This is a genomic window from Candidatus Kuenenia sp., assembly GCF_039794105.1.
GTDB lineage: Bacteria > Planctomycetota > Brocadiia > Brocadiales > Brocadiaceae > Kuenenia.
The window spans coordinates 1-54,546 of sequence record NZ_JBDIWA010000020.1 but is presented as its reverse complement, the minus strand read 5'-3'; the positions used below and the strand labels follow the sequence as shown (position 1 = coordinate 54,546).

At 41.5% G+C, this 54,546-nt stretch carries 52 protein-coding genes, 1 tRNA gene and 1 pseudogene; 42 read left to right on the top strand and 12 right to left on the bottom strand.

From position 1 onward, the window contains the following. Nucleotides 1-335: 335 nt before the first annotated feature. From ABJL82_RS10760 to purN, 3 genes are all read right to left on the bottom strand, one after another. Complete coding sequence (locus tag ABJL82_RS10760) at nucleotides 336-854, bottom strand: phosphate-starvation-inducible PsiE family protein (RefSeq protein ID WP_347274694.1); 519 nt, start codon at nucleotides 852-854, stop codon at nucleotides 336-338. Nucleotides 855-1,448: 594 nt separating this feature from the next. Continuing rightward, nucleotides 1,449-2,318 carry a carboxypeptidase regulatory-like domain-containing protein gene (locus tag ABJL82_RS10755; RefSeq protein WP_347274693.1) on the bottom strand — a complete coding sequence of 290 codons (870 nt, stop codon included), beginning with the start codon at nucleotides 2,316-2,318 and terminating at the stop codon, nucleotides 1,449-1,451. A 15-nt stretch (nucleotides 2,319-2,333) separates the two neighbouring features. Beyond that, entirely contained in the window at nucleotides 2,334-2,963 is a 630-nt protein-coding gene (gene purN / locus ABJL82_RS10750; protein ID WP_347274692.1) for a phosphoribosylglycinamide formyltransferase, read from the bottom strand. A gap of 123 nt (nucleotides 2,964-3,086) precedes the next feature. Between purN and hemL the strand changes: the two genes are divergently transcribed. The 19 genes from hemL to ABJL82_RS10655 all read left to right on the top strand — a co-directional run bounded on the left by hemL (nucleotide 3,087) and on the right by ABJL82_RS10655 (nucleotide 19,407). After that, nucleotides 3,087-4,370, top strand: a complete 1,284-nt coding sequence (gene hemL / locus ABJL82_RS10745) for a glutamate-1-semialdehyde 2,1-aminomutase (protein ID WP_347274697.1) — start codon at nucleotides 3,087-3,089, stop codon at nucleotides 4,368-4,370. Nucleotides 4,371-4,427: 57 nt separating this feature from the next. After that, nucleotides 4,428-5,048 (top strand): hypothetical protein, encoded by a 621-nt coding sequence (locus ABJL82_RS10740; protein ID WP_347274691.1) that lies wholly within the window; start codon nucleotides 4,428-4,430, stop codon nucleotides 5,046-5,048. Between the two features lie 8 nt (nucleotides 5,049-5,056). Further along, the gene (locus tag ABJL82_RS10735; protein WP_347274690.1) at nucleotides 5,057-5,299 is read left to right on the top strand and encodes an AtpZ/AtpI family protein; all 243 of its coding nucleotides are present in this window, start codon (nucleotides 5,057-5,059) and stop codon (nucleotides 5,297-5,299) included. Further along, a complete protein-coding gene (locus ABJL82_RS10730) occupies nucleotides 5,274-5,735 on the top strand; it encodes an ATP synthase subunit I (RefSeq protein ID WP_347274689.1) in 462 nt (153 codons plus the stop codon). Before ABJL82_RS10735 ends, ABJL82_RS10730 begins: the two co-directional genes overlap by 26 nt. A gap of 32 nt (nucleotides 5,736-5,767) precedes the next feature. After that, nucleotides 5,768-6,541: a F0F1 ATP synthase subunit A gene (gene atpB / locus ABJL82_RS10725; protein WP_347274688.1), complete on the top strand. Its 774-nt coding sequence runs from the start codon at nucleotides 5,768-5,770 to the stop codon at nucleotides 6,539-6,541. A gap of 107 nt (nucleotides 6,542-6,648) precedes the next feature. Beyond that, a complete protein-coding gene (gene atpE, locus ABJL82_RS10720; protein WP_347274687.1) occupies nucleotides 6,649-6,975 on the top strand; it encodes an ATP synthase F0 subunit C in 327 nt (108 codons plus the stop codon). Between the two features lie 173 nt (nucleotides 6,976-7,148). Further along, nucleotides 7,149-7,421, top strand: coding sequence for an ATP synthase F0 subunit C (gene atpE, locus ABJL82_RS10715; protein ID WP_099323586.1), 273 nt, complete (start codon nucleotides 7,149-7,151; stop codon nucleotides 7,419-7,421). Nucleotides 7,422-7,445: 24 nt separating this feature from the next. Further along, nucleotides 7,446-7,955 carry a F0F1 ATP synthase subunit B gene (gene atpF / locus ABJL82_RS10710; RefSeq protein ID WP_347274686.1) on the top strand — a complete coding sequence of 170 codons (510 nt, stop codon included), beginning with the start codon at nucleotides 7,446-7,448 and terminating at the stop codon, nucleotides 7,953-7,955. Further along, complete coding sequence (gene atpH, locus ABJL82_RS10705) at nucleotides 7,945-8,493, top strand: ATP synthase F1 subunit delta (RefSeq protein ID WP_347274685.1); 549 nt, start codon at nucleotides 7,945-7,947, stop codon at nucleotides 8,491-8,493. Before atpF ends, atpH begins: the two co-directional genes overlap by 11 nt. 122 nt (nucleotides 8,494-8,615) lie before the next feature. Continuing rightward, nucleotides 8,616-10,130, top strand: coding sequence for a F0F1 ATP synthase subunit alpha (gene atpA, locus ABJL82_RS10700; protein WP_347274684.1), 1,515 nt, complete (start codon nucleotides 8,616-8,618; stop codon nucleotides 10,128-10,130). Nucleotides 10,131-10,133: 3 nt separating this feature from the next. Next, nucleotides 10,134-11,006 carry an ATP synthase F1 subunit gamma gene (atpG, locus tag ABJL82_RS10695; RefSeq protein ID WP_347274683.1) on the top strand — a complete coding sequence of 291 codons (873 nt, stop codon included), beginning with the start codon at nucleotides 10,134-10,136 and terminating at the stop codon, nucleotides 11,004-11,006. Between the two features lie 147 nt (nucleotides 11,007-11,153). Next, the gene (atpD, locus tag ABJL82_RS10690) at nucleotides 11,154-12,560 is read left to right on the top strand and encodes a F0F1 ATP synthase subunit beta (protein WP_347274696.1); all 1,407 of its coding nucleotides are present in this window, start codon (nucleotides 11,154-11,156) and stop codon (nucleotides 12,558-12,560) included. A 2-nt stretch (nucleotides 12,561-12,562) separates the two neighbouring features. Then, nucleotides 12,563-12,967 carry an ATP synthase F1 subunit epsilon gene (atpC, locus tag ABJL82_RS10685; protein WP_347274682.1) on the top strand — a complete coding sequence of 135 codons (405 nt, stop codon included), beginning with the start codon at nucleotides 12,563-12,565 and terminating at the stop codon, nucleotides 12,965-12,967. A gap of 59 nt (nucleotides 12,968-13,026) precedes the next feature. After that, on the top strand, nucleotides 13,027-14,049 hold the full coding sequence (rfbB, locus tag ABJL82_RS10680; protein WP_347274681.1) for a dTDP-glucose 4,6-dehydratase: 1,023 nt from the start codon (nucleotides 13,027-13,029) through the stop codon (nucleotides 14,047-14,049). A gap of 23 nt (nucleotides 14,050-14,072) precedes the next feature. Next, nucleotides 14,073-14,525, top strand: coding sequence for a hypothetical protein (locus ABJL82_RS10675; protein WP_347274680.1), 453 nt, complete (start codon nucleotides 14,073-14,075; stop codon nucleotides 14,523-14,525). Nucleotides 14,526-14,736: 211 nt separating this feature from the next. Further along, nucleotides 14,737-16,104: a CRTAC1 family protein gene (locus tag ABJL82_RS10670; protein WP_347274679.1), complete on the top strand. Its 1,368-nt coding sequence runs from the start codon at nucleotides 14,737-14,739 to the stop codon at nucleotides 16,102-16,104. Between the two features lie 3 nt (nucleotides 16,105-16,107). Then, a complete protein-coding gene (locus ABJL82_RS10665; protein WP_347274678.1) occupies nucleotides 16,108-16,956 on the top strand; it encodes a choice-of-anchor V domain-containing protein in 849 nt (282 codons plus the stop codon). Nucleotides 16,957-16,974: 18 nt separating this feature from the next. Beyond that, the gene (locus ABJL82_RS10660) at nucleotides 16,975-18,525 is read left to right on the top strand and encodes a CRTAC1 family protein (RefSeq protein ID WP_347274677.1); all 1,551 of its coding nucleotides are present in this window, start codon (nucleotides 16,975-16,977) and stop codon (nucleotides 18,523-18,525) included. A gap of 3 nt (nucleotides 18,526-18,528) precedes the next feature. Then, nucleotides 18,529-19,407, top strand: coding sequence for a Reeler domain-containing protein (locus ABJL82_RS10655; protein ID WP_347274676.1), 879 nt, complete (start codon nucleotides 18,529-18,531; stop codon nucleotides 19,405-19,407). 5 nt (nucleotides 19,408-19,412) lie between these two features. Here ABJL82_RS10655 and tsaB read toward each other — a convergent pair whose 3' ends face one another. Continuing rightward, nucleotides 19,413-20,189, bottom strand: coding sequence for a tRNA (adenosine(37)-N6)-threonylcarbamoyltransferase complex dimerization subunit type 1 TsaB (tsaB, locus tag ABJL82_RS10650; protein WP_347274675.1), 777 nt, complete (start codon nucleotides 20,187-20,189; stop codon nucleotides 19,413-19,415). 370 nt (nucleotides 20,190-20,559) lie between these two features. On the opposite strand from tsaB, the gene ABJL82_RS10645 reads away from it, so the two are divergent. Further along, nucleotides 20,560-20,636: transfer RNA gene (locus ABJL82_RS10645), tRNA-Val, on the top strand. 245 nt (nucleotides 20,637-20,881) lie between these two features. Here the strand turns inward: ABJL82_RS10645 and ABJL82_RS10640 are convergent. The 4 genes from ABJL82_RS10640 to ABJL82_RS10625 all read right to left on the bottom strand — a co-directional run bounded on the left by ABJL82_RS10640 (nucleotide 20,882) and on the right by ABJL82_RS10625 (nucleotide 23,352). After that, nucleotides 20,882-21,559, bottom strand: a complete 678-nt coding sequence (locus ABJL82_RS10640; RefSeq protein WP_347274674.1) for a flavodoxin family protein — start codon at nucleotides 21,557-21,559, stop codon at nucleotides 20,882-20,884. Nucleotides 21,560-21,628: 69 nt separating this feature from the next. Next, complete coding sequence (locus ABJL82_RS10635; RefSeq protein WP_347274673.1) at nucleotides 21,629-22,108, bottom strand: TlpA disulfide reductase family protein; 480 nt, start codon at nucleotides 22,106-22,108, stop codon at nucleotides 21,629-21,631. 39 nt (nucleotides 22,109-22,147) lie between these two features. After that, complete coding sequence (gene rpiB, locus ABJL82_RS10630; RefSeq protein WP_347274672.1) at nucleotides 22,148-22,600, bottom strand: ribose 5-phosphate isomerase B; 453 nt, start codon at nucleotides 22,598-22,600, stop codon at nucleotides 22,148-22,150. Nucleotides 22,601-22,785: 185 nt separating this feature from the next. Beyond that, nucleotides 22,786-23,352, bottom strand: a complete 567-nt coding sequence (locus ABJL82_RS10625) for a YqgE/AlgH family protein (protein WP_347274671.1) — start codon at nucleotides 23,350-23,352, stop codon at nucleotides 22,786-22,788. 449 nt (nucleotides 23,353-23,801) lie between these two features. On the opposite strand from ABJL82_RS10625, the gene hemW reads away from it, so the two are divergent. The 5 genes from hemW (at nucleotide 23,802) to ABJL82_RS10600 (ending at nucleotide 29,034) form a co-directional block, all read left to right on the top strand. Continuing rightward, complete coding sequence (gene hemW, locus ABJL82_RS10620; protein WP_347274670.1) at nucleotides 23,802-25,004, top strand: radical SAM family heme chaperone HemW; 1,203 nt, start codon at nucleotides 23,802-23,804, stop codon at nucleotides 25,002-25,004. 25 nt (nucleotides 25,005-25,029) lie between these two features. Beyond that, nucleotides 25,030-25,587, top strand: coding sequence for an elongation factor P (efp, locus tag ABJL82_RS10615; protein WP_347274669.1), 558 nt, complete (start codon nucleotides 25,030-25,032; stop codon nucleotides 25,585-25,587). 327 nt (nucleotides 25,588-25,914) lie between these two features. Beyond that, nucleotides 25,915-26,898, top strand: coding sequence for a polyprenyl synthetase family protein (locus ABJL82_RS10610; protein WP_347274668.1), 984 nt, complete (start codon nucleotides 25,915-25,917; stop codon nucleotides 26,896-26,898). Between the two features lie 56 nt (nucleotides 26,899-26,954). Then, nucleotides 26,955-28,064 (top strand): glycoside hydrolase family 99-like domain-containing protein, encoded by a 1,110-nt coding sequence (locus ABJL82_RS10605; protein ID WP_347274667.1) that lies wholly within the window; start codon nucleotides 26,955-26,957, stop codon nucleotides 28,062-28,064. Beyond that, on the top strand, nucleotides 28,054-29,034 hold the full coding sequence (locus tag ABJL82_RS10600; protein WP_347274666.1) for a radical SAM/SPASM domain-containing protein: 981 nt from the start codon (nucleotides 28,054-28,056) through the stop codon (nucleotides 29,032-29,034). The genes ABJL82_RS10605 and ABJL82_RS10600 overlap by 11 nt, the downstream gene beginning before the upstream one ends. Before the next feature lie 46 nt (nucleotides 29,035-29,080). On the opposite strand, the gene ABJL82_RS10595 is transcribed toward ABJL82_RS10600, so the two are convergent. Beyond that, nucleotides 29,081-29,623 carry an O-acetyl-ADP-ribose deacetylase gene (locus ABJL82_RS10595; RefSeq protein ID WP_347274665.1) on the bottom strand — a complete coding sequence of 181 codons (543 nt, stop codon included), beginning with the start codon at nucleotides 29,621-29,623 and terminating at the stop codon, nucleotides 29,081-29,083. 144 nt (nucleotides 29,624-29,767) lie between these two features. On the opposite strand from ABJL82_RS10595, the gene ABJL82_RS10590 reads away from it, so the two are divergent. The 16 genes and pseudogenes from ABJL82_RS10590 (at nucleotide 29,768) to ABJL82_RS10515 (ending at nucleotide 47,602) form a co-directional block, all read left to right on the top strand. Further along, the gene (locus ABJL82_RS10590; protein ID WP_347274664.1) at nucleotides 29,768-30,406 is read left to right on the top strand and encodes a nitroreductase family protein; all 639 of its coding nucleotides are present in this window, start codon (nucleotides 29,768-29,770) and stop codon (nucleotides 30,404-30,406) included. Nucleotides 30,407-30,579: 173 nt separating this feature from the next. After that, a complete protein-coding gene (locus ABJL82_RS10585; protein WP_347274663.1) occupies nucleotides 30,580-32,001 on the top strand; it encodes a DUF4139 domain-containing protein in 1,422 nt (473 codons plus the stop codon). Between the two features lie 1,120 nt (nucleotides 32,002-33,121). Next, complete coding sequence (wrbA, locus tag ABJL82_RS10580; RefSeq protein WP_347274662.1) at nucleotides 33,122-33,724, top strand: NAD(P)H:quinone oxidoreductase; 603 nt, start codon at nucleotides 33,122-33,124, stop codon at nucleotides 33,722-33,724. A 518-nt stretch (nucleotides 33,725-34,242) separates the two neighbouring features. Next, complete coding sequence (aqpZ, locus tag ABJL82_RS10575; protein ID WP_347274661.1) at nucleotides 34,243-34,947, top strand: aquaporin Z; 705 nt, start codon at nucleotides 34,243-34,245, stop codon at nucleotides 34,945-34,947. A 125-nt stretch (nucleotides 34,948-35,072) separates the two neighbouring features. Further along, nucleotides 35,073-35,876 carry a DUF481 domain-containing protein gene (locus tag ABJL82_RS10570; RefSeq protein ID WP_347274660.1) on the top strand — a complete coding sequence of 268 codons (804 nt, stop codon included), beginning with the start codon at nucleotides 35,073-35,075 and terminating at the stop codon, nucleotides 35,874-35,876. A 1,493-nt stretch (nucleotides 35,877-37,369) separates the two neighbouring features. Further along, nucleotides 37,370-37,801, top strand: a complete 432-nt coding sequence (locus ABJL82_RS10565; RefSeq protein WP_347274659.1) for a hypothetical protein — start codon at nucleotides 37,370-37,372, stop codon at nucleotides 37,799-37,801. A 345-nt stretch (nucleotides 37,802-38,146) separates the two neighbouring features. After that, nucleotides 38,147-38,812, top strand: a complete 666-nt coding sequence (locus ABJL82_RS10560; protein WP_347274658.1) for a DUF4157 domain-containing protein — start codon at nucleotides 38,147-38,149, stop codon at nucleotides 38,810-38,812. A 52-nt stretch (nucleotides 38,813-38,864) separates the two neighbouring features. Further along, a complete protein-coding gene (locus ABJL82_RS10555; RefSeq protein ID WP_347274657.1) occupies nucleotides 38,865-39,224 on the top strand; it encodes a hypothetical protein in 360 nt (119 codons plus the stop codon). Between the two features lie 214 nt (nucleotides 39,225-39,438). Then, complete coding sequence (locus ABJL82_RS10550; protein WP_347274656.1) at nucleotides 39,439-39,621, top strand: hypothetical protein; 183 nt, start codon at nucleotides 39,439-39,441, stop codon at nucleotides 39,619-39,621. A 138-nt stretch (nucleotides 39,622-39,759) separates the two neighbouring features. After that, nucleotides 39,760-40,449, top strand: coding sequence for a hypothetical protein (locus ABJL82_RS10545; RefSeq protein WP_347274655.1), 690 nt, complete (start codon nucleotides 39,760-39,762; stop codon nucleotides 40,447-40,449). A gap of 276 nt (nucleotides 40,450-40,725) precedes the next feature. Continuing rightward, the gene (locus ABJL82_RS10540) at nucleotides 40,726-40,863 is read left to right on the top strand and encodes a hypothetical protein (protein ID WP_347274654.1); all 138 of its coding nucleotides are present in this window, start codon (nucleotides 40,726-40,728) and stop codon (nucleotides 40,861-40,863) included. Between the two features lie 914 nt (nucleotides 40,864-41,777). Next, a complete protein-coding gene (locus ABJL82_RS10535; protein ID WP_347274653.1) occupies nucleotides 41,778-43,115 on the top strand; it encodes a hypothetical protein in 1,338 nt (445 codons plus the stop codon). Between the two features lie 373 nt (nucleotides 43,116-43,488). Then, on the top strand, nucleotides 43,489-43,794 hold the full coding sequence (locus ABJL82_RS10530) for a metalloregulator ArsR/SmtB family transcription factor (RefSeq protein ID WP_347274652.1): 306 nt from the start codon (nucleotides 43,489-43,491) through the stop codon (nucleotides 43,792-43,794). A gap of 88 nt (nucleotides 43,795-43,882) precedes the next feature. After that, a pseudogene (locus ABJL82_RS10525) lies at nucleotides 43,883-44,350 on the top strand (SLATT domain-containing protein); the annotation flags it as partial. A 6-nt stretch (nucleotides 44,351-44,356) separates the two neighbouring features. Beyond that, nucleotides 44,357-45,463, top strand: coding sequence for an ACR3 family arsenite efflux transporter (arsB, locus tag ABJL82_RS10520; protein WP_347274695.1), 1,107 nt, complete (start codon nucleotides 44,357-44,359; stop codon nucleotides 45,461-45,463). 471 nt (nucleotides 45,464-45,934) lie between these two features. Further along, complete coding sequence (locus ABJL82_RS10515) at nucleotides 45,935-47,602, top strand: FAD-dependent oxidoreductase (RefSeq protein WP_347274651.1); 1,668 nt, start codon at nucleotides 45,935-45,937, stop codon at nucleotides 47,600-47,602. Between the two features lie 36 nt (nucleotides 47,603-47,638). Here the strand turns inward: ABJL82_RS10515 and ABJL82_RS10510 are convergent, their stop codons facing one another. After that, entirely contained in the window at nucleotides 47,639-50,494 is a 2,856-nt protein-coding gene (locus ABJL82_RS10510) for a hypothetical protein (protein ID WP_347274650.1), read from the bottom strand. A gap of 841 nt (nucleotides 50,495-51,335) precedes the next feature. Here ABJL82_RS10510 and ABJL82_RS10505 point away from each other — a divergent pair. Next, entirely contained in the window at nucleotides 51,336-51,830 is a 495-nt protein-coding gene (locus ABJL82_RS10505; RefSeq protein WP_347274649.1) for a GGDEF domain-containing protein, read from the top strand. 27 nt (nucleotides 51,831-51,857) lie between these two features. On the opposite strand, the gene ABJL82_RS10500 is transcribed toward ABJL82_RS10505, so the two are convergent. Next, nucleotides 51,858-52,985, bottom strand: coding sequence for a glycosyltransferase family 9 protein (locus ABJL82_RS10500; RefSeq protein ID WP_347274648.1), 1,128 nt, complete (start codon nucleotides 52,983-52,985; stop codon nucleotides 51,858-51,860). Between the two features lie 213 nt (nucleotides 52,986-53,198). Beyond that, nucleotides 53,199-54,047: a pantoate--beta-alanine ligase gene (gene panC, locus ABJL82_RS10495; protein ID WP_347274647.1), complete on the bottom strand. Its 849-nt coding sequence runs from the start codon at nucleotides 54,045-54,047 to the stop codon at nucleotides 53,199-53,201. Between the last annotated feature and the right edge of the window lie 499 nt (nucleotides 54,048-54,546).

The following is a 54,546-nucleotide window of genomic DNA, read 5'->3' as shown; positions in this document are numbered from 1 at the left end:
CTATCACTGAACAGACCTCACGCCTCTCTTTGCAAAGACTTCCTATGGACTGCGGTGACCGCATCTGCAACCCTATATGTCGCTAACCATACAAGTAAATTCTAAATTATTTTCGCTGAATAGATACAGAATGAAGAGGGGAAAAAATACATGTATTTGGCAGCAAATCATGCTTTTCAAGTCAAATTTACGTTATAGTAAAAATTTTAGGTGGAATCATCGTTAAAAGGCGACAAGGACATAATCCTGAAAATTAAGTATGGTGTACCCGGAATCCCAAAGCGTGGCGCCTCCGTTGACGGTTAGTCGCAGTGGTTGTTAGGCCTCAATCCCCGTCAAGCATTTGCATTCGTCGATGTGTTCTCGGGATGTCGTGGCATCTGCGTTCTAAGGTGTCGATCTTCACGCTCATGCAACAACCAATGGACAATCCCTATCGCCAGCGCTAAGGCGGCCAAGCCAAACATGCTTCCGGCAGTTGTTTCCTTAAGATCAAGGATAATGAATTTACGAGCAACAGCAAGCAGGGCGATGAGCAAGACGACCTTCGTTTGAATGATACTCTGTTGACGGGTGACCACGTATTGAAGGGTATGGTTAAACTCCAGCGCAATCAATACTGTCATGATTTCGCCAAAGACATTTTGAAACACTTTATGGTCGAGCGGGTCCAGGGCGCCAAGCACGAGGTTACTGATAATTCCGACAAATAAACGAATGGTGGCCACAATGATAATGAGCGTAATCAGCAGCGTAAGTAAAAGGGCAACAACACTTTCGAAGCGTTGATAGAAGGTCATGATGCCCCACTGCTTTATAAGTCTCTTCCAATTTATGAGGGTCTTCCACTCCATCTGTTTTCTCTCTCCCAGGCCCTTTGTAGGGCTTGCCGAACGATTATGCTAAGCTGCGGCGTAAAACGCCGTTAGCTTCAGCGATTGGTTAGGCTTTTAACTATTTTTATCCTTGATTATTTCTTGTTGCCGGTATATTTTCTTGTCAATATTATATTTATATTCATGCGCAATTTCATCTTTCTACTTCCTGCTCTCTTCCGCTATTTCATTCTACATTTGAATCATCTCCAATTGGTTCTTGAGGAGTACATATTTCAGGATAGTTGTATCTATTAGCTATAATTATTTAAGCTGGCATAGCCAGAATCAAACAAGCAATAAATGAAAAATACGAAATTCGAAGTACGAAACAAATTCGAATAACAAAGCATAAAATTCAAAACAGATCTAAAACATACAACAATTATGAAGCACGAAATGCGAGATAGGGAAAAAGGCATTTGTTTAGAATTTCAAATCATTTCGCACCCAAAGAGATTTGGCTTATTTTTAACCAGAAGTGTGAACCAGTATCGTCAGGTAGCACGGAATAAGTGAGCATAAGCTATCACATTAAAAACTAAATTCAACATGAAACAACCTTAAGAAAGGCTATTTTTTCTCCATTATGATTTCAATTTCTTTCTCTTCTGTTTCGCCAAGTTCTACCGCTGTCTTTGATTTTTTATAGCCGCTTTTCCTTGCGATAATTTTGTAGGAACCGCCTTTTAAATTGGTAAATTCAAAGTAACCGTTTTCGTCAGATTTTGTTTTCTTTTTTGTTTTGCTTCCCTTCTTCAGCCTTAATTTTACATTTTCCAGTAATGTTCCTTCCGTGTCAATTATAGTGCCGGAGATGCTGCTGTTTTTCGTAGAGGGATACAAGTAGGTAATGCCGTCCATGTCGTCCTGGTGCAGCGTCCTTTGGCTGATATCGCCGGAGAAACTGTAGCCATACATCGTCTTTTCCGAATCGCTGTTGCTATAAAGATCTGCCAAACTGAGGGAATGGCCGAGTTCATGCGTGCCTACATTCTGCACGTCAAATTTGTCTGACGAGCCGTTTGTGCTCCATGTATTTTTGGTGTTAAAACGTATATCGCTGTCAAACATTTCTCCGGTCGTATAAAACCAGAAAGAGTTTTGCCCCAATACCCCTTCTTCCTTAATAGTTCCAAAATCAATAATATTAATGCCGTCCGCTTTGCCGTGGTTGTTTTTCGAGGTTGTGCCACCGTCAACGAAGGTAAAGGTAGAGGTGTCAACGTCTGTCCAGGTCTGCATTGCCGACAATATAGCATCAAGGCTACCAGAAGGGCCGTCAGTGGTGTTGATAAGATACGTTACCGTATCCTTTTTCCATTTTATTTCTTTTCCTTTATTTGTGGCACTGACTTCAAAACCATATATTTTTGAACCGCAGAGATTTAATGCTATGATTACAATAAAGGGAATAATATAGTTCCATCTTGTTTTTGTCATAATTATCCGACTCCTTTACTCTTTTTTTAGTATAATTATCCTTCTGCCCTCTCTCTTTAATCTGCCTTCAGCGAACAGGCGGATTGCTTCAGGGTATGCGGTACATTCTTCCTTAAAAACCCGTTCAGCAAGTGTATCCGGCGTGTCGTCGACAAATACGGGCGTAGTCCTCTGGATGATAATGGGGCCGTTATCATACACATTATCCGCAAAATGTACGGTACACCCGGATACTTTTGCACCGTACCTGATAACCGCCTCATGTACTTTATGACCGTAATATCCATGTCCGCAGAAAGCCGGAATGAGGCCGGGGTGGACGTTCATTACCCTGCCGGAATATGTATCCGGAATTTTATATAAATGCATAAAGCCCGCAAGGGTGATTAGCTCGACAGGGTATTCCTTCAGTTTTTTGGTAATTGCTTCGCTAAACGAGTCGACGTCTTTGTATGAAGAACGGGAAACTACTGCAGTAGGTATACCATTTATCTTTGCCCGTTCCAGCCCTTTTGCATCAGGGTTGCTGCTGATGACTATTTGAATCTTAGCAGGCAACGAGCCAGACTTTATGCAGTCGATAAAATTTTGCAATGTTTTACCGTTGCCGGAAATTAAAACAGCGATACTTATGATTTTTCTCATGGGTTATACGCAATAATAGTTGACAAAAAAAACATGTTTTGCTATGATTCCCGCTTTCCAGGATTTCAGCTTTAGAGATAAGAATTTATACTATATACAAAGATTAGGTTATATATGTCAAAGATAATTACTGAGAAATCAAAAAAGGCATTTCTGGATGCGCAGAGTGTCATTCCGGGCGGAGTAAACAGCCCGGTGAGGGCTTTTGGCGGAGTGGGCGGCACGCCTATCTTTATAAAGTCCGGTTCTGGGTGTTGCCTTACCGATATAGACGGCAATAGGTATGTGGATTATGTTGGTTCCTGGGGACCTCTGATTCTGGGTCATGCTGACCCGAGAATTGTAAAAAGGGTAAACGAGGCGGTTGCGAATGGCACCAGCTATGGTGCTCCAACGGAACTTGAAATCCAACTGGCAAAACTTGTGAAGGAAGCGATGCCATCTATCGAAAAGATCAGGATGGTGAATTCCGGCACAGAAGCAACTATGAGTGCAATCCGTCTTGCCAGGGGACATACAAAACGCGATGCGGTTATTAAGTTTGAGGGTTGCTACCATGGGCATGTAGATAGTTTGCTGGTACAGGCCGGTTCCGGCGCCACGACTTTAGGCATGCCAAACAGTCCCGGGATTCCCGGTGATTTTGTAAAACATACCATTTCCCTTCCCTACAATAACATTGATGCGGTAAATGAGGTTTGTTCCAGGAGAGGTAATGAAATTGCATGTATTATTGTGGAGGCAGTCGCCGGAAACATGGGAGTCGTTCCGCCGGCGAAAAACTATCTGGAAGGATTACGGGAAATAACGAAAAAACATGGTATCGTACTCATCTTTGATGAGGTAATGACCGGTTTCAGAGTTGCGCATGGCGGCGTGCAGGCGCTTTACAACATTACGCCTGATCTGACTACACTGGGGAAGATTATAGGGGGAGGGCTTCCTGTTGGAGCATACGGCGGCAAAAAAGAAATTATGGATGGCATATCTCCTGTCGGCCCCGTGTATCAGGCTGGTACCTTATCAGGTAACCCCGTAGCAATGACTGCGGGGATTGCTACTTTGGAAATATTAAAAGACAATGCTGTTTATAAAGGTTTGGAAGAAAGGTCAAAACAATTAGCGGCTGGTATGGCGAAGGTATGCAATGATGCTAATATTCCTGCATATCACACCAGGGTGGGGTCTATGTTGTGCACCTTTTTTACAAGCAAACCGGTGGTTGATTATGCTACTGCAAAACTTTGCGATACTGGCAGATACGCAAAGTTTTTTCACGGCATGCTTGAGCGTGGATTTTACTTTGCCCCTTCGCAGTTTGAGGCGGCTTTTGTTTCGACCGTGCATGGCGAGAAAGAGATAAATGACACCATTGCCGCCTTTAGCGAAGTGGCGAAAACGCTATAAAAATCCTTATGTGCGGTTATATCCGAAAATCAAAGAATTGGGAAAAAAGGCTTTGACATGACAAACGTAAATGACGATGCGAAAGGGATATTGGAACGGATAAGTTCTATGTGTTCAAATGCCGAGTCTGTTCTAAATTTGTGCATGCTGGGATTCCTGAAAAATAAAGTGGAATTGCTTGACGATGCACAGAGAATCAGCAGATTGGTGCATGACGAAGAAAATGAGACGGTAAGCATGTTAAGCGGTGTTAATAAAAATGACGAATCTGAGAAAAACCGGTTTAAAACTCTGGCTGTTGTAGTGGGACAAATAGAGATGGCCACGGATGTAATGGATAACATGGTACGTCACATTAGGGTCAAAATAAATGAGAAATTACTCTTTGGCGATAAGGCTGCAAATGAAGTGACACAATTATTTAAAGAGACATTGGATGTGTTAAAAACTGCTAAGGACGCTATTTTGACAAAAAATGAGTTGTTGAGAAAACATGTATGCGATAAATATGATAGCATAAGCAGGCTTGTCTGCGATTATTCAGAAGAACACGAAGAACGATTAATTATGGGGATATGTCAGCCGAAAAGCGCCTCTTTGTATTTAAATATCGTCGATTCACAATCTAAAGTGGCAATGCACATCAAGCAGGCCATAGAAAGATATTTTTCCCAATAGGAGATGTCTTGTTTTTTATTAAGAAAGACCCTGAGACATACAGAATTATAGGTCTGGTGGGGAGTTTCGGATTTACAACTGCAGGCGCTTTGGCCGGGGGATATTTTTTGGGTACTTATGTTGACAAAAGATATGGCACGTCTCCGTGGTTTCTGATGATTTTTCTGTTTTGGGGTGTTATTGGCAGTTTTATTAATTTTTTTCAAATAATAAAAAAATTATCTGATGAAGACAAGAACAAGCCAGCATAAAGGAGAAACTGACGATCTTTCTTTGGATGAAGGATTTCCGGAGAGGGTCTTCCAAATGTCATTTTATTTATCGCTGATTATAATAGCGGGTTCGTTGTCTTATATGTCAGCAAAATTGACGCTAAGTGTTGCAATAGGGTGTTTCATTAGTTTGTTGTTGTTTAAAATATCGTGGTGGGGAATACGTTTTGGTGTTGAGAAAAAAAGGGCGCAAATAAAGGGGTTTATCCTCAAGGTGAGTATTGCGAAGTATTTCATAGCGGGGGGGATGCTCTTTTCTGCATGCGTCTTTTTAGAAGTCAATATAATTGCTCTGTTTATAGGACTAAGCATGGTAATGGCCGTAATAATATTGAAAATATTGGGCAGCTTGTTCGTAAGGCAACTGAACAATAGGGTAAAATTCCCTTACGAAAAGGTGAATGGTCAGGTTTAAAATAGAATTAATATCGAAAGGAGCAAGGGAGAGTGTCTGCTGAAGGTCACGGCGGCGATGGTGGTACTTCCACCGAATTGCCATCATTTTTAGATTTTATTCCATCGGACGCCCACAGTCAGTTTTTAGGTTTGACAAAACATGAGTGGGTACCGATTGTGATGTCTGCGTTGATAATCATTTTTCTGGGACTATTTTCCCTTCTGGCAACCAGGAAATTGCGGATGGTGCCTGGGAGGCTTCAGGCACTGTTGGAACTTATAGTTGAAGGGCTGGAAAATTTCACAAAATCACAGATGGGGCGGGTGGCAAAGCGTTTTGTCCCTTTTATCGGTACGTTATTTATTTATATTTTTTGCATGAACATGTTGGGGCAGATACCCCTGTTCCATTCACCTACGAGTAATTTAAACACAACAATTGCGCTGGCGCTGATTGTTTTCTTTGTAACACAGTATCAAGGTATAAAGAACAATGGTATTTTTGGTTACCTTAAACATATGGTGGGAAAACCTGTATGGCTTGCCCCACTTACCTTTCCTTTGCATGTAATGCAGGAAGTGCTTTCCCGTCCGCTGTCGTTATCCATGCGACTCTTTGGAAACATCATGGGAGAGGATACGGTAATTGCAATATTTATCGGTTTTTCTCCCTTTCTGCTTGGTTTTATACCGTTACCGATACACCTGCCAATGCTATTTCTTGCTTTACTGGGAAGCACAATCCAGGCAATGATTTTTGCGCTTCTGGCGAGTTTTTATATTGCAGGGGCTATTGGCATCCATGATGAAGAAGAACATCATTAAGTTAGTTTGCAACTGAGCCTAGTGTGCTGTTTTCATTTTTCATCTATCCGATAAGTGTTTGGTGCTATTTTTAAATGGCTCAAATTTTTTATGAAAGGAGTAGAGAAATGGATTATTTTGCAGCATTAGCGATTGGAATTCCTGTAGTTGCAATTGCAGCGGTTGGTTGTGCTCTTGGCCAGGCAAAAGTTGTGAGCAGCGCCGTTGAAAGTATGGCGCGGCAGCCTGCGGTTGCGGCGAAGGTGCAGTTGGCGATGATAATCGGAATTGCCTTTATTGAGTCTCTTGCGATTTATTCTCTAATGATGTCGTTTATGCTGTTTGGAAAACTGCCGAAATCTGAGGCGGTTCTGGAAATATTCAGGAAGAATACTTCTAACGAAGAATTACTTTCGTCTGCTGCTGATATAGTTCTTCAGTTGAGCGCGAAATAACGGGTATTTTCTGCTTCTTATCACGCTCTGCGTAGAGTGTTTTGTTACATAAGATGAAAAGTAATGTGCGGGAAAAAAATGAGAAGAAAGTTGTGCCGCAATCAGAAAAAGATTGCGATTAAGGTTGGTGGTATCTGTATTTTAAATTATTTTTTTTAGAAGGAGGAGTGTAGGTGGTATATTTTGCATTATTAGCTATTGCAGTGTCATTATTGGCTATCGCTGCCTTTGGGTGCGGTATTGGACAGGGAATTGCAGTTTATGGCGCCGCAAATGGTATGGCCAGACAGCCTGACATGGCGGGGAAGATACAGTTAGTTATGTTTGTTGGTCTTGCGTTTATTGAATCTCTGACGATTTATTCATTGATGGTGTCTTTTATCCTTCTTGGAAAATTGCCAAAGACGGAAGCTGTTTTAGAGGTAATTCAACACGCTATCAAGTAAGAATTGGTGTAGGAGGAGATTTTATTGGATATTTTAAATACCCTTGGAATAAATTTTAAGTCTGTTATAGTCCAGGGCATTGGATTTATAATACTGCTTTTTGTTCTCAAAAAGTTTCTTTTTGGCAAAATATCGGCTCTCATAAAGGAGAGAAGTGATGGAATAAAAAGTACTTACGCAAAGATAGAAGTGGACAAATCCGCCGCCGAGAAGATGAAAATCGACTATCAGGTAAAACTTGCTGAGGTCGAAACTGCTGCGGCAATTAAGATTCAGGAAGCGATCAATGAAGGCGGAAAACTTGGTGAAGGGATTGTAAAGCGTGCGCAGGATGAGGCGGAACTGATACGTTTGAAAGCACAGGAAGGCATTGAACAGGAAAGGAAAAAGGCCATTACCGAGATCAGGGACCAGGTGGTTGCCCTTTCTATGCTGGCCTCTTCACGTATAATTCAACAGTCCATCAATCAGCAGACTGCGGAAACATTGGTTGATGATGTGATTAAAGATATGGGGGGGCTGAGTGTTAGATAAGAGCGTTGCGGTTACCTTTGTGAATGCACTTCTTGAAGCGGCTGCTGATAAAGATTTACTCGGACAGGTGGAAAAGGATCTCGATCTGCTTTCTGATACAATGGCAAGGCAAGAAGGCTTTAAGAAGATGCTCCTGCATCCTTCTATAACACGTAAGGAAAAGAAAGATACTATCAAAACGGTGTTTGGCGAACACGTTTCCGGATTGATGATTAACTTTTTGTATTTATTGGTGGATAGCAGGAGAGAGGCGCTTTTAGACGTAATACCTGATGTGTACAGAAAGGTAGTTGATAAGAAAAAAGGAGTGATCAGGGCAAAAATACAGGCTGCAATACCTATAGTTGGCGAGAGACTTGAAAATCTCAGGGCAGGCATTAAAAAACTCACCGGGAAGATTGTGGAGGTAGAAGTTGTTGAAAATCCGCAAATACTGGGAGGACTTATAGTTGAGATTGAAAATAAAATGATTGACGGCAGTGTTCTCAGCCGGTTGAGAAATTTAAGGTCGAAACTTATGGAAATAAGGACAAATTAATCATAGCCGTCTGCTTGTTTCTTAAAGTTGGAAAGTCACTATGGATATTATATTCTTGGCCAGGTTTGTTTCGTGTCAGGTGTAAACTTGCCACATGATTTTAATGGTTTATACAGGAGTAGGTGTATATGGCGTTAGGGGATATTGCTTCAATCATAAAAAGAGAAATTGAAAGCTACGAAGAAAAGTTAAAGTTGGAAAATGTTGGTCACGTTATGCAGGTCGGTGACGGCGTTGCCCGTATTTACGGTCTTGATGAATGCATGTCAAACGAATTATTGGAGTTTCCGGATAATGTATATGGCATTGCCATGAATCTGGAAGAGGATAATGTGGGCGCAATTTTGCTTGGTTCCGAGGATAAAATAAAGGAAGGCGATATTGTAAAAACTACGGGGAAAATCGTTCAGGTGCCGGTGGGCAAGGCGATGTTGGGGCGTGTAGTAAATGCGCTGGGCCTTCCGATTGATGGAAAGGGCCCTATCGCTACCGACGAATTCAGGCCCATTGAGGGAAGTTCTCCGAACGTAGTGGAAAGACAGCCTGTAAAAGAACCTTTACAGACAGGTATTAAGGCGATTGATGCAATGATTCCCATAGGAAGAGGACAGCGAGAGTTGATTATCGGTGACCGGCAGACAGGGAAAACGGCGATTTTAGTAGATACCATAATCAACCAGAGAACATCAGGGGTGTATTGTATCTATGTGGCAATCGGGCAAAAGATGTCGACGGTTGCGAGTGTAGTGAAGACATTGGAAGAAAATAATGTGATGGACAATAGCATTGTTGTCGTTGCATCCGCCGGAGATCCCGCTCCATTGCAATATATAGCGCCCTATGCAGGTTGCGCTATGGGAGAATATTTCAGGGATAATGGCATGCATGCGGTTGTTATGTATGATGATTTATACAAGCATGCGATTGCATACCGTCAGATTTCACTTCTTTTAAGACGTCCGCCCGGCAGGGAAGCATTTCCAGGGGATATTTTTAATTTGCATTCCCGTTTGCTGGAAAGAGCTGCGAAATTGAACGATGAGCTTGGCGCGGGTTCTCTTACAGCCTTGCCTGTTGTGGAAACACAAGGCGGTGATTATTCTGCTTATATTCCGACAAATGTTATTTCCATTACTGACGGGCAGATCTATCTTGAAAGCGATTTGTTTAATGCCGGCGTAAGGCCAGCGATTTCTGTAGGGTTGTCCGTTTCCAGGGTGGGAGGAAACGCACAGATACCGGCAATGAAAAAGGTTGCAGGCATGTTGCGGCTTACGTTGGCGCAATACAGGGAAATGGCTTCGTTTGCGCAGTTTGGTTCGGAATTGGATAAATTTACCCAGGCCCAGATCGCAAAAGGTGAACGACTGGTAGAAATCCTGAAACAGCCTCAGTATGAACCCGCTTTGGTTGAAGATCAGGTTATGGCTATTTTTGCCGGAATAAATGGTTTTTTGGATGATATTCCGGTGGAAAAAATAAAAAAATTCGAGAAAGAATTTCTTGTTTTCATGAAGCAAAAACACGCCTCGATAAGTTTGGAAATTAACGAGAAGAAAAAAATCGACCAGGAATTATCGTCTAAGCTGGAAAACGCTATCAGGGAATTTAAGCAAATTTTTGACAAGAAGGGTTAGCGGATGCAGAGTACGCGCGAAATTAAAGAGAGAATCAGAGGTATTTCAAGCATAAAGCAGATTACACGGGCTATGGAAATGGTAGCCGCGAGCCGTTTGAAAAAAGTGGAAAGCAGGGTGCATGCATCGAGAACTTTTGCAGAAAAACTTCATCAAATGGTAAGTGATTTAATTTCTTCTTTGCCGCAGGAAAGCGCTTACCGCTGGTTTGCTAAAAAAGAAAGCGAGAATTCTCCGGTAAAAATTGTGTTGATCACTGCGGATAAGGGATTATGCGGCGCATATAATAATAACATTATTCAAAAAACAGTGAGATTTATTAAGGAAAGCAATCGGCAAGTAAAATTAATCCTTATAGGGAAAAAGGCGAATCTGTATTTTTCGAAAAGAAGAGACGTCTATTCTATCGAAGAGTCTATTCCTGAAAGTGTGGAAAAGCTAGGCTTAGATTGGGTTAAATCCTTTGCTGCAAAATTAATCCGGGACTATAATAATCAGGAGTATGGAGAGTTGCATGTGTTTTTTACCAAATTTCACACAGTAATGCAGTCGTTTCCTGCAAGCATCCGCTTGTTTCCTATTGAAAAGGAAGGATTTGGCGGGGAAGGAAGAGAAAAAAGGGAGTACATTGTAGAGCCTTCCGTTGAAGATATTCTCAATAATATATTCCCTAAATATATCGAGACGCAGATATACCAATGCATTTTAGAATCGCTGACATCTGAATTTGCCGCCAGGAGAGTTGCAATGATTGCCGCTACTGAAAATGCAGGGGATATGATAGATAACTTGACGAGCATCTATAATAAAGCAAGGCAGGAGGCAATTACCAAAGAATTGCTCGAGATAGTTTCAGGTGCTGAAGCCTTGGCATGATAAATGGTCATCAGGCAGGATATCATGTTTATTTAAGCGGCTTTCAGGTATTTGCTGGTAATTATTGAATAGAAAGACATACTTTTACCGAACTATCTGTTTTCTACAGAGGAAATAATGGAAGGAGTGGATATATAAGTGGTAAATATAACTGAACGTAATGTTGGACAAATTGTACAAGTAATTGGACCTGTAGTTGATGTGAGATTCCCGCCGGGAAAATTGCCGCCAATCAAAAGTGCGGTTAGTATTAATGATGTGAAGAAAAAGATTTCTGTTGTTGCGGAAATTGCCCAGCATCTTGGAAACGATACGGCAAGATGTATTGCAATGTCTTCCACCGACGGACTTGTAAGAAGCATGGAAGTGTTAGATGACGGCGGTCCCATATCGGTTCCTGTTGGAAAAGAGGTGCTTGGAAGGATTTTTAATCTGTTAGGTAAGCCTATTGACACCAAGGAAGATTTTAAGGCGAAAAAGTACCTGCCCATTCATCGTGCGCCGCCTTCATTTGAGGAGAGAGAGACGACTACCACCGTTTTGGAAACAGGCTTAAAAGTTATTGATCTTCTTGCCCCATTTGCCCGTGGTGGGAAAATCGGGCTGTTTGGCGGCGCCGGGGTTGGAAAAACGGTACTGATTATGGAGCTTATCAGAAGTATAGCTACGGAGCATGGTGGTTATTCCGCTTTTGCGGGTGTTGGTGAAAGGACGCGTGAAGGGAATGATTTGTGGCTTGAAATGAAAGAGTCGGGGGTTATCGATAAGACCGTTCTTGTTTTTGGTCAGATGAATGAACCGCCCGGGGCAAGATTAAGAGTCGCATTGACCGGCCTGACCATGGCGGAATATTTCAGGGATGTTGAGGGGCAGGATGTCCTTTTGTTTATTGATAATATATTCAGATTCGTTCAGGCGGGTTCTGAGGTATCTGCCCTTTTAGGCCGTATGCCATCTGCGGTAGGTTACCAGCCTACACTCGCTACTGAAATGGGCGACTTGCAGGAAAGGATTACTACTACGAAAAAAGGTTCCATCACTTCATTGCAGGCGGTGTATGTTCCTGCGGACGATTTTACCGACCCCGCTCCCGTAACAACTTTTCCTCATCTGGATGCAACTATTGCTTTATCAAGACAAATTGCTGAATTGGGTATTTATCCCGCTGTTGATCCGCTGCGATCTACTTCGAGGATTTTGGACCCGAGAATATTGGGACAGGAGCATTATGAGGTCGCAAGGGAGGTGCAAAGGATATTGCAGCGCTTTAAGGAATTACAGGATTTTATTGCGATTCTTGGTATGGAAGAACTTTCGGAGGCAGACAAAGTATTGGTTGCCAGGGCAAGGAGATTGCAAAGGTTTTTATCTCAGCCTTTTTTTGTTGCAGAACAGTTTACCGGCACGAAGGGCAAGTATGTGCCATTAAAGGAAACCATACGCGGTTTTAAAGAGGTAGTGGAAGGTAAACATGACAACTTGCCGGAACAAGCCTTCTATATGGTAGGGGGTATTGAGGAAGTGGTTGAAAAAGCAAAGCAAATGGGTGGTTAAGCATGACAAAAACGTTTGATTTAGAGATTATAACTCCGATGAAAACAGTGTTTAAAGGTTTGGTCAGGAGTATAACCGCTATGGGAACACAAGGTTCTTTCGGAATATTGGTTGACCATGCACCGTTTATTACTGAATTACAGACGAGTATCTTGACGATAAAGGACGAAAAAGACTCTACGGTAAGCTTTGCGATTGATGGGGGTTTTCTTGAAATGATTGCGAATAAAGCAATTGTACTGGCTGATTCGTGTGTTACAAAAGAAGAAATAGACATTGTGAAAGTTCGGGAAGAGAAAAGATCTGCGGAGGAGGCATTGAGCAAAGAAGAAGCCCGTGGACAAAAAGAACACGTTATGGCAACGCTGAAACGTGCGGAAACATGGTTGAGTCTTGCGAATAAATAAGAGCACGGTAAAAGTTCCCCAGTGTGGTTTAGACCGGGGCTGATTTTCTGGAGCAAATTATGGCAATACTGATAACGGGGGGCGCAGGATTTATCGGGAGTCACTTTGTCCGCCGTATGATTAAGCATAACCATGTAGTAGTGCTTGATAAATTGACTTACGCGGGCAATCTGGAAAATCTAAGAGGTATTCGGGAAGACAGGGAACTTTCCGGTTATTTCAAATTCTATAAGGGCGATATTTGTAATCAGGAATTAGTTGACCATATAATGTCCACCGAAAAGATTGATGTAATTGTCAATTTCGCAGCGGAAACACATGTTGACCGTAGCATACTCAGCGCTGGTACGTTTATAGATACTGATATAAAAGGGGTATTCGTACTGCTGGAAGCATCACGCAGATATACCATTAAGAAGTTCATTCAAATATCAACGGATGAAGTGTATGGCACCGCCTTCCATGATGCTTTTAAAGAAACCGATTCGTTAAACCCAAGCAATCCATATGCAGCCAGCAAGGCGGGGGGGGATCGCCTTGCATTTGCTTACTGGAATACCTACAAACTGCCAATTATCATAACCAGGGCGTCCAATAATTACGGACCTTATCAACATCCGGAAAAGTTTATTCCGCTTTTTATTACCAATGCAATTGAAGGGTTAAAACTTCCGTTGTATGGCGATGGAAGGCAGGAAAGGGACTGGATTCATGTGGAAGACCATTGCGCCGCGATCGATTTTATCATTGAAAATGGGAAAGATGGTGAAGTCTATAATATTGGCGGTGGAAATGAAAAACAAAATATTGATACGGCGCTATTCATATTAAACGTACTTGCTAAAGATAAAGGTATGATAGAAAACGTAAAAGACAGGGAGGGACATGACCGGCGTTATGCGCTGGATTGTACGAAACTGAAGTCTTTGGGATGGAAGCCGCAGATAGATTTTGAGGAAGGTCTGCGAGACACAATAAAATGGTATGAAGAAAATGAGCAATGGTGGAAGCAAATAAAGAATGATGAATTTATGAAATACTATGAAACACAATATAGCCACAGATTTGCAGGGAAAAATTAACATAAAAACTTCAGGATGATTTAATGGAACAAATAAAAAATAATACGATGGTTGGGTTTCTGGAAAATATACGGGGGAAAAAAGGGGAGTTCTTTTCAACAATACAGGATTTTGACGGAACAGGGAATAATTGCTTTAAAAAATGCGTATTGGTCTATATGTCCTTAAAGGTGTTTCTTGTCCTTTTGGCAACATGTTCGATAATGGTATTGTTTTTGATGCCGGCATTTCAGCATTTTGTTGAAGAGACTTCCAGTCTGAAGGTTTTGTTTTTCACTTCTCCGGTAATTCTCGTTATTCTTTTTAAATTATATTTCATAGGCATGGTCTTATTAACATATGACAGGTCGAAACGTATCATTCGGTTGGCAATAAACAATATGGTGCGGGAAATGACAAATATTGCTTTAAAATTACGGACTACAGCGCCTTTGGGCTTGAGGCATGCGTATGGTAAATTTGCAAAATATAGATAGCGGACGAAATAAATGAAAAGATTTTGCCCATGATAAATTTAATAAAACTAAAAAAAATAAACGATAAAAAAAGGAAACTTCTTGAAAAAGGTTTCCTTTTTTTATCGTTTTTTTTCTTGTCTTTATATGCGGGAAAGAAGTCCTTTCTCAGACAGTAACAACGTTTACTGATGTTACGGATATAGCCCTGGTTAATAATTCTGGAAGAGGAATGGGAGCGGCATGGGGTGATTATAATAATGACGGACTTGTTGATCTTTACGTATCAAATTACAAGGATAAAAACATTTTATATAAAAATAACGGAAATGATACGTTTGCCGATGTTACGGATTCTGCAAATGTTGGCAATACAGGCGCGAGTACCGGTATTGCGTGGGGGGATTACAATAACGACGGCCTCCTGGATTTGTTTCTGGTGAACGGATTAGGGCCTGGATATGGTGATAGAAAAGTATTGTATAAAAATAATGGCGACGGTACTTTCGAGGATATCGCCGAAAAGGCGGAAATAGAAAATCTGGCGTTTGGTATGTGTGTTTCACTGGCTGATTATGACAATGACGGCTTATTGGACGTTTATTTTACCAATAACGCCCACGTCATGATATGCAGCGGCCAATCGAACAAATTATATAGAAATAATGGAGATGACACCTTCAGTGACGTTGCCGAAGAAGCAGGGGTAGGGGATTTTGGGAACGGTATGGGCGTCGCCTGGTGTGATTATGATAATGATGGCGATCAGGATTTGTATATGCTGAATTTTGTGAATTCAAATATCGATCCTCCGGAGAATAACCTCAGCGTTTTGTACAATAACAACGGAGACGGAACGTTCACGTTATCCGTAAATGCGGTAAACAGCATCGGGGGGCATGGAGTCGCGTGGGGAGATTATAACAATGACGGCAACATGGACGTTTATATCGCAAATGTTAAGGATATCCTTCCGAGCGGAAAAAATGTATTGTATAAGAACAATGGAGATGGCACTTTTACTGATGTTACCGATTCTGCCGGAGTCGGAGATGAAAATGACAGTACTGAGGTTACCTGGATAGACTATGATAATGACGGTGATTTGGACCTGCATGTGGTAAACGGGGGGATTGCAGCCACCTCTGAAAGCAGGTTATATCAAAATAATGGAGATAGCACGTTTACGGATGTAGCGCAGGTTGCGGGTATTCAATACAGAGGATTTGGCGAGGGCGCTTCATGGGGTGATTATGACAATGACGGCGATATGGATGTTTACCTTGTGAATTATAATGAACCAAACATTCTATACCGTAACAACGGGAATACGAATCACTGGATCGAAATACAAACAAAAGGAACTGTTAGTAATGCTTCAGGAATCGGAACAAGAGTAAAAGTGGTTTCCGGCGAATTGAATCAAATTCGTGAAGTAAGCGGCGGCGACGGGTTTTGTTCACAGGATAGTTTATTGGTTCACTTCGGGTTGGGAATCAATGCGACGATAGATACTTTGGAAGTTCGTTGGCCGTCAGGAAAGGTACAAATATTTGAAAATATTGAGGTGGACCAAATAATTACAATAACAGAGGAATAAAAAATGGTTAAAAAATATGTTCTCTTTTTTATTCTGTTCATAATAGGCAGCAATGTTGCCTTTGGTTTTTCAGGAGGACCTCCGGCGGAGAGGACGGGAAATCCAGGAGAAACCTGCGGCGGTACAACCTGTGCTTCAAACTGCCATACGTCTTACTCTGAAAATGAAGGCTCTGCGAGTTTTCAGGTTAACCTTTCCGCATCTCATTACACCCCCGGCGATGCCTTAGATATTACCATTTCATTCGCCAACTCTTCCGCGGCAATATATGGATTTGAGGTTACCGCTGTTGATGCTGACGGCAATATTGCCGGTACTTTTACTCCGAAAGACAACACAACACAAACAGAGGCATATAGTGGCCTTTATGCCGCTCACACAAAGACGGGTACCGCAAAGGACCAGTGGACGGTGCAATGGAATGCCCCTTCCTGGCAAGTAACTGAACCTATCACGTTTTATGCCGCCGGTAATGAGGCGAACGGTGATTCTTCTAGTTTTAACGACTATATTTACACTGCAAATGCTTCTGTTACCGCATCGTCAACGCCTTCTTCCTGTGAAGCAGAATCTATTTCTGCTTCATCGACTGACATTGAATTGCAAACTGGTGAAACCCGGGAAATAACTGTAGCGGTAAAGGGGAATAATAACTGTGATGTTGAAGGTGTAACTGTGAAGTCAAAAATCAATAAGGGTAAAAGGAGTATCAAAATATCGCCTGAAAAGGAAGAAACAGACGATGATGGTAATGCCATATTTACTATAACAGCAAAGAAGAAAGGAAATGCGAAGGTAACATTTAAGGCAGAAAAATTGAAAACAAAGATAAAAATAAAAGTTGTTGAATAATTGTTGAGAGTTTGCATTATGAATAAATTGATTAATAAATTAAAGAGGTCAGCCCGGAGAAGTACTCCCTTCGTGTTTTTTATCTTATTTATGGTTCCTTCCTCTGTTTTTTCACAGGTTACGTTTACTGACGTAGCACAAACGGCGAATGTTAACAATAGTTCCCCGGGAATGGGCGCAGCATGGGCTGATTATAATAATGACGGATATCTGGATTTGTACGTATCGAATTACGGCGGCGCAAATATGCTCTATAAAAATAACGGAAACGGTGTTTTTTCCGATGTTTCAGCGGATGCGGGCGTTGATGATTTTGGAAACGGGGCTGGCATTGCATGGGGTGATTGCGATAATGACGGATATCCTGATCTTTATTTGGTGAATGATGTTGGGGCAGGGTACGGGGCAGAAAACCTTTTGTATAAGAACAATGGGGATGGTACGTTTACCGATATTGCCGGAACTGCCGGTGTGACGAGTGTGGGTTATGGTTTATGCGTGTCATGGGCTGATTATGATGGAGACGGATTGTTGGATTTTTATCTGACTAATAATGTGCATACCATTTTTTGTTACGGACAATCTAATAAGTTGTTCAGAAACAAGGGCAGCAATTTATTTGAAGACGTTACTGAATCTGCCGGTGTTGGTGAAATGGGGAATAGTATGGGGGTTTCATGGTGCGATTATGATAACGACGGAGACCATGACCTTATTGTGATAAATTTCGCAAGTCCGTACCTGGATTCGCCGGAAGATAATCCCAGCGTTTTATACAGGAATAATGGTGACGGTACATTTACGGATATTTCTTCCATTGTCGGTATTAATCATCTTGACGGCGGCCATTCCGGAATATGGGGCGATTATGATAATGATGGCGATATGGACTTATTTATTACAAACAATAGCACTACGATATCACAGTCCCCTCCGGTATCCACCAGCGGGAAAAACGTTTTATACCGTAACAATAATGACGGCACGTTTACAGAGGTGACAGATGCTGCCGGATTAGGCGGGGTTGCAACAAGCATTGAAGCGACGTGGGTGGATTACGATAACGACGGATATCTTGATTTGCACGTGGTAAATGGAGGAATACAACGGGATGAGGCAAGCAATCTTTACCGAAATAATGGAGAAGGAACATTTGCCGATGTTGCAGAAACGGCGGGTGTTCTTAATACTGGCAACGGTGAGGGCGCTGCATGGGGTGATTATGATAATGACGGATTTATGGATCTTTATGTTGTTAACTACAAAGAAACAAACCGGCTGTATCATAATAATGGCAACGATAATCATTGGATTATTATTAAGACTATTGGCACAACAAATAATAGGGCGGGGATTGGTGCAAGGATTGAAATTACAACCGATTCCGGTTCGCAAATAAGGGAAGTAGACGGCGGATCAGGTTTTTGTTCGCAGGATAGTCTGTGGGTTCATTTTGGACTTGGCGGTGATGATAGCATCACTACACTAAAAATTACCTGGCCGAATGGAAAGATCGGGACATTTACCGGTATTGAATCCAACCAAACCCTTGAAATAACGGAAGAGTAACTATTGAAACAAATCATCCTGTATGCAATATTCGTGATATTCTTTACGTGGAATCCTGCGTTTGGTTTTTTGAGTGGCCCTATTGCCGGCCGTACCGGCGCTCCCGATGATATATGTGGAACTAAAAGTTGCAATGACCCACCCGTTTGCCATGGCAGTTATAATATCAATTCCGGACCGGCTTCCTTTTTTATCACAGCGCCGTCCAGTTACGTATTGGGTGAGACGATAGACGTTACTGTGTCCTTTTCAAATACCGGTTCCGGTTTGCATGGATTTCAGCTAACTGCGTTAGACGCCTCCAATAAAAGAGTCGGAATTTTTCAGAGTAAAGACAATACTGTTCAGACAGAAGCCTACCTGAACGAGTACGCCGCACACACCACCGTTGGCACTGCAAGAACTTCATGGACTGTGCAGTGGACCGCACCATTGGCAAATGTTACATATCCCGTTATCTTTTATGCAGCAGGAAATCAGGCAGATGGGGAAGGTACACCTGAAGATGATTATATTTATAATACAGCAGCAGTAATAATACAACCCACTTCAACGCCAACTCCTGCTGTAACAGACGGCGAGTGCGATGCGGAAACCATTCAACTTTCTCAGAACTTATTAGAACTTCAAAAAGGAGAAAGTCGTGAAATAGTTATCACCGTGAAAGAAGAAAATGATTGTGTCGCTGGAGGTGTCTCTATTAAGGCAACCATAAAGAAGGGAAAAAAACGCATATCACTTTTCCCGGAAAGCGGAACAACGGATGAAATTGGACAAATCGCTTTCACCATCACTGCAAAGAAGAAAACAGGAAAGGCAACGGTTGTATTTAATGCTGATGGGATTAAATCGAAATTAAAGGTAACGATTACTTCTAAGTAAGCGCATCATATCTGATGGCTTTTCTTTTCAACTACTTCCTGCCTCTGTAAATAAAGAGGCAAGAGTTTTTCAAGTGTACATTGATATCCTGACATATACAATTTTTCTCCCAGCAACGCAACGTGTTCCGGTTTTGGTATAGCATAGTCTTCTGCTTCAATGATAATATCTTCCTGAGAAAAAATCTCCTTGTAGGGCAGAATGCCGTCTCCGAAAATAGTTACCGGCCTTGGGAGAAGTGCCAACAACTTCTCCGGCTCAATTACCAGAAATTCCGTGAGCCTTTTTTTCCGGTTCCCTTCAAATTGGTAAATACATGCGTAAACATGATTGCGCCTGGCGTCAATTATTGGGCATAGGGATAACGTACTGCCTGAACTGTAATTTTCCGTTATGATATCGAATATTGGCACGTCAACGACCGGCCTGTTCAGCGCGTATCCAAGAGTTTTTGCGCAGGCAACGCCAATCCTTAACCCCGTGTAGGAACCAGGCCCCACATTTACTGCGATAACTTCAATATCGTTAATCTGCCAGTGTACTTCCTCTAAGGTATTTTTTATGGCAGGGACTAGCTCCCTTTCATGCTGCACGATACCGCTGAATGTTTTTGTGCTAATACAGTTTTGATTATCACAAAGGGCAATACCGCCTATATTTCCTGAAGTTTCAATGCCGAGTACTTTCATAACAATAATTAATTTAAGATTTAACTTTGGTATTTTAGTTATCTGCCAGGTCTGTGTATACCACTGCCGGTAAGCAGCGTAACCAAATGGCATGATTTGAACGATTTAAATTATAACAAGGATGCAGAGATTATGAAAAATGAAAATATTCGTAACACCATAGATGTAACACTTTAGTTTTTTGAAAAATTCCAATAATCGCAGTGTAGGGGCGAAGCATTTGCCGTAAATTGTCATAAATACGTTCAAACCCAAACGGGGCAAATGCTTCGCTCCTACTCTATCCATTTCACCTGCCGCGTAAAGTAGCAAGGCCGCCTTCGAGGCCTCTGCGGCAAACTATTACAATTGCATAAAATACTTATTACCTTGACAATAAACACTAATTTTACTACCATTATTCCTAATCAGTCATACCTAATCACATCAATTACCGTTGTAGTATTTTCCACATAAATAATATGGGCGTTTAGCTCAGTTGGCTAGAGCGCTTGCCCGACACGCAAGAGGTCGCTGGTTCGAGTCCAGCAACGCCCACCATCTTAAATAACAAATGAAATAGGGATTTGAGAAGTACGAAGTACGAGTTGAGATTTAAATCGTACTTCATATTTAATGCCCCCATGCATTTCTCATTAACCTTGCAATAAATGTTACCGAAATCCTGTTTGAGAACATCATTTTTGCAAGGAAACAGAGTTTCTCAGCCATTACGCTCCCAGGCAAGAGTTTGGGAGCAAGTAGTTGAAAGATACCTTTCAAAAAGCTATATTTATATGAAATATTTATGAAACCTGCCCTAGCCTTTTTCTCAAGACATTTCCGAGTTCTTTTGCCTGAACAATTATCTCCGGTTGTTTTTCCAAACATGGGATAATATCCTCCGATATTTTAACATCATCGCCAAAAAACATTTTTGCGCCGCTTACCCGGCATATTTCCCCATAGCCGCATGTAAAACAAGGAACAGCCCCTTGGGCATTTACAACGCCAACAATATCAATCCCATTATATGCGAAGAACCCTTTTACATCGTCTCCTGCAATTTCATACATCCTGTTTTCTTTCCCGGGCATTTGCCATTCACCTCCGCCTCCAACAGAGGCGATAGCGCCTAACTTACCGGAAAGACACATACCGCCATTTCCTGTTGCATCGTGTCTGAAACAATACCAGCGTTCAAGAAATGAATGAGTGAGCGCATTAAGCCTTCCAAAATAATTCGGTGCGCCAACAACGATTGCATCAGCCATCATTACCTTATTCATTATTGGCAAATAGTCATCCTGCACTTTGCATAGGTTATCGTTAATACACCCCAGACAACAAATACAGCCGTTAATCGTTTTTCCGGCAAGCGAGATAAATTCGGTTTCCAAACCCGTTGCGTCCAATATCGTTTTGACCAGTTTATCTGTGGTACGGTCTCTTCGCGGGCTGCCGCTTATGCCTAATACTTTCAATGGTTTTCACTCCTATTAAATTTTTGCGCTGGCAAAGGCAATCCAATTTATAATCTCTGCAGACCAGATTTATTCCAATATTTCATTGATCTCTTTTCCAAAATCCTGTTCTGATACATAGCCGATGTGTTTGTTAACTTCTTTTCCGTTCGTATCGTATACAATTGTTGTAGGAAATCCCAGTAAACTAAATCCTGAAGTAAGATCCTCCCCCGCAAGATAATTTGTATATGTTACGTTCCATTTTCTTAAAAATGGCGGTACTGTTTGATCACCGTTTTCATCGAAAGCAATCCCAATAATTTCTATCTTGCTAGTGTATTTTTTTTGCAAGCTGTTAAATCCGGGCAATTCTTTTCTGCAGTATGGACACCATGTTGCCCACATATTTACGATAACTACCTTCCCTTTATTGTCAGAAATAATCTTTTCCAAATCTTCAAAATTAATGCGGCTAATTTCATTGGCATAGGTTGTTTCACAGCATAAAAACAACATCATTATAAATAATACATTGCGGCATACACGTTTAAATACGTTGTTATTCACCGTCCCCCCTTTCATAGAAGCATAAATAAATTGATTTAATTAGTCTTTGTAACGTTTTTCAATAGATTGAATTTTCCCTACTCTTCTCCTGTGACGTTCTTCTCCGTTAAATGTGGCGCCTAAGAATGACTGGACTAGTTCAATGGCTAGTCTTAATCCTACTACACATGCGCCAAGTACAATTATGTTCATATCATCATGTTCCACGCCCTGGTGAGCAGAATAGGTATCGTGGCAAAGCCCGGCGCGAATACCAGGAATTTTGTTTGCCGCAACAGAAGCTCCTACACCACTACAGCAAATCAAAATACCCCTATCGGCGCTCCCCTCTATTAATTTTCTGCCAACCGCTTCAGCATAATCAGGATAATCTACCGGTTCTGTACTGTATGTGCCTACGTCAATTAACCGGTACTCCGGTTTATCAAAATGTGCTATAAAAGATTTCTTTAACCATAAACCGGCATGGTCGGATCCAATGGCAATTTTCATTTTATAATAGTCAAACAAATGAGGTTTTCGAAAAAGAGACGCATGCAATGCATCTCTACAAAAATAAGGTAACAATTCAGCGGAATCTATTAAACTACCGAAGCACAACTCGTTCCCAAACTGTAGTTTGGTAATATAATGGTACTGGAAACTACATTCGCGGGAAATTTCAATATTAATGTTTTTTAGTTCAGTATTGGTTCCGCATTATCATAAGGAAATTCAGGGTCAATGCTGCTGATTGAACGCAAAATGTTCCACCATATGTTATCCGGGTTAGGATAGAATACCATGTTTTCAGTTGCGGTACCCACCGTCCAGCACTTCATCTCAATTTCAGATTCAAGCTGTCCGCCCGACCAGCAGGCGCAACCAAGATAAAGACGAAAAATATTATCCGATACATTTTTACGAGACATAAACTCATTGAAACATCCTTGATTTGTACCTAAATAAACCCCTTCACATATTTTCACACAATTATGTGCTTCATTTTTAAAGTTACCGTGAAGATAGAACATATTATTTGTATCGACAGGGCCTCCAAAAAATATTTCTTTATCCTTTGCCTGGCTATTAACGGATGAAACAAATATTTCCTGTCCTTTTTTCCCTAATGTTTTGTTTAATATTAAACCCAATGCCCCTCTTTTGCTATGTTCGCATATTAGCACTACTGTCTGCATAAAATTCGGATCGGTGCCCTGCGGATTAGCAATAAGTATTGATCCCTTGCCGACGTCTATTTCCATTATCCATAACTCCTATTCATTCTTATAAATCAATATCTGAATTTCTGCAATCTTGTATTACCTGGCAACCTGAAAACTACTGACAGCGCAAAAATGGAATAAAACTGACACATAGACTACTCATTTTATGGGATGTTTTCGTGAAATACAAAGTATTTATCTCCATTTCAACTATTGACCTTTTTTCAAAAAACTAAAGTGTTACAAAAAAGCTAATACCACCTGATTGAATCCTTCCGGATTTTCTCTCGTCAATCTGAAAAATTGCACAAATATAACTAAATTCTGCAGTAGGATACAGATTTACTATTTACTTAGAAAAGGGAACCACAGATTACACAGATTACACGGATTAAAAAATTCGTAGTGATACGGGGCGCCGTGTCTATACATTGTGTTGCGTGCGGAGAGAAAGAAATTCCCTTGAATGCATTGTAAATAAAGGTAAAATGAAGATTAAAAAATATTTTATTGAAGAAAAACACACGAATTCCCTTAATCAACCATTCCTAATGCACAGAATAAGAAAGCCGTTATTGCCCCTTTACCTTCACATCCCCTTTTGTTCTAAAAAGTGTGATTATTGCGATTTTAACTCTATTGTATCAGAAGCAGATATAATCGACCGTTATATAAATGCCCTTGAAAAGGAGTTAAATGCCTTTGCGGAGAGATATGCCTGCGATACCGTGTACGTTGGCGGAGGAACGCCCACAATATTAAATGAAAACCAGATAAAGACCCTACTTCATGGCATCGGGAGATGTCCTAAAAATGCCGATGCACCGGAATATACGGTGGAGGCAAATCCTGGCACTCTGACGAGAGGCAAAGTAAGGTTGTTGAAGGAATATGGCGTCAATCGCATAAGCGTGGGGGTGCAATCATTTCAGGATAGGTATTTAAACTTTCTTGGCAGAATACACACAAGTGAAGTTGCAGTTCAAAGCATAAAGTTGCTTATCTCCGATGGGTTTAAAAATATCAATATTGACTTAATCTTTGGATATCCGGGGCAGACATTGGATGAATGGATAAAGGATTTACGAATGGCAGTGGAATTGCAACCGGAGCATATATCAACGTATGCCCTTACCTATGAGGGAGAGACCCCGTTAACAAAAAAGGCAGGAAATGGAACTATTAGTAAATTAGATGAAGAGATTGAATTAAAAATGTATAAAACGGCTATACGTTTTTTGCAGGAAAATAACTATTGTCATTATGAAATATCAAATTTTGCCAGGCCTGGTTACGAATGTGTCCACAACATAAATTACTGGAATAATAAGAGGTATATAGGCATTGGCGCCGGCGCGTGTTCCTTTATTGATGGTGAAAGAACTATGAACGAAAGGAATGTGCTTCAATACATAAAGGCAATAGAGGACAACACAGAGGTAAAGGTGTTTCGTGAATCTTTGCCGCAGCGCAAATATGCATCTGAAACTATTGTGATGGCCTTGCGTATGCTTCGTGGTATTTCCGGAATTGAATTTTATGACCGTTTTGGTTACAAAATCGAGGATCAATTTGGAACACAGATAAAAGATTTGCAATGCCTTGGATTGGTGAATTACGATGATAAAAGGTTGAAACTGACGGAAAAAGGCTTATTTGTGGCTGACAGTGTTATGTCGGAATTTTTATAATGGTTGTTTTTTAGGAGTAACGAAATTGATTAGTGCTACTGAAATGAAGAAGGGCGGAGTGATAAAACTCGATAATGATCTGTATGTGGTGGTAGAATCTCAGCACGTAACCCCGGGCAATTGGCGTGGTATGGTACAGGCCAAATTGAGGAATTTAAAACAGGGAAATATTGTTCAGAAGCGCTTCCGGTCAACTGATAAAGTTGAAGATATCTTCCTCGAATACCGCACTATGGAGTATTTGTATAAGGAAGGCGATAGCTACTGCTTTATGGATACGGAAAATTATGAACAAATAATGTTGCAGAAAGAAGCGGTGGAAGATGCTATTCCTTACATGAAATTGAATACCCAGGCAAGAATAGCTTTTTATGAAAATAAGGCGCTGTCGGTAGAGCTTCCTACTTCCGTTGTTTTGGAAATAGTTGAGACGGATCCCGGAATGAAAGGGGATACCGTGGTGAATGTTTATAAACCGGCTACCCTGGAAACAGGACTCATCATAAAAGTGCCGCTCTTTATAAATACCGGCGAAAAGGTAAAAGTAGATACAAGGACCGGTGAATTCCTGGGCAGGGAATAGTCACCGTCATTATTTAAATGTTTAGTACCTTATCAGTAATTTATTTGCATTTTTTGGGCAAGATATTTTTGGTGAAATCCGAAACAAATTCTAATGACAAAATGATTTGAAATTCTAAAGAAGTGCTTCTTTGTATCTCGCATTTCAGGCTTCATATTGTTGTATGTTTTGGATTTGTTTTGAATTTTATGCTTTGTTATTCGAATTTGTTTCGTATTTCGTACTTCGATTTTCGTATTTTTTATTTCTTGATTGTTTGGTTCTGGCTACGGCAGCTAAGGTAGTCCGATTTAAATATACGGAGTTCTGAAAGAGAATGAGGAGAAAATGGGCATAGAAGATTCTATAAGGACGTATGGTGCAAAGATTGATGATATGCTCAGGGAACTGATTCCTGTAAACGAAAAAAACTATCTCAACGAGCCGATATGGTATCACATGAACACAAAAGGCAAACGGGTACGCCCGGCAATATGCCTTATCACGTGTGAAGCATTGGGCGGCAATCCTGAGAATGCGTTAAGCTTTGCCCTTGCGATAGAAGTGTTGCATAACATGTTTCTTATGCATGATGATATTGAGGATGGCGATACCGTAAGGCGGGACCAACCTACCGTATGGGTAAAATATGGAACGGCAAATGCAATAAACGCCGGCGATTATCTTCTTGCGTGCGCCTATAAAAGCACGCTTGCAAGTCCCGTTGCTCCGGAAAAACGCTTAAAATTATTAGAGGCATTGACGCTTACCTATGGGAAAACGGTGGAAGGCCAGGCCCTTGATATTAACGCACGCGCCGCGGAAAGTTTTACTGTGGATGCATATATGAAAATGGTAGAACTTAAGACCGGTTATTATCTTGCCTGCGGAATGGTGGGCGGCGCTATTGTTGCCGGGGCCTCAAATGAAGTGGTCGAAAAGATATGGATGCTTGGCAAAAACATGGGACCTGCATTCCAGATACGGGACGATCTTATTGACCTGACGCATGGAAAGGGACGTGGGGGGGTTATCGGTTCCGATATAAAAGAGGGAAAAGCCAGTTTCCTCTATTCATATGTTTTGGAAATTGCTTCCGGGGAACAAAAGAAAAAACTGCGCGAAATCATGTTAAAACCACGGGAAGAAACAACTGCCGATGATATAGAAAGGGTGCTTGAAGTATATAGAAGATATGATGCGATGAAATATGCCCAGGATTATGCGGAAAATCTGGTGCAACAAGCATACAAAACAATTAATGAGATACCCGTTGACGATAAAACAATATTCAAAGAAATAGCATCTTTTATGGCGCAGCGCATGTCGTAATATTTACCGGGGAAAAGAGTTTTCCGCGAAGAATGGTAAAGAGGGGCGGCAGTAATTTGAGTAATTTAATCAACCGGCTTGCTATTGGCGCCTATGTGTATCCCGGCTGGCATGCGTGCCCTGAACGTGACCGTAATTTCCCTCCTGGCTGGTGCGAGTGGAATCTTGTACTGAACGCGCCTCCCCGTTTTGCAGAACACAATCAACCCCGTATCCCGTTGTATGGGCCATACGACGATTCACTCCCTTCCTCCTCACAAAAACAGGTCTGTCTCGCCCGTGAATACGGGATCGATTTTTTTATTCACGGATTTTTCTGGTCAAGAGGAAAACGGGTATTGGGCGCGGCGCTTGATAACGGTTTTCTCGGCAAAGGCGGGGGCGGCGATTTCCCGTTCTCTCTTATGTGGGCGAATCGAATGCCACGTGGTGTTTTGCCTGTCAGGCATGATCATGGACCAGAAATAGACCCAGGCAGATTGGTATATACCGACCCCGATGATTTTATGGAATTGATTCAATATCTTGAAGAAAGATATTTTTCAAGGACGAACTATTTTCTCATTGATAACATGCCGTTGTTTTCCATTTTCGACAGCGCCTTTTTTTTACGGCAACTGGGAGTTGACCTTGCCTGCAAAGCGATAAAACGTGCGAAAGAGTATCTTGTGAGAAAAGGGTACAGGGGACTACACATCATGGCAATCAATCCGCCGGCGACAATGAGCATGGAATTTAAAAAAGCAGGCTTTGACAGTTTAAGCCATTACGTGTGGCTGCCTGAGTGGAAAGGAGGATATCTGCAGGATTATGGCGAACTGGCCGGTATCCGAAGCGGTGAATGGAACTATTTTGCCGAAAGATCAAACCTTGCCTATTATCCTTCCGTGTCTCCCGGCTGGGATGCTTCGCCCCGCGGAGAATTACACGGAAATCAGAAACCCTTCCGTTATCCATGGTGGCCAATTGTGGTGAATGAACATCCGGGACTATTTTCAGGATTTCTCAGGAAAGCAATATATTATACAATGAAAAACAACACTACGCCGCTTTGTTTTATAGCGTCATGGAATGAGTGGAGTGAAGGGCATTATCTGGAACCTGACGCCCGTTTTGGCACGGCATGGCTTGAAGCGGTGAGAAAGGAGAAACACAATGCCATCTGAATGGGCATTCGTGTCTGTTGACATGGAAATTGCAAATATCTGTGGCGCTGAATGCCTTCTCTGTCCGCGCGACTCAATAACACGGCGAACAGGCATGATGACTGAGGAAACATTTAAAGCGATAAGTGAAAAACTCATCAGGGAAGGAAGCCTCATAACGTTTTCCGGTATGGGAGACCCATTATCGCATCCGATGGTATTTGAATGGATACGGGAACTACGCGCTGGTGGGGCTGATGTTGGCATTGTTGTTAATCCGGCATCGTTAGGGGACAATATTTCTCCTGCGCTTGTTCAGGCAAGGCCAAATGTCATCACACTCTCTTTTCCCAGCTTGAGAAAAGATGTTTTTGAAATATTGTGCCCGGGAACGCCTTATGATCAGGCGATAGAGCGGGCTATGGAGTTGATAAATCTATCTGCGGGAAATGTCGGTCTCCGAATCACGGGGATACTTACAGAAATGAATCAGGATGAGCATGAAGCGTATGAGCGCTTCTGGAGGGACATGGGTATTCCTTCATCCATGGTTGCCTGCCATGGTCGCGGCGGCAATGTAAGGGCGCCAGGCGTATATGAACGGCGCGACTATGGAACTAAAACGGAGAATTGCGGGCTTTTCAGGTATCATACGTTTATTACGTGGGAAGGAAATGTACTTGCATGCTGCCATGATCTTTCCGGCGCCGCTTTGCTGGGGAATCTCGTTGACAGCGAAATTTGCGAAATCGCTGCCCGCAAAAGAAAAATGTTGAACGATGGAATATCCTTTACTGTGTGTATGCAGTGCGATGAACCATTAAGAAATTTAAATCCGCCTATTGAGGATATGCCTCCACAAAATAGAAAAGAGCGAAGGACGTTTTTCCGGAAAATGAAATTAAAAAACAGGCAACAATTTCAAAACTCCTACGCTGGCATAGCCAGAACCAAAAAAGCACGAAATACGAAAATCGTCCTAAGCTTATAACAGACCAATTTTACTATTAAATATTTTGCCAACAAATGCAAAGAAATTACTGATCTGAGATACATTCGTTCATTGCTTTTTCATATGCTTTGTATGCATCATTGTTAAAAAGCACAAATCGCACCAGGCGAATGCCTGTGTGATTTTTTAAATACCCGATTACCGTTTTTAATGCGATTTTCGAGGCTTTATCAATGGGATATCCGTATGCGCCGGTACTTATTGAAGGGAATGAAACGCTTTTGACGGCATGATCAGAGGCGGCTTTCAGACTATTTCGATATGCGTTTTCAAGCAACACCTGTTCATTTTTCTCCCCTCCCCGGTAAACGGGGCCGACTGTATGAATAACATATCGCGCTTTTAAATTTCCACCGGCAGTCACCCTTGCCTCTCCGGTTGGACACCCCCCGATTTTTTTGCATTCTTCCAGTATTTTGGGGCCGCCCACCCTATGTATTGCGCCATCGACCCCGCCACCGCCTAAAAGCGTAGTATTTGCCGCATTTACAATTGCATCAGTATCCTGCAGTGTAATATCGCCTATGGTAAGTTCAAGAGTAGAATCATTAATAATAATTTTTGACATAATATGACGCCTTAAAAAAAGTACAAAAAAATAAAATCACCACGGAGTATGCAGTTGACAGAGATACTGATAACGCCGTATATTGTGGAAATTATTGCACAATGTACACTATTTTGAAAGAAATAACAAATCGGGGATTTTAGCATGGATGTAAGAGAAGCTATTCAAAAACGCCGCAGTATAAGAAAGTTCAAACCGGATCCGGTCCCGGATGAATTGATACTACAACTATTGGAAAGCGCCAGGCTTGCGCCTTCCGGTTCAAATACGCAACCGTGGAGGTTTATCATTGTTAGAGATAGTGAGACAATTAAAAAATTGCAGACTGCTGCATACAACCAGCGTCATGTTGGCCAGGCGCCGGTTATTATAGCGTGCTGCGCTGATAGAAAGGCTTTTGGAGAATTTCCCATCAGGATAGATGAACTGATTGAAGCAGGCGCTTTACCTGCAAAATCGCGGGAAGTATTTGTCCCGTCGTTAAAAAAAGGGGGGTTGGATCCAGATATAAAGTGGCACCTCTTAATAGCCGCAACGGGAAATACCGATATCGCAATTGAGCACATGGTTTTGCAGGCGGTTGAGCTGGGGTTGGGTACCTGCTGGGTGAGATGGTTTGAAGATAACAAGGTGAAAGAGATTTTAGAAATACCACAAACCATTGAAATTATTGCATTACTTCCCATCGGTTATCCTGATGAGGCCCCCCCTCAACGGCCAAGATTCAGTCTGGATAAAATTGCTTATTATGAAAAGTATGGCTTGGGAAAAGGGCGCCAGTAAATAACCTCGACAACGACATATGAACAACTCACGACTAAAATGAAGTGGAAGTATCCCTGTAGTAACGAAAGAGAGAGCAAAAAACTAAAGTGTTACGATTTTCCAAAAAACCAGATTATTACACTATTGTTTATCATTATCCCCTTTATCCTTTTTTTAGCAGGTGATTTTGTATGAAGATCAATATGATTATTTTGTCTTTTATAACAATGTTTATTACACAAACAGCATCATCCGCAGGCAATCAGACGATAAACAGCGTTCTCAATGATCAGGTTTCGGTAGAGGTTGTCGTCTATAATAACAACATGGGTTTCATAAGAGACACGAGAAATATCTCCCTTCCTGTGGGTGAAGGGGAGTTATATGTGAGTGATATTGCGTCACAGATTATTCCTCAAACAGTCTCGGTTGCTTCTTTGACTGAACCTGACAAATTTTCTTTACTGGAACAATCGTTTGAATATGATCTTATAAATACAAATAAACTGCTTGATAAATATGTGGGGAAAACAATTAAACTTCAGATATGGAATAAATACCATGACAGAAAGGATACAATCGCTGCCACGCTGCTGAATAATACCGATGGCCAGATTTTCGAAATAGACAATGAACTATACTTAGAGCATCCGGGGATAAAAATCCTGCCGGAGTTGCCGGACAAACTGTTTACTGTACCTACACTCACGTGGCTTTATAAAAACACATCGGAAAAACCTCACACACTGGAGATTTCTTATCTGACGAATAATATGAATTGGCATGCGGATTACCTTATGACCATCAACGAAGAGGAGACTGCCGCGCAATTATCCGGATGGGCAACAATAGACAATCAGAGCGGTGTACTGTATAAGAATGCCGGGTTTTCACTGGTGGCGGGAGATGTTCGTCGTTTACCGGAGGTTCAAAGAAAACGCACCTTTGCGATGGCAGAGATGCAGATGGCGGTATCCCCGCAATTCGAAGAAAAGGGGTTTTTCGAATATCACACCTATAGCTTACAACGAAATACCACCATAGGGAATAATCAAACAAAGCAAATTCGTTTATTTGATGCATCGAATGTAACGATTCGGAAGGAATTCCTTGTGCACGGAAACATGTATTCATATACAAAACCTTTCACGGATGAAAAACAAAAACAAGACGTAAATGTCTTTTTAAACTTTAAAAATGCGAAGGAAAGCAATCTCGGTATGCCGATTCCCGGTGGCGTCATTAGATTCTTTAAACAAGACAAAGACGGCGCCATTCAGTTTATCGGCGAGGACCAAATAAATCATACACCGGTACATGAAGAAATAAAGGCAAACATTGGGAAAGCATTTGACGTAACCGTTGAACGAATACAAACAGATTATAAACAGATCACTACAAAAATCCACGAAACAGAGTGGGAAATTTTGATAAGAAATCATAAAGAAGAAGATATAGTAGTTGGTATTATTGAGACGTTGCCAGGAAACTGGAGTGTTATAAGCAATAGTCATCCGTATAAGAAAACAGACGCATTTACCATACGCTTTGATATTGAAGCGCCCAAAGGCAAAGAAGTGAAAGTTTCATACCGCATAAAGGTGGGATTGTAATGTAACGTGAAAAGGATTACGGTTGCAGCAATTTTAAAATAGCTACAAAAAAATAGCCTGATATGCAGTACTTATCCATCGCATATCAGGCTATTGAACTAACTTCAAACACTTCGCAGCATCCCCCCTTTCTTTTCACAGAAGGTTTCGGAGATATTTATACTACTAACAGTAACATCTCAAAGACTACGACGCACTTTATTGTACTTGTTAATTTTCGCTGCACGGGTCTTCTTTTGATGTTACTGGGCATTTCAAAGATCATTTAAATGGAACAGGGAGCGGTCGTTTAAAAACTTATAACAAACAGCTTTTAAATCACACCTTTTCAGGCACATGTTTTACTTCCCGACTATGCCTTGAGGAACGTTGAACCTCAATATCTCTCTCCCCGTTCCAATAGTATTTTATCACATAAATTCATTTTTACGAGGAAACCGAAATAAATATTTTATATGAATGTCGAGCAGCTCTAGCCAGAGTTTCGCGCTTTTTGAGGTGCATGTTTGATCGCGGGCTGTGTTGGTTCAAGTATTCTATATTTCCAATGAATAAATTTGTAACATTTTATTTTGAAAAAAATCTGCCTATAGGGGATATGATTTGTAGTGGCAAGGCACACGTTATCCATTTAACCCAAAAGCAGGCATGCATTTTATATGCACCCAAAATAGGGTATTTACAGAGGCAAATTTTAAATATATCCTGCAAAATAAGTTTTTTTGTAACACTTTACTTTTTTGAAAAAGTAGGGGCGAAGCATTTGCCAGTTTTGGTATGAACTTATTTATAACAATTTATAGCAAATGCTTCGCCTCTACACTATGCGGCAAACATCGCTATTGTTTGAATTTTTCGAAAAACTAAAGTGTTACGTTTTTTTTCGAAAGGCATTCTTGTTTTCCTTATTTTTAGTCAAGAAATGAACGAACCCACCCCAACCTCTCCCAAGAGGGGAATTTGATAAGTCACCTCTTAGGAAGATATTGAGGGGTAGGTAGAAAAGAATGTCGTTGGGTTTTTGCCTTTTAACAACCCTACCCTATTTTAACCTTGGCCTCGCGATTCTTGCGTGAACGCCAGGTTCGCTGCACAATCACACTAAATAAGGAGGTACAGCATGACAAGAGTTTTAGTTCTTTACTACAGCATGTATGGCCACATCGAAACTATGGCGAAAGCGGTGGCTGAAGGCGTGCGCTCCGTCGAAGGCACAGAGGTCACCATAAAGCGCGTGCCCGATCTGGTGCCGGAAGAGGTGGCACGAAAGGCTGGCGCCAAACTCGATCAGGCGGCGCCGATTGCGGCCGTGGAGGAATTGCCGAACTACGATGCAATCATATTCGGTACGCCGACACGCTTCGGCAATATGTGTGCACAGATGCGCAATTTTCTGGATCAGACCGGCCAGTTGTGGCTAAACGGCAGTTTGATTGGCAAGGTGGGCAGCGTGTTCACATCCACCGGCACGCAACACGGCGGACAGGAAACCACCATTACCTCATTCCACACCACATTGTTACATCACGGTATGATCATCGTGGGAGTGCCCTATTCTTGTGAGGAAATCATGAACATGAGCGAAATCACCGGCGGGTCACCCTATGGAGCGAGTACTCTTGCTGATAGAGATGGTAGTCGTCAGCCGTCGGAGAATGAAAGAAAAATCGCCCGTTTCCAGGGAGCTCACGTGGCGGAAGTTGCCAGGAAGCAATCAGCCTGACAACTTGTCTGGGTAATAAATAAAAAGCATTAGTGGTGTATTTGAAAATATAGGTTTCCCCCATAACTCAAAACATGGTATCCATGCGTAAATATTGGTAACAGTTTAGTTTTTTGAAAAAGTAGGGGCGAAGCATTTGCCCGTTTGGGTATGAAATTATTTATAACAATTTATAGCAAATGCTTCGCCCCTACACTATGCGAAAAACATCGCTATTGTTGGAATTTTTCAAAAAACTAAAGTATTACGAGATAGGAGAAATGATGGGGGGGGTAGACTATAGTACTGTAAGCCAAGGGAAAAAACGAATACGAGAAAAACTGAAAGATGACAAACGTATTTCTCATATTATTGAAAGAGTTGAAGCGAATTTTTCAATAACAAGGATTTGACTCCCTATTTGACCCATAAATTTTTGTCATCTTTTACTTTCGGACAGCCGTTATGACTATTCTTAAAAACTTTACCTTTGTAAAGGTAAACCACAGAAAAAGATTTTTAAAGAAAGGTGTAATAGTATGCAATTATTTCGACGTTCTGTAGCTGAGTTTATTGGTACTGCATGGTTGGTTTTTGGAGGATGTGGCAGTGCAGTCATGGCAGCATCGTTCCCTAATGTAGGGATCGGCCTGCTGGGTGTTTCCTTTGCTTTTGGCTTAACGGTACTCACGATGGCATATACCATTGGATCTATTTCAGGTTGTCACCTGAATCCAGCCGTATCAATTGGTTTATGGGCTGGAGGCCGTTTTAAGGCATCTGATCTATATGCATATATTATTGCGCAGGTACTTGGTGGTATAGCAGGAGCAGGGGTTCTATATTTGATTGCAAGCGGAAATCCAAGCTTTAGCCTCAGTGGCGGTTTGGCATCGAACGGTTACGGCGCACATTCTCCAGGCGGTTATTCGCTGATATCCGGATTGGTAGTAGAAATCACTATGACCTTTATCTTTCTGATGATAATTCTTGGCTCGACTGACCGTCGTGCGCCAGCAGGATTTGCGCCCATAGCTATTGGTTTGGCGCTTACATTGATTCATCTTATCAGTATTCCGGTCACCAATACATCGGTGAACCCTGCACGCAGCACCGGGCCTGCAGTGTTCGTTGGCGGATGGGCGCTGTCACAACTTTGGTTATTTTGGGTAATGCCCATTGTAGGCGCAGTTCTGGCAGGCATTCTCTATCGATGGTTATTCAGAGAAACTAAAAACCGTTAAGACCGTTTCTCCGGAGTCCGGAGAGTCATATGTAACCATTTTGCGTTATTAACTGATGAATGGTTTTTACTCCGTTAATCTTTTTATTTTTATAAATATTGTTTCATATGAAAGGAGGATATTAGATGTTTTCCAGAGACGTGAAAGAAAGTTTTTGCATATTACCTTTGTTGATCCTTTTTGTTGCGTGTGCGTGTAGCATCGGAGCGGCATATGCAGATGAGACAAAAACTGCGGAAGCAACTGCTGAGACAGCGCCGCCAAAAACATGGAAAGGGAATATTGATGCTGGCGTCAACATGAAAGACGGAAACTCGGAATCTATTACAACACATCTGAAAGGTACTTATGCTAACGAAAGAGTGTGGGACAATATTTACTTTGATGCGCTTTCTCTATACGAAACTGTGACAAACAAAGATACCGATGAGGACGAGGAAACAGCTAACGAACAAAGAGCTACCGGAAAATATGAATACAAGCATACACCAAGGTTTTATTCATTCTTTAACCAGTACTTTGAACATGATGAAATTGAAAATTTAAACTATCGCTCCATCTCATCGCCGGGTGTTGGTTATCGGGTTATTGAAAAAGAACGTTTGAAATACAAAGTAGAAGGTGGACCTGCATATATTTACGAAAGATTTCATGGTGGAATTACAGATGATTATGTGGGTATAAGGGTTGGTCAATACTTGGATTGGCTCATATTGCAGAATACAAATTTTTTTGCAAAATCAGAATTTGTTGAAAGTGTTGAGGATACTAATGATTGGCGTGTGGATAATAGTTTGGGTGTGAGGCATAATGTGACAAAATCCATTGCGTTGAGCCTTGAATTTCTTGACCAGTACGACAATACCCCGGCGGAAGGAAATGAGAAAGAAGACAGAACCTTTATTGGCAGTATAGGGTATAACTTTTAAACCACTCACTGAATTTACGATAGCCAGAGCGAGCCTGAAAAACATAATTGTTTCGATATGAGAAATATACTGTTGGTAGTGTTGCGGGCGTCGCGGGATAATTGGCTTATCGACCTCCACCGGAATTACCCGGTTTCCCCGGTACTATGAGTTGATCCTACTGCCTTATTACCTCTTCCTCTCACCTCGTTTCCTCGACTTTGAGTACCATCTTACTGCAAGGAGTATTACCTCCCCGATGGAAGGCAAAATGCTCTCCCAGGTTCCTGCAACTACCATTCTACAACATGCCGTGGCTTCGACCCCGATGGAGTGTCCGCTATCTCGCCTATATTTCCTTTTCGATAGCTTAGTTGCTGCTTTCCGTGGTGTCAAACACGTCGGCTTACTCCATGACATAACTATTTTCGAGTCTCTACACCTTCATCCTTGAGGATTACGGCCGATTGTCCCCCTGTCTACGCTTCACCCATGTCGTTACCTAATGGACGCAAGACTCGGTTCTGACGGTCGGCTAACTTTGTCATGTTGGCTTTTCAACCAACTGGCTTTTACAAGCTTCGCCTGGCGCACTAACACGTTAGTTTTATTAAACCCTGCACGAATGGTATGACTATATAGGGGCAGGTTTCAAACCTGCCCCTATATAGTCATACCCGCTCGGGTTTGGTCATTTTAGCGAATCTACCATTTAAAATCATCATTATTGTTTGATTCAGCTTCGCAGCGGCTAGGCACGCATTGTCACTACAATTTACATTGAAAACCCTGGCAGGGTTAAAATAAAAAAGAATGCTTGCGATACAATACACCTCTGACAGCAGGCAGGTGTGAAGATTTACAAAAAATCAGGAATGCACCTGTATGGGAAGTTAGAATTGGGAGTGTGGATTCAGGAAAGGATGATATTTTAGGGATGGAGTGAAATTCATAAACGATTAGAAGAAATTAAATCGCTAATATAATGTATGTCTCTTCTTGTTTACTATATGGAGTTCTTGATTGCCGCAGGAATCCTGCTTAAATAAAAAAGAGATTCAGGATATTCCGGGGATATCAGAATTTCCAAAAGCATACACCCATTTGTATACACCCAAAATAGGGTATTTACAAAGATAGTATTTTTAATATAATCGCCGGGTTATATAGGGTGGATTATTTTTAAGAAAGTAATTCTTGCTTCCCTTACCGCTTATCATGAGAGGATATATCGGCATTCGAAGTCAGGTCGATGGTTTGCAGATTGGGAGTACACAGTCTGTATAATCAGTAATGAGTGATTAGCTGAAATGCAGCAATAACATGAGAAAAATAAGCTACAATACGTCTAAAGAAGACGCGGCAACTTCTTATATATACCCACGCAGTCTGTGTTTGCCGGGCGATAGCCACAGGCATTTACCTAACCACCCGCTGGAGCGGATGCGCCAAAAAGCGGCGCGCCGATCGGCTTTGGCTGTTGGCTGTCTATAAAAATGTCTATGGAGGAAGAAATGAGCAGTAAAGATTTTCTGCAAAGTGTATGGCCATTACTTGTGGTGATGCTCGTATTCTTTTCGGCAGTTAATGGTGCGCTAGCGAACGGCGAGGTTACCGAAACTCAGTATTCAACAAGTCTTTCAGAAGCGACTGGTATCGTCAGAATTATTGTTGCTGTATTTGGCGGCATAATTGGTATGTTAGGAATCGTTGTTGCATTACGGGGTGTTGGCGGTACAGCCGACGTGTCAATGTCGGTTTCCGAGCACAGAAATCTGTCTCTGAAACGGGTAAGCCAAGGGGTTGTCATAACTCTTATCGGCGCAGCAATTCTCATTGGCGCACTCTATCTCCTTCCCGAAAAAAGAACAGAGCGTCAGATAAAAGGCAAGGAGATCACAATAGAACGCGAGTCCGGTAAAGAAAGAATGAAAACAGCGGACTAATCCCCACTGACGCCTCGGCAGCGGCTAACAAGGTAAATGGGGGAGTATTCCCGATTATTTGTAAAACTTCACACCTGCCTGTTGTCAGATGATATGGTGGATTCGCTATCGCTTAATCTAGAGCAGACCTCCTGAGTCGGCGTCTGATTTGCAACGTTATAATGCAATCCACAAATTGAAATGCAGGATATCAACCATGCATACCTTTGAACAAAAACAGAAGAAAACTCAGTAGACGAAATCCGTTAACACTATGCCGCATCGGCAGGTTTTTCCGGACAAAACCATGCGGTGAGTTTCATCCTTCATTTGCAGCGTACGATTGGGAATCAAGCCGTACAACAATTGTTGCAGTCTAATGCTGAAGAATTACAAGCCAAGCCAATGCGGGCAGGCGATAATAACGGGTATGTTGCACCCTCTATTGTACACAATGTATTGAATTCTCCTGGTCAGCCGCTTGATGCAGAAACACTAGCGTTTATGGAGCCACGCTTTAGCCATAACTTCGGCCAGGTGCGTGTACATGAGGATGCAAAGGCGGCGGAGTCAGCCACTGCGGTGAATGCATTGGCTTATACAGTGGGGCGTCATATGGTATTTGGAGCGGGAAAGTATGCTTCAGATACTACGGAAGGGAAGCGCTTACTAGCACATGGGTTGACGCATGTAATACAACAACGGCATTCATACGCTAATCCAGATATGTTAACAATTCAACGCAGGACTCTTCGCTACTGTCGGGAGGTAAGAACAGGCGATACGGTTATGGACACTCTTGCAGGAATACTTGGCCTTGAGCATTGTTGGCTTAAGACCGATACCAAAGTTGCTGGTATGGGACCAGCGCAAGCAGGGCCTTTGCCTGCCTGGCCGTTTGGTATACCTACGATGATTACGGATCATTCGGCAGACGCCCATACGGATAGCAGAGAGATTCGTGGCGTTGATGAGAATTGTGTTGATCAAGAACTGCAGATAGGCAAATCCACGGGACCGTGGGGGTCTTGATAATAACTGTAATACTTTTGTGGATGACGTAATCGCAACGTGCAGGGAGCGTTTGCGTGAACGCGATAGACTCTTTGTCCGCACGGGGACATTCGGCATACAGCCAGTTGTTATTACAGATCCTGTAAATATAGACGCCGGGAACAAGCCTTATTTTAAGGTGCGTCCATTGCCGGCTCAACATGCTTTGGGTTTTAGGTGGATCATCGCTGACAGCCAAGACAGAAGCTATCTCATGTGGGGAGACCAGGGACAGGTTTTTCAATATGGATCCCAATACGCAGCTTATATCCCTTCAAGAACGAGGGCTTTGCTGAGGGAACGGCACATCAGGGCGGCTACGATACTATGCCGCGTCATAGGAGGAGGGGCCGAGCGGTCAATCAGATTACCGGTTAGTTTCGTCTGGTAAAATGATAAAAACTCTCCTTTGAATGGGATGGGGCATGCATTGACTCACGGTTCATGGGTTTATGGTTTAGCACGGTTAGGATGGGAGTAACGGTGTAAAGGTGCGCGAACAAGCAGTCAGAGTTGCTGAGTATCTGGCACTAGCAAGAAGCCTGAAGGAGAACTCTCCTGATTCGGATTACAGAAAAGCTAACCAAATGTCATGAGAGTTGGCCATGTGGCTCCCCGAAGACATTTACAAAAAAATGGCGAGTGCAATCGCCACTCCCAGTGAACAGACAAATGAGTTAACAACCGTAATCTCGGTAAGATCGTTACGGTTAAAAGAAAATGCAGGAAACTTAACCTCGGAAAATATCGCACATCATGCACCGGGCATTGGCAAGAAAAACTGCTAACAACCGGCTGGTGCGGACGCCGGGGACAACGCGCCATGTTTCCTGATACTTTTATGGCCGGAGTCGCACATCCGGAACGTTACGCCAGAAGAGGCGCATTCTGGCTTCTTACAAACCACGTAGTGAGGTTGATACACAATGCTCAAGGACATGATCGACGCACTGAAGCTCGTTACAGAAGGAATCGACAGCGTTAAGACGATTGCCGAGGCAGTCAAAAGTGGAAAAGACTATATCGAAGCCAAGCATCCTGAAGTTCGGAGCGACTTGCGCCTTATGGTGGATGAGTTGCAGAAGAGTCTGTTACTCATTAAGCGCGCTTCAGCCGTCTTGACTAACTTTAGGTTTGCTATCTCCGCAGACGTCCAAGGATCGGAATTGGTGCGATTCAACGACTATTTCATCCAGTCAAAGACGGAGGCGCAGCATCTCGAAAACCATATCGATGACTTGCGCACCCATTGCAGCAAGATTCGTAAACACGGGACAAAAATTGGCGGAGAAGCGACGGTCGCAGGCTTTACAAAGGTTTTCACACTTTTGGGCCTTAATTCGCCGCAAAGAGAACAGAAGCTTGGCCAACAACTGGATAAACTAGCCTACGAAGATTATGCCGTAGCAAACAGTGCTGCAAAAATGCTCGAATGCCTCGTGAGCGCATTGAAGGACGTGCAGAACGCGCTCGGTGACGGTGGCACAATGCATCCTGAAAACGTAGCAACAGCGGCCGCTTTACTCGCTGAATATGGACCTGAGTTCGAAAGAACGGAGGAACAGGCTGCACAGGCCGTCAAGGACATCCGCGAATTAGTGAAGGAATTGGAATAAGAAGGAGCGGGAATCATTGTCCGCCTTCATGTACAGCATAACCATGGAATGCAGCCGACCAGTTTCTCTGACGAATATGGTTTTTCGTTCGGCAACTCTGGCAGAAGAAGGAAAGCAAGTGAGTGAGTGTTAACTTACCCATCAAGAGACTCACCAGAGAGTATGAACGTAACAGTTCAACCCCTTCTGGGTTGTCATAGCATTTGAAAAGTACACACCCATAGCCCCTTTCAAGAGGGGAATACAAAAAGTCCCCTCTTGGGTGGGGATTAAGGGGTGGGTGAACCGTTACCTATGAACAATATGCATGCACAGGTGAAAGAAATTCAAAAAGCTGCGGATTCAAACGATGGAGGGGGCAACATTATGCGCCGTTACGGATTTGGTAAAAAAGATGTCTATCGAATACCATAAATTATATCTTAAATTACTACTGGGTGGAAATTATAGATTCCAATCGTAGAGATTGATCGTGTGCAAAGGTGGCATGCAGATTTTGTAATTATCTGCATACCACCTTTTATGTTTTGACATATTTTGCAGGATTTTATTCTTAGACTGTAAAGGAGATATTTATGTGTAAGAAATTTATTATAACCATTGCTATTTTACTTGCCGTTGCCATTACTGGCGGAATCTTTGGCCTGCCTCATCAGACGGTTTTTGATCGTCGATGAGAGTGTTACGCGAAATAACCTGATGAACCGGTTTGATTGGCTTTTGGACGAACAGAAGGTTTTCGGATATTTTTAAGGTTACTTAAAAACGGTAATAGATGAGTGTCTATAGGCGGGTAAAAGATGTGAACTAAAAAAACAATTGTTAATTGTATTTATCATGTGGCATCCAAGAGGGTGCATTCCCGATTTTTTGCAAAAAAAACAATCAGTAGGGGTTAATAGTAACGTACAGACAGGTTTCAAACCTGTCTTTTACCGCTTGAAAATGGCAGAAACAACCCTGACAGGGTTAATCAAACAAGATGTTTGCGATACAATACCTGTCAGCCAACAGGCAGGTGCGAATATTTACAAAAAATCGGGAATGCACCCTTGTAAAAGTTAATGTGGTAGATCAAATAGAAGTTTCGTATTTCGAATTTGGTTGCGGCCAAAGGCCGCGCCATGAATATTACAGCAAAATAAAGCAATGTACGATCTGGCAAATTTTACCATTCAGGACATGACCCGATGTGGAGATGCACTGGAGCACCTTGGGTATAAAGCGAAAAGTCCTCTGCACTGGTGCGCTTTTTCATAACATATACCTACGAAAGCCTTGACGAAGAATTACGTCAATTAGCCAACATGATGTCAGGGGGGCAGCCTTTGACTAATACTACAAGTTGCATAGTCCTCTTAGCAACAGTGGGAGTGCAACCTGAGTGGAATTCGATAAAACTCTCCAAGGGACACCGGGTTATTCCCCTGGTAGATAAGCAAACGGCGGAACAACATCCTATGATTGCCCAATTGGTTTACCAGTTAGGGATAGATATTGACAAGGTGCTACATCCTCGCCCTACTCTTGAGACAGAGCTGGAAAGTAAGATTTTTAATGTGTTTCACGTGCCAGAGGCCCTGGGAAGTCCACATATTCCGGCTCAGGATGAATTTGTGGTCCCATTCGGAATTAAATCGGCATTGGGGTTTGGAAGTATGTTGCCTACGGGGAATTTATTTACGGTAGTTATATTTTTGAAAACGAGGGTTTCGCGGAATACGGCTGAAATGTTCAAATATCTTGCCTTGAATACAAGGATGGCGGTATTGCCCTTTATATCAAAAAAAATCTACGTAAACGAGAAGACCGTGCTGGACGAAACCGAGAGACTCAAAGCGATCATTGCCACGCAAACGAGCTTATTGAGTGTATACAAGAAAACCGCCGTTAATCAATCCAGGCGTCTGGAAAGCTTTTCGTTGAAACTTAAGCTGTCTCTGGCGAAATTTACAAAAAAAGCATGGCTCTACATTTCTTTGATAACAGCATCGGCATTCTCCTTATATCTTTTTTATGCGACACATATCGAGTTTATGTTGCACGTGGCTGCAATACCCCTTGAAATATTGCTGGGTGCGTTATTAATAGAAAGACTGTTAGAAAGGAAAGAAAAGGCAGAAAAATTTAACCAATTGATGTACATAAAAAGCTACCTGTATCGGTCAGAGATGCGAAACCTTTTTATCACCAATTTTAGTTCATTAAAATTCCCGGTAATAAACATGTCGGAAATCAAAAATGCAAGTTTAGAAGAATTAAAAAACATGCGCATTGATGCGGAGCGCCTGGAATATTTTTCACTGGATGCAATGGAATTGGTGATTCAGGAGTACGTTTCTGCTTATCATGTATTTCGTGATTTCATGGAGCGGGGGAGCACTTATGGCATGGATACCCTTTTTCAGGATATGATTTATATTTTGCATTTCATTCAGGATGTTAAATTGTTTAAACAGGCGAACCCTGATAAGCCTTTCATTTATGAAGCACAGGAACATCCTTTCTTAATGGAAAAAGTGAGAAAGGTTTTAGGTGATGGCACACAGAAATTTTTGGATTATATGATTGAGCTAAAAGAAAAAAAGCCAGACCTGTTCTATGACCTCTTAACCGACTATGAATTGTCATCACGCAGAATAATTCCAACAAGGCATGAACGATAAAAAATTATCATTCCGACGAAAAACTGGTACTGTCAACAATCTTGTGTTAATTCCTTTTAAGCAATTTGTTTAAAGAAGGGTAGATTGCCATTCGCCTGTTCTACTGGCCTTTCCGTCCCCTGGCGCTCTCTTATGCGTTTTAGCGAGAGGAGTATTTGAGGTTCTGACTTTGCTCAAATTGCCACGGTTTCTTATGATATTTCTGCGGTGTTATCCGACCTGTCTCATCCATGCCAACAGCATTCTCATCACCTTTCCGGCAACAAAGCTGCTTTACAGAAAGTATGAACTGGAAAATTATTTTTACCATAACAAGCACCTTGACATTCTGATTTTTAATCCATATTATATCAAGATAATTTGATATATATTTATGAACACTATTAAAAACCAACAATTTGCCAAATTACTAAAAGCGTTGAGCGGTGACATCCGTCTCAATATTATTTCCTATCTTGCATCCGGCGAAAAATGCGTATGTCATATTTATAACTATTTTAAGCTTTCGCAAAATCTTGTTTCTCACCACCTGGGAATTTTACGGGAAAGCGGTCTTATTAAAGACCGTAAGGAAGGTAAATGGGTCTACTACTCACTCAATGAAAGAAATATAGAAAAAGTAACACTTTTTTTACAAGAGATCGTGCAGAAAAAAAGAAAAGAAGAAGATAGCTGTTAATTTGTCGGTTTACTTAAAACAATAGAACGCCAAAATGAGTGTGTTGCATTAAATGAATTTCACATAAAAAACTTTGGCTGTATGAAATATGAATAATCTAAGAGAACGACTCAGAAACGAATCTTTACAATTATACGAAGAGTTAGAATATACATTTACCGCCCATTTTATTGTAGCTAAAAGGCTGGTGAATTTGAATCTCTGGTTAGGCATTCCTTCTATCATTTTATCGGTGATAGCGGGGTGCCTTGCTTTAAGCGGATTAATTCCTCATTTCGAGGTATTTGCAGGCATATCGGGATTTGCGGCTGCAACCTTTACGGCACTTCTCGTCTTTCTGAAACCAACCGGTAAACACGAACGCTATGTAAGATATGGTAATAAGTATCGAAATTTAAGGGAGGATGTAAGGCGTTTCTTTGAGATTGAGTTTTACACGGAAAAGACGGACAACGAGTTAAAGGTACTTCTTGACGCCCTCCTTTCAAAAAAGAAAAGATTTGATGTAAACAGCCCTTTGCTCCCTGATTGGGCGTTAAGAAAAGCCCCGCCACCCAAAAAAATTGAATTAGGGAAACCAAAATACAAGAGAGAAGTTAAAGAAGTTACAGAAAAGAAGTTATCCGTTTTTGAGAAATATTTAACACTCTGGGTGTTGCTGTGTATCGGTGCAGGCATTGTTTTGGGTAAGACTGCGCCCGGTCTTGCCTTCGAGTTAGATTCCCTTGCGGTATATGAAGTTTCTATTCCTATTGCCGTTTGCCTGTTTTTTATGATGTACCCTATCATGGTGAAGATAGACTTTGCGGAGGTTATAAAAGCAGGGAAGGCCCCCAAACCAGTTATTCTAACCCTGGTTATAAATTGGTGCATTAAACCGTTTATGATGTATCTCATTGCAACATTCTTTTTAGGATATATATTTAAAGATTATTTACCAGGCACGGAAATTATTAAAGACGGAAGCACGGTGGATATTTATCGTTCATATATATCCGGAGCTATCCTTTTAGGCATCGCCCCATGTACAGCAATGGTTTTAATGTGGGGATATCTGGCAAGGGGCAATGACGGGCTAACCCTGGTAATGGTGGCAATAAATTCTTTGACCATGTTGGTTTTGTATGCCCCGCTGGGTGGTTTCTTATTAAAAGTGAACAAGATGCCTATCCCCTGGGAAACAATAGTGCTATCGGTTTTAATATACGTTGCCCTTCCTCTGGTAGCGGGGTATTTTTCAAGAAAATGGATCATCAAAGCAAAGGGGTTGGTGTGGTTTGAGAAAAAATTCCTACACTTCTTAACGCCGGTATCCATAACTGCGCTTCTGGCTACACTGGTTCTTTTATTTTCATTTAAGGGCGATGTGATTATTACTCAAAAACAAGCGATTCTTTTTATAGCAATCCCCCTTTTTATTCAAACCTGTTTTATCTTTGCAATAGGTTATGCGTTAGCAAGAGTTTTCAGATTAGCCTACAGGGACGCTGCGCCTGCTGCAATGATTGGGGCAAGCAATCATTTTGAAGTGGCGATTGCCACCTCAACAATGCTTTTTGGCCTATCGTCAGGGGCATCTTTGGCCACTGTTGTGGGTGTATTAATTGAGGTGCCTGTGATGCTCATGTTGGTTAAGATATGTCTTAAAACACAAAATTGGTTTAGATAAGTGGTGTATGTCCTACGCTGGCATAGCAAGAACACAAACAAGCAATAAATGAAAAATACGAAATTCGAAGTGCGAAATATGAAACAAATTCGAATAACAAAGCATAAAATTCAAAACAAATCCAAAACATACCTGTCTGCGTGCGACCACGCACAGGCAGGCAATAATATGAAGCACGAAATGTGAGATACGAAAGAAGCACGTAACTTCTCAATAAGTTGAGGCAAACAACCCCCTTACCCCCTTTATTAAGGGGGAATAAGGTAGAAATTATTATTAAAACCTCAACTTATTGAGAAGTTACAGATGCACTTGTTTAGAATTTCAAATCATTTTGTCATTAGAATTTGTTTCGGATTTCGTGCTTCGTGCTTCGTGCTTCGTGCTTTGTATTTGGGTTCTGGCTATGTCAGTTTAGGATGGATGTATTGATGAATACAGTATTGGTAAGGGTATATTAGGAGATCAAAAATGGGACCAAAACGCCTGGTTATTATTGGTGCAGTGGCATCCGGGACAAAGACTGCCGCAAAGGCACGGAGAGAAGATCCGGATGCGGAGATAACGCTCATTACCGAAGAAGCAGATATTTCTTACGCTTCATGCGGCACGCCATATTATATCTCGGATATAATAAAAGATAGTTCCTCTCTCATAATAAGAACGCCTGATTATTTTCTCAAAATGTTGAATATAAATGTTTTGACGGAACATAGGGTTGAAGCAATTAATCCGGGCGGCAAGGATATTGCCATCAGGAATCTCAAAACAAACAGTGCTGTTTCCCTGCCATATGATAACCTTGTTTTGGCTACAGGCGCAAAACCTTATGTTCCTGAGTGTGAAGGGGTAGAATCCGGGAATATATTTACCTTGCACAATATTAAGAGCGCAATGCGTATTAAATCGGTGTTGCAACAGAAAAAAATAGGGCATGCCGTAATAGTCGGCGGCGGATTTATTGCATTGGAAATAGCTGAGAGCCTGATGAGCTATGGAATAAAGGCCCATATTATTATCCGCCGCGAGCATATACTTTCTCACATTGACAAAGACATAGCGCTCCTTGTCCAAAACCATGTCAAGGCAAAGGGCGTGCAGATACATGAAGATGATGAGGTGATAAAATATGAAGCCGATTCAGAGGGCAACGTTGCAAAGGTAATTACAAAAAAACAAACTCTTCCGGCAGAAATTGTGGTGCTTGCGACGGGAATTAAACCGAACGTAAGCCTTACAAAAAATGCAGGAATAACCATTGGACAAACGGGCGCAATACAGGTAAACGAAAGGCTTGAAACAAATATTCCCGATATTTATGCCGTTGGTGATTGTGTTGAAATGACACATATGGTAACAGGAAAACCTGTGTGGATGCCTCTGGCGACAACAGCAAACAAGCAGGGGCGCATTGCCGGGATAAATGTTTGCGGCGGAAACGATACCTTTCCAGGAGTGATGGGAACGTTTATTGTTAAAGTATTTGATTGGACAGTTGCTAAAACCGGCTTATCGGAGAAAGAGGCAATTAAGAATGGATTTGACGCCGTGTCTGTTATCGTTCCCTCCCATGACAAGCCCCATTATTATCCCGGTTCGAAGCTGATTATTGTTAAATTAATAGCGGAAAAGGGAAGCGGCATTTTGCTTGGCGCTGAAATTGCCGGGGAAGGTGTGGTTGATAAAAGGATTGATGTTGTTTCCACCGCTTTGATGGGAAAGGTCACCGCCGGACAACTTTCAAAATATGACCTGTCGTATGCCCCGCCATATTCATCTCCTATGGACCCGCTTATAACGGCCGCAAACGTTCTGCGTAACAAGCTAGAGGGGAAAATCCAAAGCATATCCCCGCTTATTACTAAACAAAAGTTGGAGCGTAAGGATGATTTTGTTTTATTAGACGTCCGTACAAAGCATGAGTACGATAAAGGACATATTGAAGGCAGTCTTCACATTCCATTAAACGAACTGAAATCAAGGAGCGGCGCATTGGATAAAACGAAAGAAATCATTACTTATTGCGGCGTTGGTTTAAGGGCGTCACAGGCTCATTTACTTTTAAAAACCGAAGGGTTTGAAAGTGCGAAATTTATGGAAGGGAGCTTGTTAGCATGGCCTTATGCAATTGAAAAATAGAGTTTCTGTCAGGTGGCAGGGGGGTAAGCAAGATTTTCAGGTGTCGCCTTCTTCCCTCTTAAAAAGCCAGAAGTTGGTTATTCCGGGAATGAGCGCTTTTAAGAGAACCCTTAACCTGCCGGCTGCGTTGAAGGCCTGGAGGTCATTGATTTCAAATTTTTCTACGGTAGATTCAGTGAGAAGCCAGTCTTTGTAATTGTCATTGTATTTGAACCCCAACACTTCCTTATTACGAACCCTGGGATATTGCGTATAATTTTCCAATACCCACCAATAATAATTTTTCAGGTAGGTATGGTTTTGTATGTCCGCGTCTTGTAATGCCGCAACCATAAAATCTATCATCACCTCCCAAATAGCACCCCATCCGTGATATTCGTTTTTGCCGATAAGGTTCCATGGAGAAAGTGTTTTTGGATCGATACCCCTGTTTTTTTCGGCAGGAGTCAGCAACAGTTTGTAGCCGTTTTTATTTGCCAGCATTGGGTTGGCAACGGTAAAGCCGAGGCTTTCACCATTTCTATCTATGATTGCCAGACCACCCAGGGATAAGGGAAGTTCTACGGGCAGTATTAATTCTTTTTCTATGTGTTCCTTTCTCATAGACTTTGTAAATGTCTCAAAACCCAAATCGCTATGCATGATAGGAATCGGATTTTTTGCTTTATCAAGCGCCATGGTGTATGTGTGAATGCCGTTGGGAAAGGGATTTCCATCAGGAAGAAAAAATTTGTCCGGCAGATGCTCAAATTGATATTTCATACTGTTTTCCCATTTCCGGTCATCTAAAAAATCTTCAGCCGTAAACCACACCCTGCCTTGTCCGTGTTCCCTGAGATAGTAGCCAATCTTCATTTTTTTCAGGTCCTGAATTGATTTTTCGTGGTTTTGCGGGTCGTTATAAAAACTTTTTAAACGGGTACGCCACTCTTCTAACGAGTATGAAATCTCAAACTTTTTTTTGTTCCGTTCAATAAGGGTCGTAATTGTATTACCAGGCGTACCGGTGGTTGTATGAAGAAATGTTTCTGTGGGTTTAAAACAATGGTTTGGATAGAGATTCTGAATTTTATTCAGGAAGGTTAAAAAAATGCCCTTTTTTTCTTTATTGGCGGTGAATGATTCTAAGAGGCGGAGTAGGTGGGGAACCCATACGGCATTTACATCATAGGAATACGTGCCTCTTGAAAAACTATTCACCGCATCCCTCCAATTGGCAGAACTGGGGTCGTTTATTCGCTTTAATGGGACAAGGTCATTGTTTTCAATAAGGGTAAGCGCTCTGTTTAAATTACGAATGATTACCGTTGCATTGTTGATAAAAAATGTCTCGCCTGGTTCGGTACAATTATAGCGATTTTTGCTGTCTTTATGGTTTAAAAAATCTTCAATATCCTTGCAACTCATTTCGTTTAACAATTCAAAGGTTGAGATAGCTATTAAGAAATCGGTATCGGCCATACGATAGTCGTAGTGTGCTTCATTTTCTTTCAGGATACGGGAGTCTGTTTCGTGGGCGCCCTCACCCGACTGGTTTGAACGGTTTAAGAGTTGTTGCACTATTTTTTGCTGAACAAATATAGTAAGAAACGGTTTGAGCAACAAATGGGTAAAGACGGTATCCCTGCCAAAATAGGTGAGATATGTAAACGCTCCAGCCAGAACCATGTTGTTCATAATCAAAAAAGAAATTGAACGGTAAGAAATTTCGAGCATATTTAAAAGGCTCATGATCTTTTCATCTATCAAACCCGCCATAGTTTTAGCATTTTGCAAGTGGTGGATACCTTCCATGCTATCATTTTTAAAGATGCTTCTTAATGGGAATGGTTTCGGGCGATAGTGTTGTAATGTTGTATTTACCGTGAGTTTTATATCGATCTTTAATGAGGAGTTTGATTTTGAAGGTATTATTTCAAAAACAGGACACAGGATTTCGATTATGTAAAGGTCTTTTTTAGAAGCATTCAAATATCGCTTGTATTGATGAGGCAGGACGCCTGATTCTGCATTGTCATCGGCTCCGGAAAAGCGAAGAAGACGCAAATGCTTTTCCTTAAACCATTCAGGGCTTTTTTTTAATATATCGTTAAGTAATTCCCAGCCTTTTTCTCCCCTGCTGATATTATTTTTAACTTCCTCGATGACAAAATAACTCAACACTAAAGGCTGTTCTGCCTCTTGTATGATTATTTCTTTTGTGGAGGAATCTTGTATGCCTTCCACTATCATCTTAAGCCGGTATCTTTCCCCAAGGAGGTTCTTGCTAAGGGAAAGAGATATATTGTCTTTATGTCTTTCTATTTTATAGGTGGGAATGATGGGGAAAAGACCGTATGAGTCGTCCTCTAAATACCCGAAAATATCTTTGAGCGCCCGGATATCCGCATTATCCTCAATCATTCTTTGCATATCTCTCAAACTACGTCCATCACCCAGATAAACGGAAAAAGTAACCGGGTTGTTTCCTGTCACATTCAGACTGAACGAATCAGATATCCCGTAAGTAACATCATTTTTAGTATGCGGGCATTTAAGGGGAATGAGTTGGAAATCGCCTTTTATTGATTCCGGGAAAAATGGAGAAATAATGAATTGCGCAATAATGTTTTTGAATGACGCCAGTAACAATTCTGTCCGGCTGTTTCTGTTTCGAATCCTCTTTCCAAATACCCCGGTTTCTGCGTCCATTTTTAAAACCGTTTGCGGTGAAATCCATAACGATTCGTTGAAAGCCGGGAAAATTTCAGTGGTTTTTGATGCCGGAAACAGGAAACTATTGTTGTTTAGGAAATGTAGTATCGTTTTTGGAAATGCGCCTTCTACATCACTGACGGTTGATTGTTTAAGAAGTGAAGCGAAAGAATGGTTATTATTATGTAAGATAGGCATTAGGATTCTTTACAAAAATATTTCGACAGCTTTTGGCAAATAATGGAAATAATGGTTACGCTTCTTGCTACAAACAGGTTGTTCCTGCGGAGCTTACAGGGAATATGTTATTCAACAGAATAGATTGATAAAGGAAAAGCGGTATAATGTAACGCACAAAAAAAGAAAAATCCATGATTTATTTTATGCAATCACATGCCGGGAGCTACTTGTATCATATTTAACTTGCTATTGATGGTAAAGTTGATACTATCCCGTGAAAAGAAAGACAGTTGCTAAGTGGTAATGCGTTTTAAAGTGGTATTCATTGATAAAAACTCCAGGTGGGTCCAGGTTTGCAATCTGAACCTATGAGTTTATGCGTATAATGGGGTCATGTGCTGCGATAAAAACCATGTTTGGCATATGGGATTATTTGTCATTTTTCTGCTAATAGAAGACTGGATTGGAAGCATAAAACGTTTGGTTCAGGTTACAAACCTGAACCCGCGAATGTAGTTTCCGGCGCCATTACGTTCCCGAACAGCAGTTTGGGGGGTGCATTTCCAGTTCTTTTCAAATATTCGCGCCTGCCTGCCTGTCGGCTGGCAGGCATTGTATCACAAGGATTTTGCTTGATTAACCCTGGCATGGTTTGGAATCCTGTCAGTGTTGTTTCTTCCTAACCCCATTAACAGTTACAAAAAATCGGGAATGCTCCCGGAGTGTTATAAACCTGACATATGACCAGATGAACAGGGAGCTTGTTACTACAAAAATACAACTGCAGAAATTAGCCAGAGAATTAGAAACAAAAAACAAAAATCTCCAAAATCTTGCGAATATCGACGGATTGACGTAGGTGTATAATCATCGTTTTCTGCAAACATTTCTTGAAAAAGAAATCAGCAGATCGAAACGAAAACAGGTTAATTTCTGCCTGGTGTTGATAGACGTGGATAATTTTAAAAGTTTTAATGACTTGTATGGACACCAAACTGGCGACTTCATTTTGAAGGAACTGTGCAGACTGCTGACGTTATGTTTGCGGGAATATGATATCCTTGCCCGCTATGGAGGCAAAGAGTTTGCCGTCGTTTTAGCTGATACAAAAGTGAACGCAGCCGTTATTGTTGCCGAAAGGATGCGTGAAAAAGTAGCGAAACATATATTCATAATAAACAACATGAAATATAATGTTACGGCAAGTTTTGGCATCGCGGAAATTGCGTCGCACGTTGACACATTAAAACGAAGCGATCTCATAAACAACGCAGACAAGGCATTATTAGAATCAAAGAGAAAAAGGAAAAACAGGGTTACCGTCTGTAGTCAAAAGAAAAAGTGGTTCAGATAATAACAGTAGGGGCAAATGCTTCGTCCCCTACACGGCTATGGTATGATTTGCCAAAACCTCTCTGCATGCATGAAACACATCATTAGCGCTTATCTTTTTCATGCATATCATGGTATCGCAGTTTCCTTTGTAACAAGGAGAGCACTCAACATGTGCGACCAGCGATTTCCCCCTGCCATAAAGGTCGATTTCCTGATAACAGGTAGAGCCAAAGAATGTGACAATGCATTTTCTTAATGCAATAGATAAGTGCAGGGCAAGGGTATCTCCGGTAACGATGAGATGGCATTGATTGATCAATCCCATAAATTCTTTCAGGCTGTGATGGCATCCGCTGTCAATAACGTTTGATGTGGTTCCGGAGGCGATTTCCTGATTTCTTTCCACTTCTTCAGGCCCGCCTAAAAGCAATATTTGGGCATTCAGGTCACGCTGCAATTTGTCTGCGAGTTCAACAAAACTTTGGATTTCCCATCGTTTTGTGGCAAATCTTTTTCCCGCCCCGGTATTCAGGCCGATAAGTAATTTACCAGGATCAATGCCAAAATTGCTTAAATGATTTCTGGCGTACGTATTATATTTATCGGGGAGGGTGATAATATACTCGCCGTAGTTTTCAGTAAACCCGATTGCTTCAAAGATGAGTTGCTGGTAGGTCTTTGTGTTTTGCCGGAATTTGAGTTTGTCCGAAACACCCAATCGCAGCAAATGATTTGCTTCCTTGTTCAAAGAATAAATGTGTCCTGTGCCGGAAAGGGCGAAACCGAGTTTGACGTCGGCCTTGACCATTGCAGCAAGGCTGGTGGCAGTCGCATCTTTGTCAAGACATATCAGTAAATCAAATTTTTCAACCTGAAGACGCAGGGTGTTTTCAAGAGTAACGAATAATAAACGATCGACAAAAGGATTATCTTCCAGCACAGGAAGTGAGGAACCATCTGTTATCCAGGTAATATAAGATAATGGATATCTTTCTTTCAATACAGGAAGAATCGGCGTAGTTCTTAATACATCACCGATGGCTGCTAATTTTATAATCAAAATCCTTTTCCCCATTGAGGCATATTTTGGACAACTTGAATCAATGGGACAATCAAGTTTAAACTTGCATGGTTTCTCGGAGGCAAAAAAACGGCAATCAAAGTCTTTTGACATTATAATAATTTTCCTAATAGTATGAATAATCTAAATGTTTTAGATGGGTTGTCAACTCTGCAAAAGGTTATTTAGGCTGTTAGCATATACCACGGGATTACAATATTTCCCCTCTAAATAGGAATCATCGTCGAATTCATCAACAACCCAAACATATCGTTGTTTTTGTCCTATCCTAATCTTCATAGGAACAATGTGGGCGCCAATGGTCGGTTAATTTTCTGTAAGAATTATGTTATCAATCAGACGTGTCTTACCAATTATTACTGACATGGCGGCAACGTCGCCATGTTGCACTGCCGGCACGGCTTCCAGCGTTTCGGGATTAACGATTGAAATATAATCTATCCGGGCTGATTTACAATTATTAATAACCTTTTCCATTTCCAATTTAATTTCTCCGGCATTCTTTTCGCCTGCATTTACCATGTCCTTTGCCTTTATCAGCGCCTGATACAAACATCGTGCGTCTTTCTTTTCTGTATTGCTGAGATAGGCATTTCGTGAACTTAGCGCCAATTCTTCCTTGTCCCGCACTGTTGGAAGTACTTTTATACTGACGTCTAAATTTAAATCGGCAGCCATTCGACTGATAACAACTGTTTGTTGGAAGTCTTTTTGACCAAAGTAGGCATTGTCGGGTTGTATGAGATTAAATAATTTCAGGACAACAGTGGCAACGCCTCTGAAATGTCCGGGACGCGATTTACCGCACAGTTTGTCCTCTAAATGCTCAGGAACAACTGTTGTACAGAATCCGCCAGGATACATTTCCGACGCTTTTGGGTTAAACACAACATTCACACCCTCTTTTGAAAGGAGTTTACAATCAGTGTCAAACGTCCGTGGGTATTGAGCAAAATCTTCATTTTTTCCGAACTGTATAGGATTGATGAAAATACTCACAACCACGGTATCATTTTCCTCCATTGCCTGTCTTATCAGACTCAAATGTCCTTCATGTAAAGCGCCCATTGTAGGTACAAAACCAATGAGCAAATCATTTTTTTTTGCCGCTTTTACTATTGACCTGATTTCGTCTAAAGAGCTTGTTATCTGCAATAATATTCACCTTTGAATTGTTAAAGGGGGGTTGTATGGGGTATTTATTCCTAAGCTGGACACGCCAGAACCAAAGATGCACGAAATACAAAATAAGCAAAACAAAAGGCGGAACCACAGATTGCACAGATTAAAAAATTAAATATTCGGATTCCACCATTAAATATTTAGTAAAACAACAACAAAGGCAATATGAATTCTTTATACAAAAACCTGCAAATAAGTTATAGGTGTGAAAAGTCTAGCAAAGTTCAAATACAAGTGCAAGTGTCATTATTCATCATGATGTAATGTATAACGATGCGGTCAAACAAATTTTTTTAAACTTATTTACAAAACAATGCACATGCAATAAACACATTTGGAGAGATAATTGTACGAAGAAATAAGAAAGGGTGCATTGTCTTACAAATAAGGTATTAACGAGAAGAAGCCATACAAAGAGAGGGGGAAGCAACTGACATATTATCCACAATCAATTTCCTGACTTTAGAGGGTA

Excerpts from the sequence above, each read along its gene's own strand:
- aqpZ (WP_347274661.1), top strand. The coding sequence starts at position 34,243 with ATGCAATTATTTCGACGTTCTGTAGCTGAGTTTATTGGTACTGCATGG.
- ABJL82_RS10760 (WP_347274694.1), bottom strand. The coding sequence starts at position 854 with ATGGAGTGGAAGACCCTCATAAATTGGAAGAGACTTATAAAGCAGTGG.
- atpC (WP_347274682.1), top strand. The coding sequence starts at position 12,563 with ATGACAAAAACGTTTGATTTAGAGATTATAACTCCGATGAAAACAGTG.
- ABJL82_RS10595 (WP_347274665.1), bottom strand. The coding sequence starts at position 29,623 with ATGTCAAAAATTATTATTAATGATTCTACTCTTGAACTTACCATAGGC.
- ABJL82_RS10510 (WP_347274650.1), bottom strand. The coding sequence starts at position 50,494 with ATGCCTATCTTACATAATAATAACCATTCTTTCGCTTCACTTCTTAAA.
- ABJL82_RS10500 (WP_347274648.1), bottom strand. The coding sequence starts at position 52,985 with ATGTCAAAAGACTTTGATTGCCGTTTTTTTGCCTCCGAGAAACCATGC.
- ABJL82_RS10600 (WP_347274666.1), top strand. The coding sequence starts at position 28,054 with ATGCCATCTGAATGGGCATTCGTGTCTGTTGACATGGAAATTGCAAAT.
- ABJL82_RS10565 (WP_347274659.1), top strand. The coding sequence starts at position 37,370 with ATGAGCAGTAAAGATTTTCTGCAAAGTGTATGGCCATTACTTGTGGTG.
- ABJL82_RS10755 (WP_347274693.1), bottom strand. The coding sequence starts at position 2,318 with ATGACAAAAACAAGATGGAACTATATTATTCCCTTTATTGTAATCATA.
- rpiB (WP_347274672.1), bottom strand. The coding sequence starts at position 22,600 with ATGAAAATTGCCATTGGATCCGACCATGCCGGTTTATGGTTAAAGAAA.
- ABJL82_RS10730 (WP_347274689.1), top strand. The coding sequence starts at position 5,274 with ATGAAGACAAGAACAAGCCAGCATAAAGGAGAAACTGACGATCTTTCT.
- atpE (WP_347274687.1), top strand. The coding sequence starts at position 6,649 with ATGGATTATTTTGCAGCATTAGCGATTGGAATTCCTGTAGTTGCAATT.
- ABJL82_RS10570 (WP_347274660.1), top strand. The coding sequence starts at position 35,073 with ATGTTTTCCAGAGACGTGAAAGAAAGTTTTTGCATATTACCTTTGTTG.
- hemW (WP_347274670.1), top strand. The coding sequence starts at position 23,802 with ATGAAGATTAAAAAATATTTTATTGAAGAAAAACACACGAATTCCCTT.
- ABJL82_RS10625 (WP_347274671.1), bottom strand. The coding sequence starts at position 23,352 with ATGGAAATAGACGTCGGCAAGGGATCAATACTTATTGCTAATCCGCAG.
- ABJL82_RS10515 (WP_347274651.1), top strand. The coding sequence starts at position 45,935 with ATGGGACCAAAACGCCTGGTTATTATTGGTGCAGTGGCATCCGGGACA.
- purN (WP_347274692.1), bottom strand. The coding sequence starts at position 2,963 with ATGAGAAAAATCATAAGTATCGCTGTTTTAATTTCCGGCAACGGTAAA.
- ABJL82_RS10550 (WP_347274656.1), top strand. The coding sequence starts at position 39,439 with ATGTGGCTCCCCGAAGACATTTACAAAAAAATGGCGAGTGCAATCGCC.
- ABJL82_RS10610 (WP_347274668.1), top strand. The coding sequence starts at position 25,915 with ATGGGCATAGAAGATTCTATAAGGACGTATGGTGCAAAGATTGATGAT.
- tsaB (WP_347274675.1), bottom strand. The coding sequence starts at position 20,189 with ATGCCATTTGGTTACGCTGCTTACCGGCAGTGGTATACACAGACCTGG.
- ABJL82_RS10530 (WP_347274652.1), top strand. The coding sequence starts at position 43,489 with ATGAACACTATTAAAAACCAACAATTTGCCAAATTACTAAAAGCGTTG.
- ABJL82_RS10675 (WP_347274680.1), top strand. The coding sequence starts at position 14,073 with ATGGAACAAATAAAAAATAATACGATGGTTGGGTTTCTGGAAAATATA.
- wrbA (WP_347274662.1), top strand. The coding sequence starts at position 33,122 with ATGACAAGAGTTTTAGTTCTTTACTACAGCATGTATGGCCACATCGAA.
- ABJL82_RS10585 (WP_347274663.1), top strand. The coding sequence starts at position 30,580 with ATGAAGATCAATATGATTATTTTGTCTTTTATAACAATGTTTATTACA.
- ABJL82_RS10660 (WP_347274677.1), top strand. The coding sequence starts at position 16,975 with ATGAATAAATTGATTAATAAATTAAAGAGGTCAGCCCGGAGAAGTACT.
- ABJL82_RS10590 (WP_347274664.1), top strand. The coding sequence starts at position 29,768 with ATGGATGTAAGAGAAGCTATTCAAAAACGCCGCAGTATAAGAAAGTTC.
- ABJL82_RS10665 (WP_347274678.1), top strand. The coding sequence starts at position 16,108 with ATGGTTAAAAAATATGTTCTCTTTTTTATTCTGTTCATAATAGGCAGC.
- ABJL82_RS10670 (WP_347274679.1), top strand. The coding sequence starts at position 14,737 with ATGGGAGCGGCATGGGGTGATTATAATAATGACGGACTTGTTGATCTT.
- ABJL82_RS10545 (WP_347274655.1), top strand. The coding sequence starts at position 39,760 with ATGCTCAAGGACATGATCGACGCACTGAAGCTCGTTACAGAAGGAATC.
- atpG (WP_347274683.1), top strand. The coding sequence starts at position 10,134 with ATGCAGAGTACGCGCGAAATTAAAGAGAGAATCAGAGGTATTTCAAGC.
- rfbB (WP_347274681.1), top strand. The coding sequence starts at position 13,027 with ATGGCAATACTGATAACGGGGGGCGCAGGATTTATCGGGAGTCACTTT.
- ABJL82_RS10740 (WP_347274691.1), top strand. The coding sequence starts at position 4,428 with ATGACAAACGTAAATGACGATGCGAAAGGGATATTGGAACGGATAAGT.